This is a genomic window from Microvirga sp. BSC39 (genome assembly GCF_000739015.1).
Taxonomy (GTDB): Bacteria; Pseudomonadota; Alphaproteobacteria; order Rhizobiales; family Beijerinckiaceae; genus Microvirga.
In genome coordinates this window covers 1-46,902 of record NZ_JPUG01000054.1, presented here as the reverse complement: position 1 = coordinate 46,902, position 46,902 = coordinate 1, and the positions used below count along the sequence as shown (strand labels likewise).

42 protein-coding genes, 1 tRNA gene and 1 rRNA gene are annotated in these 46,902 nt (G+C 63.1%); 24 read left to right on the top strand and 20 right to left on the bottom strand.

From position 1 onward, the window contains the following. Positions 1–80: 80 nt before the first annotated feature. The 5 genes from MA07_RS08365 (at position 81) to MA07_RS08345 (ending at position 5,859) form a co-directional block, all read left to right on the top strand. Positions 81–905 carry an IS5 family transposase gene (locus MA07_RS08365; RefSeq protein WP_152568675.1) on the top strand — a complete coding sequence of 275 codons (825 nt, stop codon included), beginning with the start codon at positions 81–83 and terminating at the stop codon, positions 903–905. A gap of 1,526 nt (positions 906–2,431) precedes the next feature. Then, the gene (locus MA07_RS08360) at positions 2,432–2,974 is read left to right on the top strand and encodes a hypothetical protein (RefSeq protein ID WP_036349234.1); all 543 of its coding nucleotides are present in this window, start codon (positions 2,432–2,434) and stop codon (positions 2,972–2,974) included. 12 nt (positions 2,975–2,986) lie between these two features. Then, the gene (locus MA07_RS08355) at positions 2,987–3,424 is read left to right on the top strand and encodes a DUF1801 domain-containing protein (protein WP_036349231.1); all 438 of its coding nucleotides are present in this window, start codon (positions 2,987–2,989) and stop codon (positions 3,422–3,424) included. Beyond that, entirely contained in the window at positions 3,421–3,948 is a 528-nt protein-coding gene (locus MA07_RS08350; RefSeq protein WP_052002954.1) for an NADPH-dependent FMN reductase, read from the top strand. The genes MA07_RS08355 and MA07_RS08350 overlap by 4 nt, the downstream gene beginning before the upstream one ends. 528 nt (positions 3,949–4,476) lie before the next feature. Continuing rightward, the gene (locus MA07_RS08345; RefSeq protein WP_036349228.1) at positions 4,477–5,859 is read left to right on the top strand and encodes an HTH domain-containing protein; all 1,383 of its coding nucleotides are present in this window, start codon (positions 4,477–4,479) and stop codon (positions 5,857–5,859) included. A 68-nt stretch (positions 5,860–5,927) separates the two neighbouring features. On the opposite strand, the gene MA07_RS08340 is transcribed toward MA07_RS08345, so the two are convergent. Further along, a complete protein-coding gene (locus MA07_RS08340; RefSeq protein ID WP_036349226.1) occupies positions 5,928–7,904 on the bottom strand; it encodes a methyl-accepting chemotaxis protein in 1,977 nt (658 codons plus the stop codon). A 472-nt stretch (positions 7,905–8,376) separates the two neighbouring features. On the opposite strand from MA07_RS08340, the gene MA07_RS27625 reads away from it, so the two are divergent. Further along, positions 8,377–9,843, top strand: a complete 1,467-nt coding sequence (locus MA07_RS27625) for a calcium-binding protein (RefSeq protein ID WP_052002953.1) — start codon at positions 8,377–8,379, stop codon at positions 9,841–9,843. A 34-nt stretch (positions 9,844–9,877) separates the two neighbouring features. Here MA07_RS27625 and MA07_RS08330 read toward each other — a convergent pair whose 3' ends face one another. The 3 genes from MA07_RS08330 to MA07_RS08320 all read right to left on the bottom strand — a co-directional run bounded on the left by MA07_RS08330 (position 9,878) and on the right by MA07_RS08320 (position 13,915). After that, entirely contained in the window at positions 9,878–11,257 is a 1,380-nt protein-coding gene (locus tag MA07_RS08330) for a DUF2235 domain-containing protein (RefSeq protein ID WP_036349224.1), read from the bottom strand. Positions 11,258–11,417: 160 nt separating this feature from the next. Further along, positions 11,418–13,028, bottom strand: a complete 1,611-nt coding sequence (locus MA07_RS08325; protein ID WP_036349221.1) for a calcium-binding protein — start codon at positions 13,026–13,028, stop codon at positions 11,418–11,420. A gap of 140 nt (positions 13,029–13,168) precedes the next feature. Then, positions 13,169–13,915, bottom strand: a complete 747-nt coding sequence (locus tag MA07_RS08320) for a hypothetical protein (protein ID WP_036349219.1) — start codon at positions 13,913–13,915, stop codon at positions 13,169–13,171. A 297-nt stretch (positions 13,916–14,212) separates the two neighbouring features. Between MA07_RS08320 and MA07_RS08315 the strand changes: the two genes are divergently transcribed. Then, positions 14,213–15,097, top strand: coding sequence for a LysR substrate-binding domain-containing protein (locus tag MA07_RS08315; RefSeq protein ID WP_036349218.1), 885 nt, complete (start codon positions 14,213–14,215; stop codon positions 15,095–15,097). A 324-nt stretch (positions 15,098–15,421) separates the two neighbouring features. Here the strand turns inward: MA07_RS08315 and MA07_RS08310 are convergent, their stop codons facing one another. Then, entirely contained in the window at positions 15,422–16,333 is a 912-nt protein-coding gene (locus MA07_RS08310) for an MBL fold metallo-hydrolase (RefSeq protein ID WP_036349216.1), read from the bottom strand. A gap of 310 nt (positions 16,334–16,643) precedes the next feature. Between MA07_RS08310 and MA07_RS28720 the strand changes: the two genes are divergently transcribed. Both MA07_RS28720 and MA07_RS27620 read left to right on the top strand, forming a co-directional pair. Next, on the top strand, positions 16,644–17,753 hold the full coding sequence (locus MA07_RS28720; RefSeq protein WP_081928850.1) for a DUF2778 domain-containing protein: 1,110 nt from the start codon (positions 16,644–16,646) through the stop codon (positions 17,751–17,753). Positions 17,754–17,822: 69 nt separating this feature from the next. Then, complete coding sequence (locus tag MA07_RS27620) at positions 17,823–18,947, top strand: alginate lyase family protein (RefSeq protein WP_081928849.1); 1,125 nt, start codon at positions 17,823–17,825, stop codon at positions 18,945–18,947. Positions 18,948–19,005: 58 nt separating this feature from the next. Here the strand turns inward: MA07_RS27620 and MA07_RS08290 are convergent, their stop codons facing one another. Continuing rightward, positions 19,006–19,920 (bottom strand): SDR family oxidoreductase, encoded by a 915-nt coding sequence (locus MA07_RS08290; protein WP_052002956.1) that lies wholly within the window; start codon positions 19,918–19,920, stop codon positions 19,006–19,008. A gap of 110 nt (positions 19,921–20,030) precedes the next feature. Continuing rightward, positions 20,031–20,426, bottom strand: a complete 396-nt coding sequence (locus MA07_RS27615; protein ID WP_152568780.1) for a DUF6455 family protein — start codon at positions 20,424–20,426, stop codon at positions 20,031–20,033. 240 nt (positions 20,427–20,666) lie between these two features. Here MA07_RS27615 and MA07_RS08280 point away from each other — a divergent pair, with 240 nt between their 5' ends. From MA07_RS08280 to MA07_RS08270, 3 genes are all read left to right on the top strand, one after another. Then, complete coding sequence (locus MA07_RS08280) at positions 20,667–22,127, top strand: family 43 glycosylhydrolase (protein WP_036349212.1); 1,461 nt, start codon at positions 20,667–20,669, stop codon at positions 22,125–22,127. A gap of 76 nt (positions 22,128–22,203) precedes the next feature. Further along, the gene (locus tag MA07_RS08275; RefSeq protein WP_052002949.1) at positions 22,204–23,157 is read left to right on the top strand and encodes a carbohydrate kinase family protein; all 954 of its coding nucleotides are present in this window, start codon (positions 22,204–22,206) and stop codon (positions 23,155–23,157) included. Beyond that, entirely contained in the window at positions 23,154–24,086 is a 933-nt protein-coding gene (locus tag MA07_RS08270; RefSeq protein ID WP_036349210.1) for a pseudouridine-5'-phosphate glycosidase, read from the top strand. The genes MA07_RS08275 and MA07_RS08270 overlap by 4 nt, the downstream gene beginning before the upstream one ends. Before the next feature lie 3 nt (positions 24,087–24,089). Here MA07_RS08270 and MA07_RS08265 read toward each other — a convergent pair whose 3' ends face one another. Then, complete coding sequence (locus MA07_RS08265) at positions 24,090–25,004, bottom strand: histone deacetylase (protein ID WP_036349208.1); 915 nt, start codon at positions 25,002–25,004, stop codon at positions 24,090–24,092. A 3-nt stretch (positions 25,005–25,007) separates the two neighbouring features. After that, on the bottom strand, positions 25,008–25,895 hold the full coding sequence (locus tag MA07_RS08260) for an MYG1 family protein (protein WP_036349206.1): 888 nt from the start codon (positions 25,893–25,895) through the stop codon (positions 25,008–25,010). A 207-nt stretch (positions 25,896–26,102) separates the two neighbouring features. Between MA07_RS08260 and MA07_RS28715 the strand changes: the two genes are divergently transcribed. The 6 genes from MA07_RS28715 (at position 26,103) to MA07_RS08230 (ending at position 29,285) form a co-directional block, all read left to right on the top strand. After that, complete coding sequence (locus tag MA07_RS28715) at positions 26,103–26,315, top strand: heavy-metal-associated domain-containing protein (protein ID WP_081928847.1); 213 nt, start codon at positions 26,103–26,105, stop codon at positions 26,313–26,315. A gap of 10 nt (positions 26,316–26,325) precedes the next feature. After that, entirely contained in the window at positions 26,326–26,820 is a 495-nt protein-coding gene (locus MA07_RS08250) for a DUF4396 domain-containing protein (RefSeq protein ID WP_036349204.1), read from the top strand. A 27-nt stretch (positions 26,821–26,847) separates the two neighbouring features. Continuing rightward, a complete protein-coding gene (locus MA07_RS08245; RefSeq protein WP_081928852.1) occupies positions 26,848–27,234 on the top strand; it encodes a DUF305 domain-containing protein in 387 nt (128 codons plus the stop codon). A 125-nt stretch (positions 27,235–27,359) separates the two neighbouring features. Beyond that, positions 27,360–27,659: a hypothetical protein gene (locus MA07_RS08240; protein WP_036349202.1), complete on the top strand. Its 300-nt coding sequence runs from the start codon at positions 27,360–27,362 to the stop codon at positions 27,657–27,659. Positions 27,660–27,748: 89 nt separating this feature from the next. Further along, positions 27,749–28,237 (top strand): DUF411 domain-containing protein, encoded by a 489-nt coding sequence (locus tag MA07_RS08235; protein ID WP_036349199.1) that lies wholly within the window; start codon positions 27,749–27,751, stop codon positions 28,235–28,237. Positions 28,238–28,277: 40 nt separating this feature from the next. Beyond that, positions 28,278–29,285, top strand: coding sequence for an MBL fold metallo-hydrolase (locus MA07_RS08230; RefSeq protein WP_036349197.1), 1,008 nt, complete (start codon positions 28,278–28,280; stop codon positions 29,283–29,285). A 2-nt stretch (positions 29,286–29,287) separates the two neighbouring features. On the opposite strand, the gene MA07_RS27610 is transcribed toward MA07_RS08230, so the two are convergent. Continuing rightward, on the bottom strand, positions 29,288–29,749 hold the full coding sequence (locus MA07_RS27610; protein WP_052002948.1) for a DUF2726 domain-containing protein: 462 nt from the start codon (positions 29,747–29,749) through the stop codon (positions 29,288–29,290). A 144-nt stretch (positions 29,750–29,893) separates the two neighbouring features. Here MA07_RS27610 and MA07_RS08220 point away from each other — a divergent pair, with 144 nt between their 5' ends. Together MA07_RS08220 and MA07_RS08215 are read left to right on the top strand one after the other, a co-directional pair. Then, positions 29,894–30,601 (top strand): L,D-transpeptidase, encoded by a 708-nt coding sequence (locus tag MA07_RS08220; protein ID WP_036349194.1) that lies wholly within the window; start codon positions 29,894–29,896, stop codon positions 30,599–30,601. 243 nt (positions 30,602–30,844) lie between these two features. Then, positions 30,845–31,903: a DUF882 domain-containing protein gene (locus MA07_RS08215; protein WP_052002947.1), complete on the top strand. Its 1,059-nt coding sequence runs from the start codon at positions 30,845–30,847 to the stop codon at positions 31,901–31,903. A 20-nt stretch (positions 31,904–31,923) separates the two neighbouring features. Here the strand turns inward: MA07_RS08215 and MA07_RS08210 are convergent, their stop codons facing one another. Together MA07_RS08210 and MA07_RS08205 are read right to left on the bottom strand one after the other, a co-directional pair. Beyond that, entirely contained in the window at positions 31,924–32,355 is a 432-nt protein-coding gene (locus tag MA07_RS08210; RefSeq protein WP_036349191.1) for an RNA polymerase sigma factor region1.1 domain-containing protein, read from the bottom strand. A 151-nt stretch (positions 32,356–32,506) separates the two neighbouring features. Beyond that, positions 32,507–32,830: a hypothetical protein gene (locus MA07_RS08205; RefSeq protein ID WP_036349189.1), complete on the bottom strand. Its 324-nt coding sequence runs from the start codon at positions 32,828–32,830 to the stop codon at positions 32,507–32,509. A 57-nt stretch (positions 32,831–32,887) separates the two neighbouring features. Between MA07_RS08205 and MA07_RS08200 the strand changes: the two genes are divergently transcribed. Beyond that, entirely contained in the window at positions 32,888–34,855 is a 1,968-nt protein-coding gene (locus MA07_RS08200; RefSeq protein ID WP_036349187.1) for a PhoX family phosphatase, read from the top strand. Positions 34,856–35,007: 152 nt separating this feature from the next. On the opposite strand, the gene MA07_RS08195 is transcribed toward MA07_RS08200, so the two are convergent. The 7 genes from MA07_RS08195 to MA07_RS08165 all read right to left on the bottom strand — a co-directional run bounded on the left by MA07_RS08195 (position 35,008) and on the right by MA07_RS08165 (position 41,798). Continuing rightward, a tRNA-Asp gene (locus tag MA07_RS08195) sits at positions 35,008–35,084 on the bottom strand. A gap of 130 nt (positions 35,085–35,214) precedes the next feature. Beyond that, positions 35,215–35,439 (bottom strand): hypothetical protein, encoded by a 225-nt coding sequence (locus tag MA07_RS08190; protein ID WP_036349186.1) that lies wholly within the window; start codon positions 35,437–35,439, stop codon positions 35,215–35,217. A 35-nt stretch (positions 35,440–35,474) separates the two neighbouring features. Continuing rightward, positions 35,475–35,978: a peptide deformylase gene (locus MA07_RS08185; RefSeq protein ID WP_036349185.1), complete on the bottom strand. Its 504-nt coding sequence runs from the start codon at positions 35,976–35,978 to the stop codon at positions 35,475–35,477. Between the two features lie 42 nt (positions 35,979–36,020). After that, positions 36,021–36,416, bottom strand: a complete 396-nt coding sequence (locus MA07_RS08180; protein WP_036349184.1) for a VOC family protein — start codon at positions 36,414–36,416, stop codon at positions 36,021–36,023. Between the two features lie 477 nt (positions 36,417–36,893). Next, entirely contained in the window at positions 36,894–37,934 is a 1,041-nt protein-coding gene (locus MA07_RS08175; RefSeq protein ID WP_036349183.1) for a hypothetical protein, read from the bottom strand. Further along, positions 37,934–40,822, bottom strand: a complete 2,889-nt coding sequence (locus tag MA07_RS08170) for a PBP1A family penicillin-binding protein (RefSeq protein ID WP_036349180.1) — start codon at positions 40,820–40,822, stop codon at positions 37,934–37,936. The genes MA07_RS08175 and MA07_RS08170 overlap by 1 nt, the downstream gene beginning before the upstream one ends. 217 nt (positions 40,823–41,039) lie before the next feature. Continuing rightward, the gene (locus MA07_RS08165) at positions 41,040–41,798 is read right to left on the bottom strand and encodes an SDR family oxidoreductase (protein ID WP_036349178.1); all 759 of its coding nucleotides are present in this window, start codon (positions 41,796–41,798) and stop codon (positions 41,040–41,042) included. A 176-nt stretch (positions 41,799–41,974) separates the two neighbouring features. Between MA07_RS08165 and MA07_RS08160 the strand changes: the two genes are divergently transcribed. Further along, a complete protein-coding gene (locus tag MA07_RS08160) occupies positions 41,975–42,382 on the top strand; it encodes a DUF1236 domain-containing protein (protein WP_036349238.1) in 408 nt (135 codons plus the stop codon). A 77-nt stretch (positions 42,383–42,459) separates the two neighbouring features. Here MA07_RS08160 and MA07_RS30790 read toward each other — a convergent pair whose 3' ends face one another. Continuing rightward, a complete protein-coding gene (locus MA07_RS30790) occupies positions 42,460–44,820 on the bottom strand; it encodes a DNA translocase FtsK (protein WP_244445195.1) in 2,361 nt (786 codons plus the stop codon). A 531-nt stretch (positions 44,821–45,351) separates the two neighbouring features. Between MA07_RS30790 and MA07_RS29530 the strand changes: the two genes are divergently transcribed. Both MA07_RS29530 and MA07_RS08150 read left to right on the top strand, forming a co-directional pair. After that, entirely contained in the window at positions 45,352–45,723 is a 372-nt protein-coding gene (locus MA07_RS29530; protein ID WP_152568779.1) for a hypothetical protein, read from the top strand. A gap of 332 nt (positions 45,724–46,055) precedes the next feature. Then, positions 46,056–46,902, top strand: a 16S ribosomal RNA gene (locus MA07_RS08150); the annotation flags it as partial.

Below are 46,902 nucleotides of genomic sequence, written 5' to 3'. Positions count from 1 at the left end.
AAGAGGCTGACTGAAAAAGGTTGAGTGGCTTCAAGCCCTTGTGATTCCGTCGGATTTGCGAAGATTCGATGGAGTTCACGATGGTTTGGACTGAGGCCACTCGCCGACACTATCGGCGAGACGGACTGCGTTATGCAAGCAATCTCACCGATGCCGAATGGGCGCTGATCAAGCCCTTCATGCCCGCCGCCCGGCGGATCGGCCGTCCCCGCACCACATGTCTGCGGGCGGTGGTTGAGGCGATCCTGTATCTGGCCGCGACCGGTTGCCAATGGCGCCAGTTGCCCAAGGAGTTTCCGCCATACTCCACTGTGCAGAGCTATTTCTATGCCTGGTCACGGGATGGCACGTTCGAGCGGATCAACCATGCCCTTGTGGCCGCCTCGCGCGAGAGGGTCGGCCGGGAGGCGAGCCCATCCGCGGGCGTGATCGACAGTCAGTCGGTGAAGACAACGGAAAGCGGTGGACCGCGCGGCTTTGATGCCGGCAAGAAGATCAAGGGCCGCAAGCGCCACATCATCACCGACACGCAAGGCCATCTGGTCGGGCTGCGCGCTCATCCCGCCGACATCCAGGACCGCGACGGGGCGATGGAGGTGCTGACATCCATCCGCGTCCTCTATCCCTGGCTGCGCCATGTCTTTGCCGATGGTGGCTATGCGGGAGACAAGCTGCGCGACGCCGTCGCCGCTCTTGGGCACTGGACCATCGAGATCATCAAGCGCTCCGACGCGGGCAAAGGCTTTGCGGTCCTCAAGCGCCGCTGGGTTGTGGAGCGAACCTTCGGTTGGCTTGGACGCTGCCGCCGCCTGGCCAAGGACTTTGAAGCGTCGATTGAAAGTGCGGTGGCTTGGATCTTCATCGCCCATATTCGGATGCTGACCAGAAGACTTGTAAGGCCCTGAAACCAGACCGGTCTTTCTGAGTCAGACTCTTAGGCCATCAGCAGTTACTGACACACCTGCAAGAATTCAGAAGGTTAAATACCTCACTGGAGACACGTCTATAGAATTTCGAAGGCAGGCGTTGGAAATAGCAGCACAGATAGATGCTAATCGCAGCTTTGGTGATTTCGAGTATTGGGTTGAGGCTGGATCCGCAGCCTTCGCTATGATGACGTCTCTTAAACATTCATCATGGGCCTACGAACGTGAAATCAGATTAGCTCACGTTCAACCAATTAGGTCACCTAATGAATCCAAAGCTGGGTTTTCGTTGACGAGCCTCCTTCCCAATGGTGCACCCGTTGAATGGACACAGCCTAAAGAGCGCTCACGCGACTCTGGGAGGATAAAGTATCTTGAGTTTCCGTTCGGACGTTTTCGAAACGGTTCCTTTGATTATAGACGAGCAATAGAGAGAGTTATAATTGGTCCTAACTGCAATCTAACCAAAGATCAGATAGCCGCAGCATTGAAGGAAAATGGCTTTGATAATTACGAAATTGAATTGTCAGAGTGCCAAATCAGATAGTTGACTGTCTCCTGATTCTGATTCTCCCTTGCTCACACGGCGTACGCAATAATGCTTTCAACCGCAAAAAGGGCAATGAAGGCAGTTTCGGCTTTCAGAGTAACAACCTGGGCGCCGATCATAACATCAGTTCTCGCTGGGTACTTAGCCGGGCTTTCGTCAGCTCCCTGGCTAAACTCATCGGTTCTTGATGGAGGCGTCGCAACCCTCGTTGGCTCTGCGCTTGGAGCAGGTATAACTGTAGCAGGCTCTCTCTGGATTGCTCGTTACCAGACAGAGTTGCGCGAGCGTTCGTTTGCTCGATTTGTAGCAGACGCTGCTGCAGCGATCCGAGATGAAGCCTATGTTCTGACGAGCCTGCTATGCATTGATGATTGGGAAGATAATGTTGCTTATGCGGAAAAATAAAGAAACAAGTACAGTACGTAGCAGAAGCAATCGATCTGTTTCAGAAAAATTCGCCGTTTTCAGACATTGGCAATTATGAAGCCCGTCTATGGCTTAGCCGTTTGGACGAAGCAATCCAAAGCAATCAACGTATTCTAGATAAAGAGTTGATTTGGCTTGATCGGCCGACGCGCAAAGTCCTCGAGAATGCTCGAGGCGATTTAGTGGTTGCCGCAGAAGCGATGTTTACTGGATGCGTCCACGTTTGCAGGGAGCTGCGACATAATCGAGAGCTTCTAAGCGATGAGGCCCTAGAAAGAAGGTTGAACTTGTTGAATTGAGCATCCCTCATTCAGTGTCACTAAAAGAAAGTGGCTGCAGCATTGAGGAATAGCGGCTCTGAAAATACAGAGGGTACACCCTCCCCCTCTCAACAGATCGACGCGAAAATCCAGAAGCTGAAGGACTGGCGCGGCTTGTGCCGGAGGTCATACAAGTATTGCAAGCTGGGCTCGCTGCTTTTATCGCACATGGTATGCAGCCCACCTGAAGAGAAACCGGAGCTTCCATCATGCAACGTCTAATTGGCTTGAACGCCTTGGCCATTGCCCTGATTGGCTCCGGGACTACCCTTGGACAAGCTCAGGGTTTGCCCGCTGGAGAATACAGACTCACGCCAGTTCTGACTCACGAGAACGTCAATTACGACCCGGATGAAATCTGGTCTGAAGCCGAGCTGACTCCATTCGGCATCCCTGCCCGTTTACCGAGTATCTATACGGATCAGGATATAACCAATCTTGGGCTTATGACGTTTTCCGTCGTCGACAATACATGCAATAGGACCAACGACTGCGAATTCAGGATCATGATCAGGCTGCCCAGGGGCAGTAAATCTATTCTTGCAACTGGCAAGATCATGCTCGGCGGAACAGCCGTGGTGGCCGATGACCTTACGACGGTTACAACCGAGACTTCCACGGGAATTCAAACCTTCAGGACTGGTCTGACGCGGACGAAGGTAATCTCGTGCAAAGAAGATGGCACCTGCATCGAGTATACCCCGCCCCAGCCCAGCCCTTTGCCTATGCCTCAATGGCGGCGTGATCGCTAAGCTACAACCACCATGCAGAAGGACAAAAGTGCCGTGGAGGACGAAAACGGAGAAACGCCCTCCCAACAGATCGACGCTCATATCCAGCACCTGAACGACTGGCGCGGCGAGGCGCTGGCGTGGGTCCGGGCGCTCATCCGGCAGGCTGTGCCCGATGTGGTCGAGGCGGTGAAGTGGCGTGGGGTTCCGGTGTGGGAGAAGGCCGGGATCATCTGCACGGGCGAGGCCTACAAGGCCGTCGTGAAACTGACCTTTCCCAAGGGCGCCGCGCTTGACGACCCGTCCCGCCTCTTCAACGCCAGCCTCGACGGCAACACCCGCCGCGCCATCGATCTGCGCGAGGGCGATGCGCTCGACGAGCAGGCCTTCCAAACCCTCATTCAGGCCGCCGCTGCGCTCAACACCGCCAAACCCGCCAGGCGCCCCGAACGGGTATCCGCAGGCCCATGAACCTCCTCGCCCTCTCCGGCAGCCTGCGGGACGGCTCGTTCAACATCATGGCGTTGCGTGCGCTGCAGACCCTCGCGCCCGAGGGTGTCGCGCTCGTGCTCTTTGAGGGCACCGGCACCCTGCCCCATTTCAACCTCGATGTGGAAATGCACGCGCTGCCGGACATGGTAGCCGATTTCCGCCGGCAGGTGGCCGAGGCCGCCGGGCTCGTCATCGCCTGTCCGGAATATGCACACAGCATTCCCGGCACCTTCAAGAACGCCCTCGACTGGCTGGTGGGCATGCCGGACTTCCCGGGCAAGCCGGTGATGCTCATCAACACCGCGCCCCGCGCCTCTCACGCCCAGGCGGCCCTCCGCGAAGTTCTCGCCACCATGTCCGCGCGGCTCGTGCCGGAGGCTTGCGTCACCGTGGACCTGCGCGAGCCTGACGCGCCGGAGCGGCTGCAGGCGGGCCTCGCGGCCTTCCTGCGCGCCTGCGCCCCGTCGGCGGCACAAGCGCCAGCGCCCGCCCCGCTCGGGTGATCTCGACCCGGGGGCGCAGGAGCCATGTTCTCATTTTGTTCTTGACAAAAGCAGCAGTCTTCGCTATAACATCACCCATCCTCGCCCGACGAGGGGCGCGCTCGCGAGGCGTCGCAAGAACGGGGCGAGGAGCGGTCCCGCCGCAGGTCTCGCAAGCCTGTGATCGCGGGTGGCCGATCCTGGCTTGATCCAGGTCCGCTGAAACAAACCGCGCGTGATGAGCAGCTTGGCTCTCACTTTCACCAACAGACATCGAGCCGGGCTGCACGACGCGCCACCCTCGATTGCCTTCAAGCCCAGGGCCTGACCGGCCCTGGGACTGAGGACCCATGCCTTCGTTCGTTCCCGTATCCTTTTCAGCGATCCATTGCCCGGGGTTTCATGAGGAGATTGCAGCACATCCCATCCGGCAGGCCCCCGCCATCGATACCCGCCACAAGCGCCCTTGAAGGCCGACGCGCTCTCCACCCACAGCTCAGCCCGACCATGCTGTCACCATCTGTCAGGATGTCATGCTAAGCTTCGGCCATGTCACGCGCCGAACGCCTTTTCGATCTCCTGCAAATCCTCCGCCGGCACCGCCGTCCGGTGAGCGGGGCAGTGCTGGCCAGGGAGGCGGAGATTTCCCTGCGCACGCTCTATCGCGACATCGCCTCGCTCCAGGGCATGGGCGCGCAGATCGAGGGCGAGCCGGGGCTCGGCTATGTGCTGAAGCCCGGTTTCCTGCTCCCTCCCCTGATGTTCTCGCCCCAGGAGATCGAGGCGCTGGCGCTTGGCCTCCAATGGGTTGGGCGGCGCACCGACGAGGGGATGGGACAGGCGGCCCGCAACGTGATGGCCAAAGTCGCCGCCGTGCTTCCCGCCGACCTGCGCGAGCGCATGGAGGACGACGCCCTGGTGGTCGGTCACGGCTGGGATCGGCCGCAGCCCGTGGATCTCGCGCTGCTTCGGCGCGCCCTGAACGAAGGGCGGAAGCTGTCCCTCAGCTACACCGACGAGAAGGGTGCGCGCTCCGAGCGGATCATCTGGCCCGTGTCGATCGGCTTCTTCGAATCGACCCGCGTGCTGGTGGCCTGGTGCGAGCTGCGGGGAAGCTTCCGGCATTTCCGCACCGACCGGATCGAGGCGGCCGAGATCCTGCCCGAGCGCCTGCCCCGGCCGCGCCGGCAGCTCATGAAGGAATGGCAGAAAACGCTGCTGCCAGAATCTGACAGTGGCACGCGCTATTCAGTCTCCCGTTCACACACCACCCGGGAGACACCCATGAGCACGCAAACCAAGAGCGCAGACCTCGTCTTCTATACCAATCCGCAATCGCGCGGCGGCATCGTGCACTGGATGCTGGAGGAGATCGGCCGTCCCTACACCATCAAGGTGCTGGATTACGGGACCACGATGAAGGCGCCGGAATACCTCGCCGTCAATCCCATGGGCAAGGTGCCGGCCATCCAGCACGGCGGGATCGTCGTGACGGAGGCCGCCGCCATCTGCGCCTATCTGGCCGATGCATTCCCCGAGGCGGGCCTTGCGCCCGAGCCCCAGCATCGGGGGGATTATTACCGCTGGCTGTTCTTCACCGTCGGCTGCCTGGAACCTGCCGCCTCCAACCACGCTATCGGCTGGGATCCCTCGTCTGATATGGAAATGCGCTTCGGCTACGGCTCCTATCCGCGTGTGCTCGATACGCTCTCCGCCTGGCTGGAAGGTCGGACCTATGTGGCAGGCGATCGCTTCACCGCCGCCGACGTCCTGCTTGCCAGCCACCTGCAATGGGGCATGGCGACGGGCATGATCGAGAAGCGCCGCGCCTTCGAGGCTTATATCGAGCCGCACGTCCATCGCCCCGCGGCGAAACGGGCCGACGAGCAGATCGAGAAGATGACGGCCCAGCAGGCGTGGAAGGCGGCGTGACAACGCCCTGAACAGCATCGTCGCCGGACAGAACGATTCCGGCGACGATGATAGACGGGCATCAGTAATCAGGCGGCCTTCACGTCCTGCAGGAAGGTCGAGACCTCGCGGGTGAGGTCGTTGGAGTTGTGCGCCAGCTCCTGGGCCGCGCTCAGAACCTGGGATGCGGCCGCACCGGTCTCGCCGGCCCCTTGCTGCACGGTCTGAATGCTCCCGGTGACCTCGTCCGTCCCGCGGGCCGCCTGCTGCACGTTGCGGGCGATCTCCGTGGTGGCGGCACCCTGCTGTTCCATGGCGGCCGCGATTGAGACGGAGATCTGGGACATCTCCGCAATGGTCCGGCCGATCTCCTGGATGGCCGAGACCGTCAGCTGGGTCGCCTGCTGGACGGAGGCGATCTGCTGCGAAATCTCCTCGGTGGCCCTGGCGGTCTGGGTGGCCAGTTCCTTCACCTCGGAGGCCACCACAGCAAACCCCTTGCCGGCTTCTCCGGCGCGGGCGGCCTCGATGGTGGCGTTGAGCGCAAGCAGGTTGGTCTGGCCGGCGATGGTGTTGATCAACTGCACGACGTTGCCGATCCTTTCGGCGCTGGCCGCAAGCTCCTGCACCGTGGTCGTGGTCTTTCGCGTATCCACCACGGCCCGCTCGGCGATCACTGACGACTGGCTCACCTGCGACGCGATCTCACGGATGGAGATCGACAGTTCCTCGGTGGCGGCAGCAACCGTCTGAACATTGGATGAGGCCTGCTGGGCGGCGGAGGACACCGTCAGCGACTGCTGGGTGGTGTCGTTCGCCACCTGGCTCATGGTCTGCGCGGTCGCCTCCATCTCGGTGGCGGCCGCCGACAGGGACCGGGTCAGGGCGGAGACATTCATCTCGAACCGCTTCGTCAACTGGTCGAGCATCTCGGCCCGGCGGGACTTGGCATCGGCCTCGAGAGCGGCCTGCTCGTCGGCAGCCCTTTTCGCGATCATCGCGTCCTTGAAGACCTGCACGGCCCGGGCCATCGTGCCCACCTCATCCCGGCGCCCCTGCCCGGAGACCTCGACCGAAACGTCGTCCCGGGAGAGCTGCGCCATCGTATTGCTTAAGGCGAGGATCGGCTTGGACACGGCGCGTCCGATGATCCAGGAGAGCGCCGCAACGGCCGACAGCGCCAGGCCGATGGCGATCCACATCGTCCGGGTCGTGGAGGCCGTAGCCGCCTGCATCCCGGCCTTGGCGCGCACATATCCGTCAGCCGCGGCCGAAAGAATGGCCGAGACCGCCGGATCGACTTTGGCATAGGCGGTTGAAAGCGCCTTCGTCTCGTTCCCGAGATCGAGCGAGGCAGTCATGTAATCCGCGAAGTCCTTCTGGTAGCCGGTCATGAGGCGCCTGATCTCGCCCTGGGCCGCCGGAGCAACGAGCGACGAGGACAGCGCCGTCGCGAACTCGTCTGCCCGCTTCTTCATGTCCTCGCCGTATTTGGCGTCGAGGCGCAGCATGAAATCCTTCTCATGGCGCCGCATCATCAGAATCAGATTGGTCAGGCGCGGATCGCCGGCCTCGGCGAGCTTTGCTTCGACCGCCCGGACAGAGGCGCGCAGAGTGCCCTGCAATCCGGAATTCTCGTCAAGACCGAGCTTATGCTGAGCAGAGACCAGTTTGCCGAAGCTGCTGCGGTATGCGGCAAAGCCGTCGCGCAGGATCGTGACCTGACCGGACATGCCGGAGAGTTCAGGATAGTTGGCCATGAGGTCGTCGAACTTCGTCAGGTCCTTCTCGAAGGCCTGCGTCAGCTCGCCATGGCGCTTAACGTACTTCTCCTCGCGGCGCAGCAGGAAGTCCTTCTCGGCGCGGCGCATCTCGAGCAGTTCGACATTGGCCGTATTCGCGAGATGCTCGAGCTGTTCGGCAGCACTCAACGAACTTTCATAGCCGGACAGGGTATTCTGGGCAGTGAAATAGATCGCCCCGATGGCCAGCATACCGGTCGAGGCGGCTATCCCGATCAGTCCAATCTGAAATTTGAGGCTGATCCTCGCCAGAAACGATCCCATTGTTTCCCCCAATGCTCCACCTGCATTATATTTCTTTGTTGCAGGCCAACGATGACGTAGCGGCCAGCAAAGCCGCGAGACAATATTTACCACCAAGTATTCGATAGAATAACTAACTTTAGGTAAACTTGCTTCGATACCGAAAGTATTTCCTATCGCTTTCTTCATCATCGGTGCGCAACTCTCAAGTGAGGCGAACGTCCCGGAAGCAGAAGCTCCCTCCCCCTGGCCGCCGCGGACCTGAACAGGTCCAAACCAGTCAAAGGACAGGCACGCGCCGGCGCCTGAACGCAAAACGGATCACCTCGGACGCCCTGACTCGCCTCCGGGTAGTTTTCTCGTTGAACATCCTTTGACAGACGCTGCGGTAAACGGGCGCAGCCCCTTGGCAGACAACCTATTATCTCGTTACAAAACCAAGGAATGGTGTCCTGATCGGGACACAACCATCAAGATTGCCGGGGCTTCCATCATGGCGCTGACTGCCGCAACTAACGGAAACGACATCATCGCGGTCACGGCCGCTCAACTGCCGGGCGCCACGCTCGACGGCCTTGCCGGAACCGACACGCTGGTCCTGAACGGTGGCGGGGACTTCTATCTCACGCGGGTCATGAACGGCTGGGGCAACAACGCGGCTCCGGCCCGCTTCGTGAACTTCGAGACGGTGCTGGGCTCGGCGGCTCTCGACCGGATCCATCTCAGCGCGGCGCAGCTTCAGGCCTTGAGCCTGATCGACGGCGGCACGGGCGATCGCAACTTCCTGTTCCTCACCGGCACCGCGATCGATACACGCAACACCTCCTTCGCGAACATCACCGGGATCCATCTCTACGACAGCAACGTGACCGTCACGGTGGACGACCTCTCCGTCGCCATGCTGCTCGATGCAAAGATCACGACGAACGACCATCTGGTCGTTCAGGGACATACCCTGACGGATGCCGAGATCCGCGCGTTCCACAACCAGGGCTTCGACCGCGTGACGGATGCGAGCGGGCGCACCAGCGTGGACAATGCGCCCACGGTCAGCGGCCTCGGCGCAGGCCCACGCGAAATCCGCAACAGCAAGGCCGTGTCGCTCGACCCCACCGGCTCGATCCAAGTCGCGGACGATTTTGGCTCGATCCGTGAAGTCAGGATCGAAAATGCCGACCCGCTGTCCGGCGCCGGCACGTTCGCCATCGCCAACACGGACCGGGTTATGGTCTTTGGCGACTACGGCAGGATCACTATTGCGGTCGACGGCACACAGGTTGGCTACACGGACAACATGCACGACGGGCTCAGCATCAAGTTCTATGGCTCCGTCACGCAGGATGTGATCAGCGCCGTCCTGAAAGCCATCACGGTCGATCTCCAGGACCATATGCTCCCTCGGGACGGTATCGAGACCGTGAAGTTCACGGCCGTCGATGAAGGTGGGCGGACAGCGAGCGCCTACACGAAGTTCTACAACGTCTATGACGCGAACGGACGTGGCACCACGGGTGGTCCTTTAGCCGACGTTCTCATCGGCGACGGCGGGCGGGACGTGATCTGGGGCCTAGGCGGCAACGATATCCTTTACGGCAAGGGCGGCAAGGACATGCTCGCAGGCTTCGGCGGCAAGGACACCTTCGTGTTCGACACGAAGCCGAGCACGGCGAGCATGGACACGATCTCTGATTTCAGCACGAAGTACGACTCGATCTGGCTCGACAACAAGGTGTTCAAGAAGCTCGGCAAGGCAGGCACCAAGGACAAGCCCGTGGCCCTGAAGAAGGGTTATTTCACCGTGGGAGACAAGGCCAAGGATGCGAACGATTACGTCGTCTACGACAAGAAGAAGGGCGTGCTCCTCTACGACGCCGATGGGTCAGGCGCAGGCGCGGCGGTTGAGATCGCCAGCCTGCGCATCAAGGCGTCGCTGACCTACAAGGACTTCTTCGTCATCTGAGGCCCTATTCCGTAAGACCTCGGCAGACTGCCTCTTACCCGCCCCCTGAGCCATCCTCGTAGTACTGCCTCACCTCCCGGTGGCGGCGCAGGTTCTCCGGGCGATACGGCTTCATCTCGTCGTAGTGCAGCACCGCGGGGTGCGCGAACCGCTCCTTGACGGAAGCGTGCAGCACCGCGTTCTCGGGCACATCCCGACGCCCCTTCTCCCAGAAATGGCCAAAGCGGCCGCTCTTGCACTCGTCGTGCTGGGGTCCAGTTGAGGACGGGTAGAGCTGAAGCACGTCGCCGTCGATCCTGATGCCGTGGGGCACGGCCTGCGCGGCCTCGACCATCCATTTAAGCGCGATGTCGGAGAGGCGGGATTCGTTCTCTGGGTAGCTGCCGCCCACATCCGAGTGGTTGCCCGCAAACCACACCTGCTCGAAGCGCCCTCCCTGATTGTTCATGCCCTCGTTGGTCCAGGGCACACGGGCAAAATCGGCCCTGTTCTCGTCGATGGACAGGGCATGCTTGGCGTAAGGCACATCCGGATTGAGCTGGTTGTCGTAGAACTTCATCTTGAGATGGGTGACGTGAAGGGTCTCCCAGAACGTGTAGCCCTCGAGGCCGACGGCGTATTTCACATAAGTGTTGAAAAAGCCGATCAGGCCGAGAATAGCAGCCGCGACCGCGAGGAGCCCAAACCAGAAGGTAGGGGTGTAGGCCAGCAGCGACAGGAGCCCTGCGGCTAGCGCCATGACCACGACGGCCGCAGCGATCAGCAGCGCCATCAGGCTGTAGCTGCCCAAAGCCGCCACCGTGTCGAACACGCCGATGAAATAGGGAATGGCGTTGGCCCTGCCCTCGGCATCGGAGCCGTGCTGAGCCCGGAAGCGCGCGGCAAGAGCCCTCCTCTGCTCCAGATAGGCCTCGTCCTTCGGGGAGCTCACATGCTGGTAGATCTTCTTTACCGCTTCCTCCGCAATGGCCCGCGTCGTCTTTGGATCGCGGCGCAGGGGCGTGCCGTCCTTCATGGTGGTCGGCACGCCGCAGAGGCCCAGCACGGCTCCGAGGCACCGCACAGTGTAGGCGCCGCGGCTGAAGCCGAACAGATAGATGCGGTCTCCCGGCTCCCACAGGGTCAGGATGGCCGCGTAGCAATCGATGATATTGGCGGTCAGCCCTAGGCCCATGGCCTGGCTCACCTTGTTGTAGACCCATCGCCATAGACGCACCGGCGTCGTGGACCCGAGCGCCTGCGTGCCGAGCCCAGGATCGTAGAAGGCGAGTTGTTCGGCAGGGTCGATGGAGGAATCGGGCCCGATCCGCGTGGCCCTGAACAGCTTGTAGATGTTGCTGCGGCGCTCATCCGGCAGCAGCCCGCAAGCCTGGCCTGTGCCATCGGAGAAAATGAGAATGTTCTTGCCTGCCATTGGCCCACCCTCTACTGCTGGTTGTGCCATTTGAAACAATCAAGACGCGGCCCGGCAAGAGCCGACTTTCGTTTTTCTCCACCGACTCGGCTTCGAGCCGAATTGGTGCCATATCGCGAGCGCACGGCACCAATTCCAAGGGCCGGCTCCGGCCTCGTGGTCAGATCACGAAGAACTCCGCGGCCGACATCTTCAGGTTCTTGGTCAACTGGCCGATCTTGATCTGCGCGGCTTTGCCGGTGCCGTCGGCGTCGTAATAGAGCGCGCCCGTGCCCTTGTCGTAGATGATCCGGTCGGATGCATCGTGCGCCTTCTTTCCGCTCCAGAAAGCCTTCGACGCCAGAACGCCCGAGGCGCCGATCTTGGTGTAGACGCTGTTCTGCAGATGGATCGTGTCGTCGGCGACCGCATAATTCCCGATGGTGTCGACATTCTTCGAGCGCGCGGCATCGAACACGAACACATCCCGGCCCGCGCCGCCGGTCAGAATGTCGTTGCCCGCGCCGCCCGTCAGCGTGTCGTCCCCGTCGCCGCCCGAGAGCCGGTCCTTGCCGCCGTTACCGGCGAGCACATTCGCTCCCCCGTCGCCGGTGAGCCTGTCCGCGCCGGAGCCGCCGCTGACGTTCTCGATCTGATAGAGCACGTCGAGGCCATAGCCGGTATTCTGCGGCGTCAGGACTAGGCCGAGATCGACCGTCGCGGCCGTGCTGCCGCTGAACGCGAGCGTGTCGATGCCGTCGCCGCCCCAGATGGTATCGTTACGAAGACCGCCGTCGAGCGTGTCGTTGCCGCCACCGGCGTGGAAGCCGTTGTCGCCGCTGTTCCCGGTCAGCCTGTCGGCGCCATTGCCGGTATAGGCTTGCTCGATATCGATGAGCGTGTCGCGGCCCTCTCCGGTATCCTGCGGGCCGCTGATTCTCAGATCGACCGCGATATTGCCATTGCCCAGGAACTGAACCGCGTCGGCATCACCGCTTCCGCCATCGATGAGATCGTCGCCGGCCCCGCCGACGATCGTTTCCCAGGCTGCGCCTCCGCGGAACGTGTCGTTGCCGTTCCCCAGCAGGATGAGCCCGTCGGTGTAGCCGTTCCTGCCCTCGTAACGGTCGTTGCCGTCGCCGAGATCGACCGTGCCGATGATATTGCCCGTATTGGTGATCACATCGATCCTGTCGGATCCCTCGATGGCTGTCGCACCCCGGATGGTGCCGGTGTTCGTGATCCAGTTGTTGCTGCCGGATGGCGTGTTCAGCAGCCTGATGCCGACCCCTTGCAGGGATTGGATGGTGCCGCCGTTGGTGATCCAGCCTGCCCCGTTCACCTCGATTCCGACGCCGCCGGATGACAGGATCGTGCCGGTGTTGATGATGGTTTCCTCCCGTCCCCCCATGCCGGCGCGGATGCCATAATAGGCCTCGATGGACCCCGTATTCGTGATCGCATTGGCTGAGCCCTCGGCGAGGATTCCGGTCCCGCGGCTGCCGACCAGGGTGGAAATCTGTCCGGCATTGTGGATGACCGCTCCCCAGCTGACGGAGACGGCGGTGACCTCCCCGTGGACGATGCCGGTCGAGCCGATGCTCAGTTGCGCGAAAGGAACGGCTCGAATCCCGATCTCAGTTCCATAGACCGAACCAAAGATCTTGATGGCATTCGCGCCGCTCATGGTGATGGCCGTTGGCCCTGCCCGCACGAGTCCAGTCCGTTCGATCACGAGATCGTCGTTCAGATCTTGTGCGGCGGTGATCTCACCTGTGATGGCAATGGTCATGATGGCAGCCCTCCCTGGATAGACAGGTTATAACCATCAACTACCAAGAATGGACAGGATTTTTGCGACAACATCGGGAGTGATCACGTCAGCGGCCGGTCCCTGACCCCAGGGTTTCAGCACCACAACGGGTCTCGTTGCTAAAGCCCGGCCTCATCGGCTTCGCCACCTAGCTCGGCGGCAAGAGAATTCCTCCGGGTCGCCCGCTCGGCCGCCTCATCGGCGCATTTCTCCAGATGCGCTGCCTTGTTGATCACCTGAAGATTGGGCACACCCCAATAGGCAAGCAGCTCCGGCCAGGGCTTCGAGCGGTGATCGGACCAGACGGCGAAAAGCGGCACCCGGTGGTCGACCTCGGCGGTCTTGAGCAGGCGCCGGCCTGTCGTGGCGCACTTGCGGTTCTGGCGCAGCTTCAGCGCTCTCAGATGGTCGGGCGGCGCCGTCCAGAGCTGCCAGGCCACCACGCATGCCGCATGCCAGGTGGCGTTCCGGTTCAGCTTGCCGTCGTCCCACAGGTCACGGTGCCAGCCGAGCCGATAGACCGGTTGGCCGCATACACAGCAATGCCCTGGCCCACGAGTAAAGGCTGCCTCTCGGTAGGGTGCTGGCGGCATGCGGAAAGTGAACGGCAGACCGGTCTCCTTCTCGGCCCCAAGGCGCCATTGCCAGCCCGCAGGCTGGCCGCTCTTCGCGGCGAGCGCCCGCGCCAGCCTGTCGGCCAGGAGCGGCCGGTGCCGCCAGTAGGATTCCACCGCCCGGCGCTGGGTCGGTGGGGTCAGCGGCTGCCGTAGCGCATGGGCGAGCACGCAGGGCGGGAAGAGCGCGGAGAGGCGTTTTTCAAGGCGGGCACGGGCCTTCTGATTCTTCTCGTCTCGCCAGGTGGACATTCCGGATCGGCCGCCTCGTGTGAATCGCTCGCACGTCTGTAGCGGCAAGGCTCGTCGAGGTGAACCGGGCCTCTGTCGAAAGGCAGGTCGGCAAGCTCCTCGAGGCTCATCCGCCGCAGGGCCGGATGGGCGAGAGGGTCGTCTTCCCACACCGGGCCAGGACTTCCCTCATTGTTTTCTGTCGAGCGACGTAACATCTGTCTGAGGATGGAGATCAGGTTCAGCATGGCTGCATGCTGCACGCACTTCAGGTCGAAAGAAATGGCGTTTTTCTGCGCCCGATTGTAGAAAAGCTATATGCGCAACCTGAACCGCTTTCACCTGAACGGCCTGCGCGCCCTGGAGGCAGCCGGGCGCTTAGGTAATTTGCGTGCTGCCGCCGAGGAGCTCGGCGTGACCATCGGAGCGGTAAGCCAGCAGATCCTCAAGGCCGAGGAGCAGTTCGGACGCCCTCTGTTCGAGCGACACCCGAAGGGCCTGAGAGCCACCGCCTTCGGACAGGACGTGCTGCACTATCTCAGCGCCGGCTTCGCAGAGATCTCGACCGGGCTGGCGCTCGCCGAGCGCAGGCGCGAGGGAGTACTGACGGTCTCAGTCGCGCCGGTCTTCGCCAGCAAATGGCTGGTCTGGCGCCTGCAGCGCTTTCGCGAGCAGCACCCTGACCTCCGCATCCGCATAGACGCGGATGTCTCGCTTGTCGATCCGGGCTCCTCGGACGTGGATGTGTGCATCCGCGTCGGGCGCGGCGGTTGGCCGAATGTGAAGGCCGAGAAGCTGCTCGACCAGCTCGTCTTTCCTGTGTGCAGTCCCGCCATGGGCGAGAGCCTGCGCCGCCCGGGCGACTTGGCCACCGTTCCGATCATCCGCGAGCCGACGCCCATGTTCGGATGGGACGCGTGGCTTGCCCCGAATGGGCTCAACGAGTCCATCCTTGGGGATGGGCCCGTCTTCTCGGATGCGTCCCTGTGCTTGGATGCGGCGGTGGCGGGCCAGGGCGTGTTCCTCGGCTGGGAGACGCTCGCCTGCGATGCCATCACCATGGGGCGTCTCGTGGCACCCTTCCCTGACCGCTACGACACGGGCATCTCGTACTGGTTCGTAACCGCACGCTCAGCTCCCGCGACAAGGGCCGTGGCGGCGTTCCGCGACTGGCTCAAATCCGAACTCTCTGCGAGAGCCTGAGGCAGCCGCGGCCCGCATCAGACAAGAAAAAGCCCAGGCTCCGGGGCGAACGGGCGGGATGCCTTCGCATCTCTCGCCTCGCCTGCTACGGGCCTGGGCTGATCGGGTCCAGACGGGCACTCGCATCGTCAGGCGAGCGCAGGAACAGGCTATGCCGGATTACATCCGTCCTGGCACGGCCTCATCGAAAGCAGGCGGTGACGCCCGCCGCGTTTCGAAGTCCACAACAATGTCCGCTGGGTCAGCCTGATATGGGGATTGCACTGGCATCCGCAAGGGGTGGAAATGCGGCCCCCCCGCGACCCTCCTGCGACATATTGAGCCTCAATCGCCCCATGGCGCGTTCGGCAAGGCATCGAGCGGGATCTTGAGATAGCGCCTGCCATTGCTTTCCGGCTCCGGCAGACGCCCGCCGCGGATATTCACCTGCAGGGCGTTCAGGATGAGCTTGGGCATGGGCAACTCGCGGTCGCGTCCTTCCCGCAAGGCCACGAACTCCTCCTCGGTGGCAGCCATCAGGAGATGCTTGTTCTCCCGGCGCTGCTGGGCCACCGTACTCTCCCATTGCGGAGCCCGCCCGCCCGGCATGTAATCATGGCCGACGAAGAGGCGCGTCTCGTCAGGAAGCGCCATGATGCGTTGGATGCTCTGCCACAGCGCCTTGGCCGAGCCGCCGGGAAAGTCGGCCCGGGCCGTTCCGCCGTCAGGCATGAACACCGTGTCGTGAATGAACGCGGCATTGCCTACGAGATAAGTAATCGAGCAGAGCGTGTGGCCGGGACAGAACATCACCTCCACGTCCAGGTTGCCGATCTTGAACCGGTCGCCGTCGGCGAAGAGGCGGTCCCATTGCGACCCGTCCGTGGGGAAGCTGTCGGACCAGTTGTAGAACGCCTTCCAGAGCTTCTGGACCTCCACCACCTTCTCGCCGATGGCGGTGGGCGCACCGGTCCTGTCCTTCAGATAACCGGCGGCCGAGAAATGATCGGCGTGCGGATGGGTGTCGAGGATCCATTCCAGTTCGTAGCCCTGCTGCTGGACATAGGCGAGGAGTTCATCCGCCGACGTTGTTGCCGTCGCTCCGGACTTCGGCTCAAAATCAAGCACCGGATCGATGATGGCGCAGCATTTCGTCTCCGGATCGGCGACCACATACTGGATGCTGCAGGTGCGCGGTTCGAAAAACGCTTTGCCCTCTGGTCGCACGTGCGGGGAGGCTGCAGTCTCGGCTATCATGGCAAAACCTCTTCTTCAGCACGTGGCGGGTGACGCGGCCGAGGCCTTAGCCGTCGTGATCAGGAGCGACCGTCCGGAGAGTGGCCTAAGGCGATTGTTCCGGCAAGACGCGCACCGCTACCATTCCGGCGAAGACCGCAACAGGATCAACCATCAATCCGACGAATGCCGCCCGGAGGTTATTCTGATTTTAACCAAGGTGTCGTTCTATCAACTCTCGTTCAGAGTTTCGCTTTCTCACGGCGCCTCCTAGCCTGGTCGCAGGCTCCAGCGTCCCGTGGAAAGCCCGAGTTGTTGCGTAGAGTTTGCCATGGCGCACAAGCCTTATTCGTCCCTTCGTCGCGCCCCGCTTCGGCGGAACCGCAGCCTACTTCCCACAGCTCTTCTTGTGGCAGTCTCGCTCAGCCCCGTGGCCCTCTTCGTCGACTTCGAACAATACCGCGGCCCAACGCCCGACGCGACAGTGGTTGGTAGCACTGTCAGCGCAGCGCCCGAGCCCCTAAAGCCCGCTCTGTCCCTCGACCCGGCTCTGATCAATCCGAGTCCCACGCTGAAGCCGGGTGCCCTCGCCTTCAGACAGGACGCGCCCATCGAGCCGGGATTCCGCTCGCCCGTGCAGCGTGAGGTCCGTATCGCTCCTTTGGAGCCGATCCCTGATCCGGCTCCGCCTGTTGAGGTCGCCCAGGCAGTTGCGCCGACGCTGGTGCCCCTACCGGTCCCACGGCCGGCAGACCTGAGAACCCCGAGGGTACCCACTGCCCCCCAGATGGCGAGCGCGCCTGCTGCCATGACGCCACGTACACCTGTGGCGCCGTCCGTCGCACCGGCCGACAACCGCAATTTCCTCGAAAAGCTCTTCGGCGTCCGTCCAGCCAGCCCACCTGATGCTGCGCTCAGCTATGCGGCTCTGGATCGCGGGACGGGGAGCATCGCGCCGACCGCACGTTTCGGCTCCACCCCCGATGCCGCAAGCGCAGGCACCGCCGTCTACGACATCGTTGCCCAGACGGTCTACATGCCGAACGGCGAGAAGCTGGAAGCCCATTCGGGCCTTGGCGACATGATGGACAACCCGCGCCACGTGAACATCCGCATGAAAGGCTCGACGCCGCCGGGCACCTATATCCTCACGGAACGCGAAGCACTTTTCCACGGGGTGCGCGCCATCCGTCTCAACCCGGTGGGCGGAAGCCCCGCCATCTATGGCCGCGACGGCATTCTGGCTCACAGCTACCTGCTCGGCCCGCGCGGAGACTCGAACGGCTGCGTCTCCTTTAAAGATTACGACAAGTTCCTCCAGGCCTATCTCAGAGGCGAGGTGAAGCGCCTGGTCGTGACCGCCGGCCGCGGACAGGACCTGGTGCCTCCGATAGCAGGCAACCGCGCTACCCAGCCCCGCCGCTTTGCCCAGGCGTTCTGAGGCCCCGCCCCTGGCCTTGCCGGTTTGTACGCCTAGTTCCTGCACGGACGGCGGCACAGGAGGAGCGGCATGGTGCGAGATTCAAAACGGGACATGAGCGGGCTTGCCGCGCGATATGCGCTGCGGTCATCCTTCGTTGCCACGATCCTGCTCGCCGCATCGGCGGGCGCTGCCCACGCTCAGGCTCCTGGCTACCTCGTGCCTGCCCCTGCCAAGGAGAACGTGCAGTCCAAACCCAGATACGAGTGCGGCGCCCCTGATGCGCCCGTGGTCACCCTCGACACGCAGAGCAAGTACAAGCAGGACGACACCCAGCGTGCGACGATCGACGAGAATGCGGAGGAAACCTATTCCGAGGCCGTCGAGCCGCTGCGCGCCTATGGACGCAATCTGGTCAAGATCGCGAACGCCTATGTGAAGTCGAACCCGAAGAATACCGCCGCGGCAGCCTGCACCCTCACCTGGCTCGACGCCTGGGCGTCGGCCAAGGCCATGACCGACATGCGTTCCAAGCAGGCGCACTTCAATCTGGGCCAGGCCCTTGGCGGCTTTGCGCTGGCCTACCTGCAGGTTCGCAACGCGCCGGGTCTCGCAAACGATCAGAAGCAGCGGGTCGAAGCCTGGCTGAAGACCCTGGGCCAGCAGATCGTCGCGTTCATGGACAAGAACGACGCCACATCGGCCCGGAACAATCATCGATATTGGGCAGGCCTGGGCGCCACCGCAGCCGGCCTTGCCTCCGACGACGAGACGCTGACCCGTTGGGGTCTCGCCAGTGCCCGCATCGGCCTTGCGCAGATCACACCAGACGGGACCCTGCCGCTCGAGATGAAACGCGGCAAGCGTGCCCGCGACTACCACATCTTCGCCGCCGAACCCTTGATCACCACCGCCGAGCTGGCACGCAGCCAGGGGATCGATCTCTACGCCGAGCACAATGGGGCCTTGCAGCGGCTGGTGGACAGGGTGCTGGGCTCCCTCGACGATCCGTCGTTCTTCGAGAAGGCCACTGGTGCCAAGCAGGAGGCCTACCCGGGCGACGGCACCGTGCCGCCATCCCGCATCGCCTGGCTCGAAATCCATCAAAGCCGCCGGCCCTCGCCCGAGGCCGAAGCCGTGCTGAGCAGGAAGCGTCCGACAGGCTCGAGCGAGATCGGCGGCAACACGACGCTGCTGTTCCATGATGCGGAGTGAGGGATTCTTGCCGTCGCTCGTGCGGATCAGCGTCAGACAACCTGCTGGATGACCGGGCTCAAGGCTGCCCGCTCCCTCCAGCGGCCCCGTAAATCTGCCCTGTCGCATAACTGGCGTCGGATGCGGCAAGCTGCACATAGATCGAAGCGAGCTCCACCGGCTGACCGGGACGGCCCATGGGTGTGTCACCGCCGAATTGCTGCAGCTTCTCCTGGGTCGCGCCGCCGCTCACCTGCAGGGGCGTCCAGATCGGTCCAGGCGCAACGCCATTGACGCGGATGCCCTTGGGGCCGAGCTGCTTTGCGAGCGACTTGGTGAAGTTCATCATCGCCGCCTTGGTCATGGCATAGTCGACGAGATTGGCAGACGGGTCGTAAGCCTGCTCGGATGTCGTCTGGATGATCGCGGAGCCCGAGGTCAGATGAGGCAGCGCGGCCTTGGTGATCCAGAACATGGCATAGACATTAGCCTTCATGGTCGCGTCGAAATCTTCCGACGTGATGTCCGCAAGAGCCTGACGCTGCTGCTGACGGGCCGCGTTGTTGACGAGAATGTCGAGACCGCCGAGGCGCTGCACCGCTTCGGCCACAATGCGGCTGCAAAGGGCTTCGTCACGAATGTCGCCCGGCAGGGCCACGGCGACACGGCCCTCCTTCTCGATGAGTTCGATCACCTCCCGCGCATCGGGCTCTTCGTCAGGATGGTAGCTGATCGCCACATCGGCCCCTTCGCGGGCATAGGCAATGGCGGCGGCGCGCCCCATACCGGAATCGCCGCCGGTGATCAGTGCCTTGCGTCCGCGCAGCCGTCCAGAACCTTTGTAGCTCGTCTCACCGTGATCCGGGCGCGGATCCATCTGGCTGGCGAGGCCCGGCCAGGGTTGAGATTGGGAGCGGAACGGCGGTTTCGGATACTTCGTGGTGGGGTCGTCCTTGGCGACAGCCGCACCGTCCGCCACGCCCTGTCCGGACATCGAATTGTCGTCACCCCGGTCCATGCCGCAGCCCTCTCCATCGGTTGATCCAGACGGGTTAACCGATGGCGGACGCTCGGGTTCAAAACTGGAAAAAGGCCTTCAGCCGCTCACGGACGCGCGGCCGTCACGATCCGCTCGCACTCCAGTTCCTGCAGGGTCTCGGCGTTCGGGCAGTACTCCGCGAAATGAGCCGGAGCCCGCCCGCGGGCAAGATCGTCCCTGCATCGGACCGCTGTCGTGCATCCCGAGCAGGTGACGCTCATGTCGCGCATGAGAGCGGCATGGATCTCGCGAACCCGCTCGGCATCGAGGGACAAGGCCTCCATGAGGCGCGGCAACTCGGCCGCAGCATCGGGACCCCGCGCCACGAGGGTGGACAGCATCTCCGCCGATATCCCGATGTCACGGGCCAGCGCTTCCCGTTGGTCCTTGTCGAGAGCGTCGAGTTCGTGAGCCTGCGCCCAGCTCGCCTGCCATCGCTTGATCGTCGTACCCAAACCCATGGTCGCTTCCTCCATGTTCCGGAGGAAGACTACGAGAGAGGAAGCATCCCGCGCTTTGATCCAGCGCAAACCGGTAATCTCCGCTGCCGGTCCGGTTCTGCACTGCGGGCGACGGGGAGCCATGCCACCCATGCGGGAACTCCCGATTGCCTCTCGCCTTGACGGGCATATGCCCGGCCTTCCTCCCGAAGCCGGTAACTGTGGGCGACACCGTCGGCCTGATACTGCCAGGAGAAACCTATGAACAGCGCTGGGTCTGATATGATCCTCGAGACCTCACCCGCAGCGCCCTTCTCGTTCACCATTCGCCTCACCCCGGGAGCCGCTGGACAGGCCTATGAAATCACAGGGACCGATGCAACGGGAGCGCAAACTAGCCGCCGCTACGAGCTGTGCGGGCGGGAGCAGAGCGATTACCTCGACCTTTTCGAGAGGATCGCCCGCGACTTCGGCACCCGTCTTCCCCGCACCCGCCAGGAGAGCGTGGCACCGACCTTCGAAGCGCCCTATCGGGTTCTCCTCGACAGGAACATCTCGCCTGAAATCTGGTATGGCTATGGCGATCCGGCCGTCACCTTCGTTCCGGCGCAGCGCACGGGGGACGGGGACTGGTATTATCTGTTTGCCACCTCCAACGACGCGCCGAACTCCTTTCCGATCCTCCGCTCGCGAACCTTGGAATCATGGGAGCCCGTGGGCTTCGTCTTCCCGGAAGGACGGAAGCCGTCCTGGGCGGCGGACGGGCTGAATGTCAGCGACTACTGGGCGCCGGAAATGCATCTCGTCGGCGAAGGCTGTCTCGTCTGCTTCACTGCGCGGCAAAAGGATGGATCGTTGGCTATCGGACTTGCATGGTCCTCCCGGCCGGAGGGGCCGTTCGAGAGTGACGACGCGCCTCTTGTCGGCGGCGGCGTGATCGACCCTCATCTCTTCGTGACACGGGATGGTCGCACGTTCCTGTTCTGGAAGGAGGATTCGAACGATGTGTGGCCGGCGCTGCTGAGCGCCTTCCTGCACGAGCACCCAAACCACGTCGCATCGCTGTTCCCATTGCCCGAAGATCAGCGCACGGCATCGCTGGCGCTCACGCTCTGGCCCTGGGTGGAGGCGCTGGAACCCATGGAGCGGTTTCTCGTGCAGCAGGTACTGATCGAGGCGGTCGTGGAGGATTTCGCGGGCTTCCGGCAGCGGCTTCAGGCTTTGCTCTCGGGTGATGCTTCCGAAGGGATCGCAGAGCCTGTCCGCAACATTCTCGCGGCGCTTCGCACGCCCGTCTTTGCCCAGGAGTTCGATCCCAGCACGCGTCGCCTCATGGGTGAGAGGACGGTCGTGCTCGAGAACGATCAGGCCTGGGAGGCGCATCTGATCGAGGGCATCTGGGTCCTGGAGCATGAAGGATCCTTCCACATGTTCTACTCGGGCAATGATTTCTCGACGCCGGAATACGGCACCGGCGTTGCGGTTGCGGATTCCCCTCTCGGTCCCTACCGGAAGATGGAGCAGCCGCTCCTGCGCTCATCGGCGGAATGGCTTGGCCCGGGCCATCCCTCCGTTGCTCTAGGCCCTGATGGAGCACCCTGGCTTTTCCTTCATGCCTTCTTCCCTGGCGAGACTGGCTACAAGAAGTTCCGCGCCCTGCTCGCCGTGCCGCTTGCCTTCGGAGAAGGACGTGTGAGCCTGGGATCCGCCCCTGCCCCATAACTCTCTGTCGTTGCAGCCCTGACGGTCATTCGGCATATGGTCTGCCGGGCACGAGCAATAGGAACGAGGACGAGGCATGGAGACGGGTATCAGCAGGGTGTTCTGCATCGGTGGCGCGGCCGTCGACCGGAAGTACCGGGCGTTGGATGCGCTTCGGCCCGGAACCTCCAATCCCGTTCACACCGAGCGCTCCTTCGGCGGCGTGGCACGCAACGTTGCGGAGAACATTGCCCGGCTCGGCCTGACGGTCTCGCTGGCCTCTATCCTCGGCGAGGACGAGAACGGACGCGCCCTGCTCGAAGACCTCCAAGGCCTCGGCATTGATACGCGATCCATGTCGTTCTCGGATGAGCATGCCACGGCGGAGTATGTGGCCGTCCTGCAGCCCGATGGCGAGTTGGCCCTCGGCTTGGCCAACATGGCGATCTTCGATGGGCTGACCCCAGCCCTGCTGCACAATATGGAGCCTGATTTTCAGACGGCTTGGCTCTTTGCCGATTGCAACCTGCCGTCCGAGACCCTGCACGCCCTCGTCGACACCGCTCGCCGCCAGTCGCTCACATTGGCCATCGACGCCGTTTCGACCCCAAAGGTCGCACGCCTGCCACGAGACCTGACCGGTGTCGGATTGCTGTTCCTCAACCTCGACGAGGCTCGCGCTTATCTCAGCGAGCCCGAGGCCTCTCCAGAGAAGGCAGCCGCGCGACTTCGTGCCTGTGGAGCCGAGCGTATCGTCCTGACCCTCGGCGAAGCCGGTCTCATCGTGGCGGATCGATCAGGCATCCATCGGATCGGCGCCGTCGGTGCGAAGATCGTCGATGCAACAGGAGCGGGAGACGCCCTGATCGCCGCCACTCTCGTGGCGCTGCTGAAGGGCCGCTCTCTCGCGGAGGCCGCCCGCCTCGGCGCTGCGGCTGCAGCGCTGACGGTGGAAAGCACGGCGAGCGTACGGCCTGACCTGTCCTTCGCCTTGCTGGAAGCCACTTTGTCCCTTAGAGCGAATACGACTTTGGAACGGGAGCCCTCATGAACCACGACAACGCCGGCCGCTTCATCGACATCGCTCCCAAGGTGAAGTCGGCTCTCGCAGCGGGCGAGGCCGTTGTGGCGCTTGAATCCACCATCATCACCCACGGCATGCCCCACCCCCAGAACGTAGCAACGGCGCGCGAAGTGGAAGCGGTGGTGCACGAGAACGGCGCCGTGCCGGCAACCATCGCGATCATCGAGGGACGCATCAAGATCGGGCTGTCGGACACGGAACTCGACTGGCTCGGAACCGCCAAGGACGTGATGAAGCTGAGCCGGGCCGACCTGCCCTATGCGGTGGCTTCCAGGCGGCATGGCGCGACGACCGTTGCCGCCACCATGATCTGCGCCCATCTCGCCGGCATCCGGGTCTTTGCCACGGGAGGCATCGGCGGCGTCCACCAGGGTGTCGAGGCAACCATGGACATCTCGGCCGATCTCGACGAACTCGCCCGCACGCCCGTGGCGGTGATCTGCGCCGGGGCGAAAGCCATCCTCGACCTGCCGCGCACGCTCGAATACCTCGAAACACGCGGGGTGCCTGTGATCGGCTACGGGACGGACCGCTTCCCGGCCTTCTGGAGCCGCACGAGCGAGTTGCCCGTTCCCCTGCGCCTCGACACCCCTGAGGCCATCGCCGACCTGATCCGCACCAAGGAGGCCCTCGGCCTCGGCGGGGGTGTTCTCGTGGCCAACCCCGTTCCAAGCGCCGACGAGATCCCGGCCAGCGAAATGAGCGCCTTCATCGAGGCGGCAATCGCGGAAGCGAAGGCGCGCGGTGTTTCCGGGAAGGCCGTGACGCCCTTCCTGCTGTCCAGGCTGTTCGAGAGGACTGGCGGGCGAAGCCTCGCCACCAACATCGCCTTGGTCAAGAACAATGCCGCGCTCGCCGCACGGCTGGCTGCATCCCTCGCCCGCTCTCAGGCGTGAGGATCACCCGTTTGCCTCGTGCCACGCGGCCATCGCCTCGAACGCGATCGCGTGCCGCTTGGCCAGAGTATCGATGTCCGTGGAATATCCGCCGCCGATGACGGTGACCATGGGAATGCCACGGCTGCGCGCCTGCTCGATCACATAAGCGTCCCGTCGGCGCAGGCCCTCGTCAGTGAGGTTGAGCCGTCCCAGCTTGTCGTCGTGATGCGGGTCGACGCCCGCGTTCAGAAAGACAAGCTCCGGCTCGATTGCGTCGAGAAGGCGCGGCAGATGGGCTTGGAGCACCTCCAGATAGGCATCGTCCTCCATGTGGTCCGGCAGGCCGATGTCCAGGTCGCTCGGGATCTTGCGCACGGGATAGTTCTTCTCCGCATGCATGGAGAAGGTGAAGAGATCCGGCTCGTCGCGCAGGCAATCCGCCGTGCCGTCGCCCTGGTGGACATCGAGATCGACCACGAGGGCGCGCTGGATCGTGCGCTCCGTCCTCAGCGCCTTGGCCGCGATGGCGACATCGTTGAAGACGCAGAAGCCCGCTCCGGTTTCCCTTTGCCCGTGATGGGAGCCTCCGGCCGTGCTGCCGGCGAGCCCATGCTGGAGCGCAAGGCGGGCCGCAAGCAGCGTCCCGGCGGCAGATGCCCTGGCGCGGCGAACGACGCTTTCGCTCACCGGCAGGCCGATGCGCCGCTCGATCTCGCGCGGCACCGAGCAGGCGAAGACCTGATCCACATAAGCCCGCTCATGAGCCAGCGCGATCAGTTCCGCAGAGGCCTCCCCCGGCACGACAAAGCCATTGGGAGCAAGGCCCTTATCCGCCAGCACTTCGGCCAGACGCCCATATTTCAGCATCGGGAACCGATGATCGTCGGGGAGCGATGCCACATATGCCGTGTGGGAGACGATAGGCACCTGCTTCATGACTCAGCCTCCGGCGATGGCTTTCTCCGCGAGACGCACCGCCGATTCCTGGGAGCGCGCCCCACAGATGAACCCGCCAGGGTGGCAGAACACACCGTCGTCGATTCCGGCGGCTCTCGAGAACTCCGTCTCCTGCAGGCCGCGCCAGGATTCGGGCAGGGACAGGCGCTGGCCGAAGGAGCTCGGCTCGGGCGGAACCGTGCGGCAGTACCAGGCGGTCAGATCTTCGTTCGGGTAGATGACGAAGAGGAGATCGCTCAGGCCGCCTTCAAAAACCGCCTTCTCCCATGGCAGCTTGCGGTCGAGAACGATCACACGGGCATCCCGCGCCCTCCGGGCCGCCGCCATCACGAGGGAGAGAGCCTGAGCCTCCGCATGCGCCTGCCGGCAGGCGCGAACCAGGATGCCTCTGGCGAAATCGGCAGCTTCGAGGAAGGCTTCGTCATAGGACTGGCCGCTGTCCCAGGTCGGATTGAAGGCCTCGACCAGCAGCGCGAGATGGCTCTGACTTGCAGTGGCAACTCCATTGTCGGCTTGATCGATGGCCACGATGAGAGTCGCGTCGATGTCCTGCCAGACGGATTCCAGCACGTCCTGGCCGATTCCCGGCACGAGCCGCGGCAGGGCCTTGCGACCGTAATCCCGCCAGATCAGGCCGACCGAGCTGTAGGGTGTACCGTCCTCCCGCCGCGGGAGATCCCGCATGTGGTGGTCGTAGCGGCCCTGGGCAGGGTCATAGATCCCGCCCACATCGAAGATGAGGTCGGCCGAGTCGATCAGCGCCATATCGCGGGTCCGGACGAACTCGAACGCATCCAAGGCATCGCGCAGCACGGAATAGGCGAAGACGTCATCGGCATGGAACGTGCCGCTATGGGTTACAATCCGCATCGCTCTCCTCCGACCGGCGTCGGCTACTCCGTATCAATCGTACACAGACCCGCGATAGCAGAGCTATACGCCCAAGATAAGCCGCTTCGGACCAATCCTTTATGCTCATTCAGGATAATTCTCGAACAAACCCGGCCCACCCGCTTGACCTTACCATCGTGGGAACCCCTACAGATCTTGGGACCTTGAGATGAAAGGATCCCGGCCATGCATACTTTCCACGTTCCCGGTATGAATTGCGGCGGCTGCCTTCGCGCCGTTACACGAGCGGTCCAGGCCCTCGACCCTCAGGCACAGGTTGAGGCCGATCTGGAGGCCCGAACCGTCAAGGTGGCCTCCAAGCGAAGCGAGGCCGCGCTTCTCGAAGCCCTGAGCAATGGCGGCTACCCGGCTCAGCCCGTCGCCCGCCCTGCCGCATGAGGAGGCCAGCATGCCTGCCGATGCTCATGTTCACCATCATCATGGCGCGTCGTCCAAGGACGGGTTGAACCGCACCGCTCTGAGCGCCACGATCCACTGCCTCACAGGCTGTGCCATCGGCGAGGTCCTCGGCCTTGTCATCGGCACAGCCCTCGGGTGGGGAACGGCACCGACGATCGTCCTAGCTGTCGCCCTCGCCTTCCTGTTCGGCTACGGCCTGACCATGCTGCCCCTGCTTCGGAGCGGCCTGCCCTTCGGCACGGCGCTGGGCCTCGCCCTTGCGGCGGACACGGCTTCCATCACCATCATGGAACTCGTCGACAACCTGATCATGCTGGTTATTCCAGGCGCGATGGATGCCGGCCTCACCAGCCCTCTTTTCTGGGGAAGCCTTGCCGTGGCTCTGCTCATCGCCGGCGCATTCGCCTTCCCGATCAACCGCTGGCTGATTGCCCGCGGACGGGGCCATGCCGTCGTGCATTCATTTCACGGACATCGATCCTAGATCATGCACCCATCATTCAGGAGAACCATCATGAAACATCGCGTCATCGCGCTTGCCACCGCTATCGCAGTCCTGCCGACCCTTGCCGCCGCACAGGGCGCCCACGGCGGTCATTCCGGCCACTCCACTCCCGCACAGACGGCGAGGACGCCCGACACGCCTGCGACCCAGGGCTACAGGCAGGCGAACGAGACGATGCACAAGAACATGGACATCGCCTTCAGCGGCAATGCCGACATCGACTTCGTGCGCAGCATGATTCCCCATCACCAGGGCGCGATCGACATGGCGAAGGTGGCACTTCAGCATGCGAAGGACGAACAGATCCGCAAATGGGCCCAGGACGTTATCCGCGAGCAGGAGCGCGAGATCGCCGAGATGCAGGCCTGGCTCAAAAACAAGGGCGTTCAGTAATTACGCCCAGGTCAGAGGTTGCCGGCGATGGCTTTTCTCCCCGGCCCCTGTATCAGGAGGCTGCCACGAACAGGCGGGTGAAGCGTTAGTGGATATCCCCTGCGGGCGAATGGAAAGGAAGAACGATGTTCACGCTTACGATCAGCGACAAGCCTGTTGCCATCACCAATGCGAATGAGGAAGAAGCCCGCGAACTCCTCATGAGCGAGGAATTCAAGGACGATCTCAAGGTCCTCGAGAGCGAAGGCGCTCCCCTCTGGGACGGTTTCGCCAGCCTGAACGTCAGACCGGCCACCGAGGAGGAGAAGGCGGAGTTCGAGGGAGCCGACTTCGACGAGGACGAAGAGGATGATGACGAGGAGGAAGGCCCCTACATCATGTTCCTGGTCGACGTGACCGATCCCGATGAGGAAGACGAAGGCTAACGCTCTCGGCCTCGACAGCCCTGCCGATCCGGCAGGGCCCAAGCATGGTTGGTCCGGTAATCCGGGCCGACGCACAGGAGGAGACTTTCATGAGTTCGAACCTGCCGATCAGCCGACGGGGGTTGCTCACGGGCTTTGCCGCGTCCGGCCTGATCATGACGTCACGGACCTCCTTGGCGGCCGAGACCCTGCCGAAGATGGTGGTGACCAAGGACCCGAACTGCGGCTGCTGCACCGGATGGGTCAAGCATGTCCAGGCGGCAGGCTTCAACGTCGAGATTATCGAGTCCCCTGAGGTCAACCGCCTGAAAACCCGCCTCGGCGTTCCCGAATCCCTGGCGTCCTGCCATACGGCGGAGATCGGCGGTTATGTGATCGAGGGACATGTTCCGCCGGCCGCGATCAAGCGTCTCCTGGCCGAGAAGCCTGACGGCAAGGGTCTCTCCGTACCGGGCATGCCCGTCGGATCGCCCGGCATGGAGGTCGAGGGCATGGAGCCCGACACCTATGAGGTGATCCTGTTCGGGCCGTCCGGGCAGCGGACCTACGCGCGCTATACCGGCAACCGCGAGGCCTGAGGCAGCGGGAACACTCCGGATCGCGGGTCGTTGGCCCGGCATGAGTTGGCTTGTTCAACCCCGCCTCGTGAACGACCCCTTCAGCGATCCAGGTCTCTATCTCGACTTCCGCTATGGCCGCCGGGCCATTCTGTTCGACCTTGGCGATGTCAGCGCCCTCTCGTCCCGCGAATTGCTGCGGGTGAGCCACGTCTTCGTGTCCCATACGCATGTGGACCACGTGGCCGGCTTCGACCGCCTGTTCCGCCTCTGCCTCCACCGCTCGTCCCCGCTGACGCTCATCGGCCCGCCGGGCTTCACGGAGCAGGTCGAGCACCGGATCCGAAGCTTCACGTGGAATCTGCTCGACGAGAACTCGGTGGATTTCTGCCTCCGCGGCATGGATTACGATGGAACTCGCCTGACGACGGCAGCCGAGTTCCATGCCCGCGAAGCCTTCGCTCGTCGCGAGATCGAGCCGCCCGTCTTTCCGGACGGCATCGCCTGGATGGAGGATGAGTTCAGGATCGAGGCCGTTGCGCTCGACCACGGCATCCCATCCCTCGCCTTCGCCCTGCGGGAGGTGCTGCAGGTGAATGTCTGGCGAGGCGTGCTGGGCGAGATGAACCTCGCTCCCGGCCCGTGGCTGAACGAGGCAAAGCGCGCGGTCCGCCTGGGGCTGCCGGACGACCACCTCATCGATTTCCCAGGTGGATCCATCCGTCTCGTGGATCTCAAGCACCAGGCCCTGCGGGTGGCTCCCGGCCAGGCGGTCGCCTATGTGACCGATGCTGCTCCCCATGCGGACAACCGGGCCAAGATCCTGCGTCTTGCCGACAAAGCCGACCAGCTCTTCATCGAAGCCGTGTTTCTGGAATGCGACCGCCCGCTGGCTCTGGCGTCACGGCACCTGACAGCTCGAGAGGCCGGTGCCCTCGCCCGCGAAGCCGGTGTCCGGCATGTCATGCCGTTCCATCATTCGGCACGCTACCTGTCGGAGCCTGACGTTCTGCGGGATGAGCTCTATGAAAGCTTCGGAACGGCAGACCGGAGGGCGGTCTCCGCCTGACATCATTTCGCGAAGATCGCCTCGTGGATCTGCCGTGGATCGGGTCTGCGGCTGGAACTGAACCGCACGACGCGGTAGCCGCACGATTTCAGGATCTTGTCGCGCTGCGCATCCTTCCGGGCATCGTGTGAACGGTCGTCGAGTTCGACGATCGCGAGCACTTCCAGATCCCTGACGATTGCCCAGTCGACCCGGGTGTTCGAGATCCGCTTGAACGCCATCCAGAAGGCGCGGCTGCCCTCCTTGGCATCGGGCCGAACCAGCGCCAGGATGGGGACCTGCGGCCAGATCTGGCAGTCGGGGCAGGCCGCGAGGAGGCGTTCGTAAAACTCCCGCTCATTCTCGGTCATGATCGTGGAGCGGCGGTAGCGTGGCTTCCGGGTCAGGAAGAGAACGAGCACCAGCAGAATGCCGAGCGCGGCGCTGCCGGCCAGCCATGACCACGAGAGGTTTTCAATCGTCATACCGCTTCGCCCCTGCCCTTGCCTCGCCCAAACGTGAACCGCCAAGCCTGGTTCTGCCCGCAAAGCATAGCAGCTAGCATGAAACCGGCATGCGTGGTCCTGCGTCTTCTTATTGTCGAGTTACAGAACATCGGGGAGAGCACAATGGACCTCAGCCGCAGAACCTTCCTGCTTGGAGCGTCAGCCGCTGCCGCGGGTGCCAGCCTGCCGTCCAACGGCGCCATCGCCCAGTCCCTGCGCGATATGTCCGCCTATCAGCGCATGTATGGACCAGTGGACGACGATCTCTACCCCATTCCCGGCATCGAACTCTCGCGGATCAATCCGGCCTATCTCCGGCGCGTGGTGCAGTACGACACTACGGAAGCTCCGGGAACCATCGTGGTCGATCCTCAGAGCCGGTATCTCTATCTCGTCATGCGCGACGGCATGGCCGTGCGTTACGGCGTAGGCGTGGGCCGCTCCGGCTTCGGCTGGTCGGGCGCTGCCACCATCAAGGACAAGCAGGAATGGCCCGACTGGTACCCGCCGAAGGAGATGTTCGCCCGCGAGCCTGAGCTGATGGAACAGATGGGCGAACTGCCCGGGGGCGCCGGAATGCCCGGCGGGCCGGGGAACCCGTTGGGCGCCCGCGCCCTCTATCTCTGGCAGGGCAACAAGGACACGCTCTACCGCATCCACGGCACCTTCGAGCCATGGACCATCGGCACCAATGTTTCGTCCGGCTGCATCCGCATGATCAACCAGGATGTCATGGATCTCTACAACCACACGCCGACGGGCACCAAGGTGGTCGTCCTGAACTCGTCATCCGGTCGCGGCAAGCGCGATCGAACCGCCGCCCGTTCCTGATTAAGCAAATAGGCACGCTTTGTGCCTATTTTTGCCATGGTTAACGATCACACGTCGCTTTAGGGACGCGGGAATTTACGAACCATGGCGGGGATCTTCGCCCGATCCAGGCGATCGGCTGGCGGATGGAAGACGGTCACTGTGCCGAAGTGCGGCCGCTTGTCCGGTCGAGGCAGAGCACTCCGCTCCATTGTCGGTCTCTCGGCTGCAGCCTCCGCTCTCCTGACATTTGCCTTGGGCCCTATGCACGGGGCGGCCGCGCTCGGTGAGACCCGCACTCTCAGCTTCTTCCATACCCATACGCGTGAGAGCCTGACCGTCACATTCCGCCGGAACGGCAGTTTTGACGAGGGCGCCCTGAGCCAGCTCAACTGGTTCCTGCGCGACTGGCGCGTCGACAAGCCGGCGCAGATGGACCCGCGCCTGTTCGATATCCTCTGGGAAGTCTACCGGGAATCCGGCTCCTCGCAGCCCATCAACATCATCTCCGCCTACCGCTCGCCGGAAACCAACGGTGCCCTGCGCCGCCGGTCCAGCGGCGTGGCGGAGCACAGCCAGCACATGCTCGGCAAAGCCATGGACATCCGCCTCCCCGACGTGGAGACCGGACGCCTGCGGGCGATTGCCATGAAGATGCAGTATGGCGGCGTGGGTTATTATCCCTCCTCCGCCTTCGTCCATGTGGATACGGGCAATGTGCGCGCCTGGCCGCGCATGTCTCAGCAGCAACTGGTGCAGCTGTTCCCGGATGGCAAAACCCTGCACCTGCCTTCGAACGGCAAGCCGCTCTCGGGCTACGAGGTGGCGAAGGCCGAAATTCCGGCCCGCAATGCCGTCATGGCCACCCAGGCCTCGGCCGGTTCAGGTCCATCCATCGGGAATGTTCTGGCCAATCTGTTCGGGCGCGGGAACACTCAGCCTGCGCCGCAACAGGCGCCCTTGCAGGAGAGCCCGGTCGTGACAGTGGCCTCCGCCGATCCTGAGAGCATTGCAGCTCCCGTCACTCCTGCACCTCTGCCGCCGCAGCGCCCGAAGGAGATCAGGCTCGCCAGTGCCACCCTGCCCGATCAGGTGACAGATGCGGTCTCGGCGATCCTGCCGGCCCCGCCGAACGTTCCCGGACCGGAGCCCATTCTGGGTTATGACGAGAAGGCAGCGGTCAAAGCTCTGTTCGATCCTCGCACGGCGTTTCTGGATCTGGGCTTCGCCTCCCGCAATCAGCAGGAGCTGAGCGTGACCCAGTTCACCGGACCGGCCGTCAAGCCGCTGCCCGTCATCGGGCAGGCGGAAGCCGAGCTCTAAGGGCAGAACCGCTCAGCCGGTCAGACGCCGAAGAGGACGAGAGCCCCGACCATCAGCACGAGGACGAGAAGACCTCCGATTGCCACGGCCCAATGGGCCGCACGCTTCTCCTGCTGGACGAAGGCGGGTTCCGAGGCCTGGACGGGTGTCGCCTTCTGGAGGGGAGCAGTCCGCTTCTTCAGCCGGGCAGCGGCCGCGCGATCCGGGAACGGGATGATCTCGGCGCTCCTCGCAGAGGCCGCGACCGGTTTGGGATGTGAGGCCAACAGGCTGTCATCCAACTCGACCGGGACACCGGCGTCTTCGAGATGAACCACGATCAACGCGATGTCTTCCGCACTCATGGAATGGATCGGCAGATTGGTCTCGAGGTCCAGGGTGGTCAGTTGTCCGTGCTGGCGTCCCAGGGCGATCAAGCGGTCCAGGGTATTACTGTCGAGCGCCTGCTGCATGAGGCACCACCCCATTGTGGTTGTTGGGCGTGAGAAGCAGCCAGAGCCACTTCGAGGGTTCGTCGAGCTAACGCGGCAATTGCCTCAGACGTTGCAATGGAAAAACGTCTATGATGAATTTTGAAGAAGCTCCCACAGGACCCGCTAGAGCCTAGTTCTTCGTGGCCGTCGAGGCTTCCTGGAGAGCCTCCTTCTCACGCCGGACCTGTTCGGACAGTTGCTCGGCAATCGCCACGAGCTTTCCGGCCATGAAGTGCTTGCCGTGCAGTTCGACCTGGCCCGCCAGACCCACGGTCAGGAGGGTCTCAAAGACCGTTTCGGCGGGGAGCCCCTTGCGGATCAGGTCGATGGCCACCTTCTGCCATTGGTCGGACAGCTGATCGCGGATTTCAGTAGTTTCATTGCTCATGCCGGGACCATACAGGATCCCGCAGCGGTTGTCGCGGTCCGCACCCTCACCCTGCGGAACTGTCATGTAGCTTACATGGAACAGTTCTAAGGCATGACCGTCACATAAGACGGAGAAACCGATATGGACGAGCACAAGGGCCGCCTTCGCGCCAGCGAACTGGAAGATTCAGGCGATGTCGGGGTGAATCCGACGCACAACCTCACCATGGGTGAGATCATCGCGACCCGCTTCAACCGGCGCGACCTCCTGCGGGGCTCGCTGGCCGTGGCGGCCATCTCGGCGACCGTTGGCCATCGGGCTCTGGCGGCCAACGAGCAGCCGGCCAAGAAGGCATCGAACCCGATCTCCTTCGACTTCAAGGAAATCGAGGCGGGCGTCGACCATACGCACCACGTGGCCGAGGGCTACGATGCTCAGGTGCTCCTGCGCTGGGGCGACCCGCTCTTCCCGGACGCTCCCGAGTTCGATCCGATGAAGCAGACGGCGGACGCTCAGGCGCGCCAGTTCGGCTACAACACCGATTTCATCGGGTTCATCCCGCTCAACGGTTCGGCCGATCACGGCCTCCTGGTCGCGAACCACGAATACACCAACGAGGAGCTGATGTTCCCGGGCGTGGGCGTGCAGGATTCCAAGGACGCCAACTTCTCGAAGATGACTAAGGACCTCGTGGCCATCGAGATCGCCGCTCATGGCGGCGCGGTGGTCGAGATCCGGCGCGTCGACGGTAAATGGCAGGTGGTGCGGGATTCCAAGTACAACCGCCGCATCACCGCGGACACGCCCATGGAGATCACCGGGCCGGCCGCCGGGCATGACCGCATGAAGACGTCAGCCGACACGAGCGGCCGCAGCGTGCGTGGCATGCTCAACAACTGCGCCGGCGGCGTGACGCCCTGGGGCACGTGGCTGAGTTGCGAGGAGAACTTCAACGGCTATTTCTGGGGCAAGATCGCCGACGATCATCCCGAGGCCAAGAACTACAAGCGCTACGGCATCGGCACGCCGGCTTATGCGTGGGGCAAGTTCCACGATCGCTTCGACCTCGCCAAGGAGCCGAACGAGCCGAACCGTTTCGGCTGGGTGGTGGAGGTCGATCCCTTCGACCCGAACTTCGTGCCGAAGAAGCGCACGGCCCTGGGCCGCACCAAGCACGAAGGTGCCGCCGGCATCACCAACAGCGACGGCCGCTATGTGGTCTATCTCGGCGACGACGAGCGTTTCGACTACGTCTACAAATTCGTCACCGCCGGCAAGGTGGATCCACAGAACCGCGCTGCGAACTTCGGCCTGCTCGACGAGGGCACTCTCTACGTGGCGAAGTACAACGCCGACGGCACGGGCACCTGGCTGCCGATGGTGCATGGCCAGGGACCGCTTACCGAAGCCAACGGCTTCAAGACCCAGGCCGATGTGCTGATCGAGACCCGCCGCGCAGCAGACCTCCTCGGCGCCACCAAGATGGACCGACCGGAGGATATCGAGGCGAATCCGCAGACCAACCGCGTCTACGTCATGCTCACGAACAACACGCGGCGCAAGGAAGACCAGGTGGATGCGGCCAACCCGCGCGCCAACAACGCGTTCGGCCACATCGTCGAGATGATGCCGGAGGGCGGCAACCACGCGGCGGATGCCTTCACTTGGGAGGTCCTGGTGAGGTGCGGCGACCCTTCCGTCGCGGCGGTCGGCGCGACCTTCTCGTCCGAGACCACCAAGAACGGCTGGTTCGGCATGCCGGACAACTGCGCCATCGACAGCCAGGGCCGCCTCTGGATCTCCACCGACGGCAACAACGCCAAGGCCACGGGCCGGGCGGACGGCCTCTGGGCGCTCGAGACCGAAGGCGAACGGCGCGGCACGTCCAAGCACTTCTTCCGCGTGCCGGTCGGTGGCGAACTGTGCGGCCCGTTCTTCACGCCCAACGACGAATCGCTCTTCCTCGCGGTTCAGCACCCGGGCGAGGTCGATGAAGGCTCATCCACTTTCGAGAATCCGGCCACCCGCTGGCCCGATTTCAAGGATGGCATGCCCACCCGTCCCTCCGTGCTTGTCATCACCAAGCAGGGTGGCGGCAAGATCGCCTGACGGCACTCAGTATCGTCGAAATGCCAATGCAAAGGAGCCCCGGCGGCTCCTTTGCTCGTTCAGGCAGGATGTTGTTTGCCGGACGGGTGGCCGTACAGGTATCTCTCGATTGTCCGAAGATGGCTGCTCACGATTACAGCCTGAGGGAGAAGTGGCGCGGGCGACGGGGCTCGAACCCGCGACCTCCGGCGTGACAGGCCGGCACTCTAACCGACTGAGCTACGCCCGCGCATTTCCCTTCACATCGCGTGCCCAGGCGGGCGTTTCTCGCGATGGAGGCGCGCTCGTACCGGTGATTGGGCACGCTGTCAAATGGTGTTTGGCTTTTCCCCAGGAGCTCTCATGCCGCGCTGAGAACGTCAGTCCCTGGTGCTGATCGAGAAGACCTCGTAGCCGGCCCCGTCGAGCACGCGGACGGACTCCACATCCAGGTCGCGGGATTGGGGGCGTCGCGCCAGGGAGAACACCTTCAAGGCCCGCTCCTTCGCCTTTTCGACGGAGTCGGTGCGAACCAGGATCCGGCGGATGATGCCGCCGCCGGCCTCCTCCGAGGCTACGGATTCGATGCGATAAACTTCAACCACGTTCCCAGAACTCCATTGTCAGCGCAGCTCCACCATCAGGCCTTCGCGCGCTGGAGCTTGTCGAACCGCTTGATCAGACGGTCCCGCTTCAGTTTCGATAGACGGTCGATCCAGAAGATGCCGTCGAGCTGATCGATCTCGTGCTGGAAGCAGACCGCCATCAGGCCCTCGGCCTCCTCCTCATGCTCCATGCCGTCCAGCCCCCTGTATCTCACCCGCACCCTGGCATGACGCTCGACCTCGTCATTGACACCCGGCATGGAGACGCTTCCCTCCATGTGCCGGATCCTCTCCGGGGAGGACCAGACGATCTCTGGATTGATCGAAATGTGAGGCAAGGCCTCACCCCCGAGCTGGATCACCACGAGCTGCCGCAGCACCCCGACATGCGGAGCCGTGATGCCGATGCCGGGTGCGGCATGCATCGTCTCCGTCAGATCCTCTGCCAAGGCCCGGACCTCCTCGTCGATGTCGAGGATAGGTTCCGCCTTCTGGCGCAGGCGAGGATCGGGAAAGCGGATGATGGGACGGACGGCCACGGACTATCTCTAGGAACTCAACAGGTGAACAGCGATGGTGGTCTACTTGTAGCGGCCACCCCGCTGCAGCACCTCTATCTTATAGCCATCCGGGTCCTGCACGAAAAAGAACCGGGCCGGAGGCGTGCCCTCAAGCTTCAGCTCCTTCAGGGGCGTCGGGTCAAGACCAAGCGCCTCGAACCGGGCATGCTCGGCCTCAAGATCCTCCACGGAAAGTGCGATATGCCCATAGCCGTCGCCCAACACATAAGGTTCCGTGCGGCCGTGATTGACCGTCAACTCGAGCTCGAACTCGCTCTCGGGGTTGCTCAGGTAGAGCAGCGTGAAGCCTTCGAACGCCAGGCGCTCCGCCACCGTAAGGCCGAAAGCCTTCTCGTAGAACGCGAGAGACCGTTGCTCGTCGAGCACCCGGATCATGGAGTGAATCGCTTTGGCCACGGGACACCTTTGCGCTTTCGGTCGCTCCGCCGGGAGCGGCAGAGGCAATCCGGATCTGACCTGTAGAGGGGAGATAGCAGCCGGCAGGCCGGAACGAAAGGACGGGGGCACTCTCCCCCACTTCAGCAAAAAGCCTTCCCCAGGCTAAACCGGGGAAGGCAAGTTCGGGAGGAAGAAACGCAGACTGCCGGGCTCAAACATCAACCGAGCAGGGTTGTTACGCCTCTGGGACGTTCCAACACACCTGCCCAGGAGTCCAGCAAAGCCAGTCAGAGCCTCAATCGTGGCGCAATCAAGGAAATTTGATGCCCGTCAAGGTTCGAAACAGGAGATCGGCAAGGAACATCAACCAAGATGAATACTTGGTTTGGTACGGAGGCACCATTCCCCGCAACCCCTTGTCGCCTCCGCAGACTTGCAGCCCCGTTCAGCCTGCTGTGAACGGGGCTTTTTCTATTCCGAGCTCGATAAACTTGCCTACCGCTCGATCAGGTCGGCGATGGAGCGGATACGGTTCCGAACATAATCGGGAAGACCGGCGCTGATGGAGTTGCCGGAATTGAACGAGCTTTTGCCCATCAGCACCTGGGCCGGGATGAGATTGCGCAGCACGGGAACGTTCTCGAACTCCTTCTTGCGCTCCAGCACATCAGTCTCGACGGCGAGCGCCATGAACACCGTCGCCACCGTCCTGTTCGGATCGGTAGGATGCTCCTGAAGGATCGCGAGCAGCTTTCCGAACTGCATCACCTGGTTCACGCTGAAGATCGTCTGCTCGAGCACCCCGACGACGGGCGCCTCAAGTGCCGTGAGCTTGGTGAGACCGGCACGATCGATCTCCTCCCGAGGCAGCACACGGATCTCGGTCTGAAACTCCATGAATTCCGAGATCTTCTTGCCGCCCTCCTCCAGCTTGTTGGCCAAACGAATGCCGACCGGCAGCTTGCCTTCGAGCGGGTATCGGGACTCGATGCACAGGCTTGCGGGAACCTCGCACCAGCGGCGGTTGGGGTGCCGGTTATGGGCGATCGAGGGATCCACCTGCGGCGCCGCCTGCTCGACCGAGATGCGGCGGTGCTTGATCGATGGATCGATCTTTTCCAGCGTCTCAAGACGCGCGAAGCGGGCAAGGTCAACAGAACCCGGCGCCTTGCCGATCAGGAAGCGAGCCTCCACCACGTACATGTGGAGCTTCTCGGTGTAGCTTTTCGGAATTCCGTGCACCGAAACCTTGATCGTCGGCTCGGCATAGCCCGGAAAGAGGCTCAGGAACTGCCTCTGCGCGGGCCGTTCGCGAGCCCAATCCTCGAAGCGGATCAGACCGGTGCCGGTATCGGTCAGCTTGTCGTCCCGTTGATCGCTGAACACGATGGTCCCGGGCTTCAGCCTTGCGGGAGCAACGGTTGTCACGGACGGCACCTCCTCGATCCGGAACTCCTCTGCCGTCGATCCTCCGATGGAGGCGAAAAGAGCCGCGGCAGCGATCAGCGACCGCCTGACGAAAACCTGCAATGTCATCAGTAAACCTGTCCGTTGCGCCAGAAATAGTCCGGATCGACCCGCCTGGGTCTGCGGGGGGCTTCATCCTCCCACCACCAGCGGAAACCGCGTTCCGGTTCCGCCTGGCGGCGCGCGGGAGGAGCAGATTGGCGCGGATTTTCCAGCCAGCCGGGGCCCTGCGCGTACGGCCCGTCCTCATAATAATCAGGACCACCCCTGTCCTCCCCGTCGCTCCAGGGATCCGGGTTGCGGAACGCATAGACTTCCGACTGCGGCACGAGGCGGAACTGCGTCTCGGCGAGCCTCCCGAACCAGTTCAGGCGGAAGTACTCCGTGAACCCTTTCCGGCCATCGGTCAGCCGGTCACCGGTATTCAGATCGATCGGCATGGCGATGAGCTGCTTGGCCGCCTGCGGCGATGGCGGGCTGAGGGCAGACTTCGGCGCATGGTGCTCCCAGGCGGCCTCAAGGATCGACTGGAAGATGGGAGCCGCCACCTTGCCGCCTGTCTGTCCGCGCCCGAGCGTGCGGCGCTTGCCGTCGGCATTGTCGTGCCCGACCCATACGGCAATCGTGACGTCGTTGGTGAAGCCGACGAACCAGGCATCGTTCTCGCCGTCGGATGTTCCGGTCTTGCCCGCGGCATAGGGAGCAAGCGCCTTCAGGGAACGGGCCGTGCCACGTTCGAGAACGCCCTGCAGCATGCTCTTCAGCTGATAGAAGGCGGCAGCATCGGCGGATCCGAGACGTGTCAGCGGACGCGCCTTGCGGCCGTAGACGACCCGTCCCCCCTGCTCCACCGTCTCGATGGCATGGGGAACCGGCATGGCGCCCTCATTGGCAATCGCCGCATAGAAGGCCGCAAGGTCGAGCATCCGTACGGGCTGGGCACCGAGCACGAACGGGTAATGCGGGGTGCACTCCAGATAGAGCTGCGCCTCCATGGCGAGTTCGCAAATCCGCCTGAGGCTTTCCTCGGGTCTGGTCTCGATAGCGCCGTCGAGAAGACGCGCCGTGACCAGGTTCTTCGAGTTCTCGAGCGCCCTTCGCAGGGTCATGATGCCCGAGCGTCCACCATCGAAGTTCTTCGGGCTCCAGGTGTCGCCCCCTTGAGCGCCCACAGGCGGCAGCGTCACGGGCGCATCCCAGATGAGTGTATTGGGCTGCAGCCCCTTCGACAGGGCTGCAAGATAGGTGAGCGGCTTGAAGGCGGAACCCGGCTGACGATGAGCCTGCGTGGCGCGGTTGAGCTGGCTTAAGGGATAGGAGAACCCGCCTGTCATGGCGAGGATGCGGCCGGTCCTGCTCTCCAGCACGACGGCGCCGCCCTGCACCGAGGGCGGTGTTCTCAGATCGGCGCGAGCCGTCCCCTTGCCCTTCTGCTCAATCACGCGGACCCGCACTACGTCATAGAGCTTGAGATCCCGGCGAGCTGTCTCCCAGGCGTTCAGCGGCAGGACGCGCCCATCCGCAAGCCCCACCCGAAGGACAGTCGCGCCCGTTTTGCGGTCCTTGCCCTTCTCGATCACCACGGCTGCCGGCCAGCGGACATCGTAGAGGGGCAGGCGCACTGCTTCCAATGCGCGTCTCCACGCCGGATTCGTAGCGGCAGGATCCTTGCTGCCTTCGAACGTCTTCACGGCCTCGACGAGGTTGGCCTCGGGGCCTTGATAGCGCTGCCGTCCGATGCTCAGCTCATAGCGGGCAAGGCCTTCCTGCAGAGCAGCCTCCGTTTCCTGCTGCAGGGCCGCATTGATGGTGGTGCGTACCGTATAGCCGCCCGCAGTGAGGCTCTCGATGTCGGCAAGCGTGCGCGCGTCGCGGGTGACGTGATCGACGAAGTGGAACCCCATCGTCCGTCGGGTACGCTCGTGAGCCACGCGGCGCGGCAAGGAGGCAACCGCCTGCTGCACCTGTTCGGGCTTCAGGAAGCCATCCTCCTGCATGCGGCTCAGCACATAGGCCATCCGCTCCTGGGCACGCTCAGGTTTCGTGTCGGGATTGTAGTAGTTCGGTCCCTTGGCCAGTCCAGCGAGGAGCGCCCCTTCCGAGACTGAAAGCGCCTTGGCGCTTTTCCCGAAATAACTCTGGGCGGCCATCTCGATGCCCCAGGAGGAGCGGCCGAGATAGATCGAGTTGAGGTAGATCTCGAGGATATCTGCCTTGCTGAGCACTCGCTCGATGCGTGAGGCCACGATCATCTCGCGCATCTTGCGATCATAGGTGACGTCGTCGCCCACGAGCAGGTTCTTCGCGACCTGCTGCGTGATGGTCGAGCCGCCCGCAGGACGTCCGGGATTGGCCATGTTGCCCATGAAGGCGCGGATCACGCCGCGCTCGTCGATGCCCCGATGCTGGTGAAAGCGCTTGTCCTCTGCCGAAACGAAGGCTTGCCGCACGCTCTGCGGGATATCCGCCAAAGGAACCCAGATGCGCCGGTGGTCGGGCTCGAAAACCTCGGCGAAGCGCTTGCCGTTGCCGTCCAGAACCACGCTGACACCCGGCAGCTTCAGCCCCTTGAGCTTTCCGGCATCCGGCAGCCCGGCCACGGCGGCGTTGTAATAGGAGATCACCTCTCCGAGATCGACCGGCGCGGGCTCAACCGTCTCGCCTTTGCAGAACTGACGGTAGCTCGCGTGCAGATCGTTGAAGCTCAACCCCTGCAGGACCTTCAGGTCTCCCGTCACGGCCTGCGGGTCGTCCATGGCAGTCGCGATGAGGTCGTCGAGATTGATGTCCTCGATGTCGAAGGCCCGGCGCATGTGGGTGCAGCCGCTCTTGAGGATCTCAGCCACCGCGCCCTGATCCCGGACGGGATCGAAGCTCGTCTTGACCGCGTCCGGATCGACGAGCACCTGGCTCAAGGTCAGGGCCGTTGCGAAAACCTTGACGAGGATTGCGCTCATTCCGCCGCCATCATCGGATCATTCACCCCAAGAGAAAACCAAGAGAAGATCGTCGGCGCGGGCAGGCAGTCCGCGCCTCGGCTGACGGAGCGAACCCTGCCTGAGCCCAGATGAATGGAAGCCGACCGTCGCGGCGCTTTTACACCGGCCATCAGGAGGAAGTGGGGCGGCTGAGCTTACATCCCAAGTGCAGCCGGCGCAGTCACGGCAATGTGTCTCACCCGCGCCCGACGAACGGCATCTTGGTCGCCATGACGGTCATGGTGAGGACATTGGCGTCCAGCGGCAGGCCAGCCATGTAGACGACCGCATCGGCTACGTGCTTGGGATCGATTCTGGGCTCCGGCGCCACGGTTCCGTTCGGCTGCAGGACGCCCTCGGTCATTCTCGCCGTCATGTCGGTGGCCGCATTGCCGATGTCGATCTGGCCGCAGGCAATGTCGTAGGCGCGCCCGTCGAGAGAGGTGGACTTCGTCAGTCCCAGGACCGCATGCTTCGTCGCCGTGTAAGGCGCCGAGAGCGGACGCGGGGCATAGGCCGAAACCGACCCGTTGTTGATGATCCGCCCGCCCCTTGGGCTCTGGTCCTTCATGATCCGGAAGGCCTCCTGCGTGCAGAGGAACGTGCCGGTGAGGTTCGTGGCCACCACTGTCTGCCACTGCTCGAAGGGGATCTCCTCCAAAGGTATGGCAGGCGAACCGATGCCTGCATTGTTGACGAGAAGATCGAGCCGACCGAAAGCCTGCTTCGTGGCGGCAAAGAGCGCTGCGACGGAGGCGGGGTCCGTTACGTCGGTCGGCACAATGAGGACGGAGCGGTCATCACCGCCGATCTCGCGTGCCGCGTCTTCGAGAGCCTCTCGCCGCCGCCCCGCCATCACCACGGTGTAGCCGGCCTTCACGAGCCCTTCACAGATGGCTCTGCCCACGCCGGTTCCGGCCCCCGTCACAATCGCAATCCCCGAGCGTTCCGCCATGGTGCCCTCCTCAATCTACGGCCATGTCTGACATGAGAGATGCATTCATGAGCGGAAACGGCAAGGAGGCACTCCAACACTGCACAGCTTTCGCCTTCGGAACCGATCCGCCCCCCTGGAGGGAACCAGCCAAGCTGTCCCGCGTTCGCATGGTGCTACTCGGAAAGGAATCCGCCATGCGCAATCATGTCCTAAGCTCCGCTGCAGTTCTGACTCTTCTGGCTCTTCCCCTTGCTGCCTGCCAGAGCGGCACGACCGCGGGCGCCGCAGGCGGCGCGGTCACAGGTGCCATCGTCGGCGGTCCGGTCGGCGCCGTGGTCGGCGGTGTCGCCGGTGCAGCGGCGGGCAGCGTTCTCAGCGCTGATGAATCGACCCGCGTCCGCAGCTATGTGGTCGCCGAGCGCCGCCCCTCGATCCGCGTATCCGACGAGGTGGTGGTCGGCCAGCCCCTGCCGCCACGCGTCAGGCTCTATTCCGTCCCACCGACAGTCGGCCTACGGAGCAACTACAGCTACACGGTCGTGAACGACCAGACCGTGCTGGTCGATCCGCAGACCCGGACGGTGGTCCAGGTCATCGAGTAACTGGACGGGATCCTCACAAACCAGAAAGGCGGCTCGTGAGAGCCGCCTTTTTCTTCTCCGCACAATTTTTCATTGGATCAGTCGTCCATATCCAGGTGGGTCATGAGGATTTCGCGTTTACCGGCGTGGTTTGCTGGTCCGACGATGCCCTCCTGCTCCATGCGCTCCATGAGCGAAGCCGCCCGGTTGTAGCCGATCTGCAGCCGGCGCTGGATGTAGGATGTGGATGCCTTCTTGTCCCGCAGCACCACCGCCACCGCCTGGTCGTACAGGTCTCCTCCGGGTGCCCCGAACTCGCCCTGGTCGAACACCGGCGTGTCGGCTGAAGCAGCCCCGCCCTCGTCCTCCTCGGCCGTGACCGCCTCCAGATACTGCGGCCGCCCCTGGCGCTTGAGGTGCGCCACCACCTTCTCCACCTCCTCGTCCGAGCAGAACGGCCCGTGCACGCGGGTGATGCGCCCGCCGCCCGCCATGTACAGCATGTCGCCCTGGCCCAGGAGCTGCTCGGCGCCCATCTCGCCTAAGATCGTGCGGCTGTCGATCTTGGACGTGACCTGGAACGAGATCCGGGTCGGGAAGTTCGCCTTGATCGTGCCGGTGATCACGTCCACGCTGGGCCGCTGCGTGGCCAGGATCACGTGAATGCCGGCCGCACGGGCCATCTGGGCCAGGCGCTGGATGGCGCCCTCGATCTCCTTGCCGGCCACCATCATCAGGTCGGCCATCTCGTCGACGATCACCACGATGTACGGCAGAGGATCGAGCTCCATCACCTCGTCCTCGTACACCGCCTCGCCGGTCTCCCGGTCGAAGCCGGTCTGCACCGTGCGGGTGATGGTCTCGCCGCGGGCTTTGGCCTCCACCACCCGGGCGTTGAAGCCGTCGATGTTGCGCACGCCGAGCTTCGACATCTTGCGGTAGCGGTCCTCCATCTCGCGCACGGCCCATTTGAGCGCCACGACCGCCTTCTTGGGGTCTGTCACCACAGGCGTGAGCAGGTGCGGGATGCCGTCATAGACGGACAGCTCCAGCATCTTGGGATCGACCATGATCAGCCGGCACTCGGCAGGCGTGAGGCGGTAGACGAGCGACAGGATCATGGTGTTGATCGCCACCGACTTGCCCGAGCCTGTGGTGCCGGCCACCAGGAGGTGGGGCATGCGGGCGAGGTCGGCGATGACGGGCTCTCCCCCGATGGTCTTGCCGAGGCACAGGGCCAGCTTCTGCTTGGAGGTCTCGAAGTCCTGGGAGGCGAGCAGCTCGCGCAGGAACACGGTCTCGCGCTTGTGGTTGGGCAGCTCGATGCCGATGGCGTTGCGGCCCTGCACCACCGCCACACGGGCCGAGACCGCGCTCATGGAGCGGGCAATGTCGTCCGCCAGAGAGATCACGCGCGACGACTTCGTCCCAGGCGCAGGCTCAAGCTCATACAACGTCACAACAGGGCCGGGACGAACGTTGATGATCTCGCCCTTGACATTGAAGTCCCACAGCACGTTCTCGAGGGTCGCCGCATTCTCCTGCAGCACCTCGACAGGCACCTCTGCACTGTTCCAGACCTTCGGCTCAGCCAACAGATCGAGCGCCGGCAGTTCGCAATCGAAGGAGGCTCGGGCCGGCGCCGTGACGCCGACCGAAACCGATGCGTAGTTGTCACGCCGGAAGCTGTCGTTCGCCGGAACCGGAGCCGCCGGCGCATGGCTCACGTGCGGAGGGGTCACAACAGCTGCGCGGCGGGGCGCCTCCTCTATGATGACCTCATCGTCAAAGTCGGTGTCGACTAGGGTCTCTTCGAGAAACTCCTCTTCATCATCCCATGGCACCGTCTCTCGTTGGACGGGGGGCTGAGCCCTTGAGGGAGCGGGCGCGACAGGTTTGACCGGAGTCGCAGCTTTGACAGGAGCCATCACTGCTCTAACCGGTTGAGCGTCCTCCTTCTCCTGCCTTTGGACGGGCATGGCGGGAATAGGCTGGAGCGACGGGTCCAGGAGATACGTTCCTGGCTGCCACATGAAGCTGTAGGATTGCTGAACTGTCTGAAGCTCATAGGGCGCCGGCGCGGCAGGACTGCTCTGCGTAGGCTGCGCGGGCTGTTCAGCCATTCTCCGTGAATGGCCGGGCGCAGCAGGCGGTGCGCTCCGAGGTCCAGTTTCCGTCGCCGGAGCTGGCGTTGTGGCACGCGTGATCGGTCCCCGGTCCGAAGCAGGAGCCCGGTTGAAGATGCGCGGATTGCCGGCGCCCGTTTCCTGGGAGGCCGCCTTGCTGCGGAGGGCCTGCAGTCGCTCTTGGACGGCCGGCGCCGGATCATCCATGCGGGTGGCGGCAATCTGCCTGACCTGTTCCTCAATCCCATCCTCGGACGGTTGGTGAACCCCCTTCATCCGGCGCTCCTTCAGGACGCGCTCGGGCGTACGGGTGAACCGAACCTCGGGCGACATGGAGAAGGACTGCTCCCACACTTCTCCGCGCGGAGCACCATTCGCCCCCCTGCTCTGCCCTCCCTTCGGCGCAGTAGCGTTGGGGGATCGCATGTCGGACGGGCTGCTCGCAGGGCCGGGGTTCGCCTGCGCACGGGCGGGCGGAACTTCGCCCGCTCGATGACCCGCGTGCCCCCTCGGAGCAGAAACGCCGGAAACGTCCGGCTCGTGGTTGTCCAGCTCAGTCTTGTAATCCTCACCTTGTGTGAGAGAGCCATAGCCATGAGCGGCGGAAGATGAGGGCCGTCGTTTGAAGTGCATTGTCTGTTATGATGTTAGGACTGAACGGATCAGCCCGGGGAGAAGAGGTCTCCCTGATTACGCCTGCCAAAGGTAAAAAGAGCCTTAGGAGGGAGGCGCGAGCTGCCGCAACCGACACTTGTCCCCAGGCCGCTCCCCTTCAAAGCAGACTTCACAATCCCCATATCAGATGGACTGAGGCTTCTGGTCTCTCTGACATCTGCCGCGGGCCGTCAACAAAGGCCTTGCAAAATGTCCGGGGGTCTTTATATCAGCGCCTCCTGTTTCTGGGATGCTTCGCTTTCGGCGGCATTCCGGATTTCTCCGACACAGTTGCTTTGGTTTGGTCTGGGGCGTTTCGCTTTGGTCTTTATCTTTGCTGTGTGGGTGGCCTGGAGGTTTTCTTCAGGCGTGGCCAAGAGCTTCGGCGGTTCGACGGTAACGTTGCTGCATTGGGATGCTCCTCTGGCGGTTCTTGTCCGGCATGGGCTGCGGGTTTGGGCCTGGCAGCAAGGTCAACGCGGAAATGATCTCATTTCTGTGAACGGAATTACTGTGTCTATACTTGTGCGGCTGCGGTCTTCCCTCGAGAAGAACTTTCAAATTCTTTTCGAATACTGTTGACACCGGTCCGGGCTTTGACTAAATAGGGTTCATCGACGGCGGCCGCTGAGGTGGCTGGCCTGACGGGGGCTTGAGGATCCTGGCGCTTCGAGCGGGAGGATGGTTCGCGGTTCTGTTCTTCGTCTTTGGTGGCGGGGAATTTTGCTCTTTGACATTGTTGAGAGGGGAAGAGAAGCGTAGGCGGCGGTGTCCTTGCGGGCAGCTTTTACGAGCTGCTGTAAGATACATCGACCAGTTCTATGCTTTGGTGAGTACACCGCTTCAGTGGAAACGCTGGAGTATGGAGGTACTCTGTCAATTTGCGTAGTGACTATAGGCGAGATCAAATTCTTCAACTTGAGAGTTTGATCCTGGCTCAGAACGAACGCTGGCGGCAGGCTTAGCACATGCAAGTCGAACGCATCCTTCGGGGTGAGTGGCAGACGGGTGAGTAACGCGTGGGAACGTGCCCTTCAGTTCGGAATAACCCAGGGAAACTTGGGCTAATACCGGATACGTGCGAGAGCAGAAAGATTTATCGCTGAAGGATCGGCCCGCGTCTGATTAGCTAGTTGGTGAGGTAATGGCTCACCAAGGCGACGATCAGTAGCTGGTCTGAGAGGATGATCAGCCACATTGGGACTGAGACACGGCCCAAACTCCTACGGGAGGCAGCAGTGGGGAATATTGGACAATGGGCGCAAGCCTGATCCAGCCATGCCGCGTGAGTGATGAAGGCCTTAGGGTTGTAAAGCTCTTTCGGCGGGGACGATAATGACGGTACCCGCAGAAGAAGCCCCGGCTAACTTCGTGCCAGCAGCCGCGGTAATACGAAGGGGGCTAGCGTTGTTCGGAATCACTGGGCGTAAAGGGCGCGTAGGCGGCTTTATAAGTCGGGGGTGAAAGCCTGTGGCTCAACCACAGAATTGCCTTCGATACTGTATGGCTTGAGACCGGAAGAGGTTAGTGGAACTGCGAGTGTAGAGGTGAAATTCGTAGATATTCGCAAGAACACCAGTGGCGAAGGCGGCTGACTGGTCCGGTTCTGACGCTGAGGCGCGAAAGCGTGGGGAGCAAACAGGATTAGATACCCTGGTAGTCCACGCCGTAAACGATGAATGCCAGCCGTTGGGCAGCTTGCTGCTCAGTGGCGCAGCTAACGCTTTAAGCATTCCGCCTGGGGAGTACGGTCGCAAGATT

What these genes read in the sequence shown, in the direction of transcription:
- MA07_RS08365 (WP_152568675.1), top strand. Translation starts at nt 81, where the DNA reads ATGGTTTGGACTGAGGCCACTCGCCGACACTATCGGCGAGACGGACTG.
- MA07_RS08360 (WP_036349234.1), top strand. Translation starts at nt 2,432, where the DNA reads ATGCAACGTCTAATTGGCTTGAACGCCTTGGCCATTGCCCTGATTGGC.
- MA07_RS08355 (WP_036349231.1), top strand. Translation starts at nt 2,987, where the DNA reads ATGCAGAAGGACAAAAGTGCCGTGGAGGACGAAAACGGAGAAACGCCC.
- MA07_RS08350 (WP_052002954.1), top strand. Translation starts at nt 3,421, where the DNA reads ATGAACCTCCTCGCCCTCTCCGGCAGCCTGCGGGACGGCTCGTTCAAC.
- MA07_RS08345 (WP_036349228.1), top strand. Translation starts at nt 4,477, where the DNA reads ATGTCACGCGCCGAACGCCTTTTCGATCTCCTGCAAATCCTCCGCCGG.
- MA07_RS08340 (WP_036349226.1), bottom strand. Translation starts at nt 7,904, where the DNA reads ATGGGATCGTTTCTGGCGAGGATCAGCCTCAAATTTCAGATTGGACTG.
- MA07_RS27625 (WP_052002953.1), top strand. Translation starts at nt 8,377, where the DNA reads ATGGCGCTGACTGCCGCAACTAACGGAAACGACATCATCGCGGTCACG.
- MA07_RS08330 (WP_036349224.1), bottom strand. Translation starts at nt 11,257, where the DNA reads ATGGCAGGCAAGAACATTCTCATTTTCTCCGATGGCACAGGCCAGGCT.
- MA07_RS08325 (WP_036349221.1), bottom strand. Translation starts at nt 13,028, where the DNA reads ATGACCATTGCCATCACAGGTGAGATCACCGCCGCACAAGATCTGAAC.
- MA07_RS08320 (WP_036349219.1), bottom strand. Translation starts at nt 13,915, where the DNA reads ATGTCCACCTGGCGAGACGAGAAGAATCAGAAGGCCCGTGCCCGCCTT.
- MA07_RS08315 (WP_036349218.1), top strand. Translation starts at nt 14,213, where the DNA reads ATGCGCAACCTGAACCGCTTTCACCTGAACGGCCTGCGCGCCCTGGAG.
- MA07_RS08310 (WP_036349216.1), bottom strand. Translation starts at nt 16,333, where the DNA reads ATGATAGCCGAGACTGCAGCCTCCCCGCACGTGCGACCAGAGGGCAAA.
- MA07_RS28720 (WP_081928850.1), top strand. Translation starts at nt 16,644, where the DNA reads ATGGCGCACAAGCCTTATTCGTCCCTTCGTCGCGCCCCGCTTCGGCGG.
- MA07_RS27620 (WP_081928849.1), top strand. Translation starts at nt 17,823, where the DNA reads ATGGTGCGAGATTCAAAACGGGACATGAGCGGGCTTGCCGCGCGATAT.
- MA07_RS08290 (WP_052002956.1), bottom strand. Translation starts at nt 19,920, where the DNA reads ATGTCCGGACAGGGCGTGGCGGACGGTGCGGCTGTCGCCAAGGACGAC.
- MA07_RS27615 (WP_152568780.1), bottom strand. Translation starts at nt 20,426, where the DNA reads ATGGGTTTGGGTACGACGATCAAGCGATGGCAGGCGAGCTGGGCGCAG.
- MA07_RS08280 (WP_036349212.1), top strand. Translation starts at nt 20,667, where the DNA reads ATGAACAGCGCTGGGTCTGATATGATCCTCGAGACCTCACCCGCAGCG.
- MA07_RS08275 (WP_052002949.1), top strand. Translation starts at nt 22,204, where the DNA reads ATGGAGACGGGTATCAGCAGGGTGTTCTGCATCGGTGGCGCGGCCGTC.
- MA07_RS08270 (WP_036349210.1), top strand. Translation starts at nt 23,154, where the DNA reads ATGAACCACGACAACGCCGGCCGCTTCATCGACATCGCTCCCAAGGTG.
- MA07_RS08265 (WP_036349208.1), bottom strand. Translation starts at nt 25,004, where the DNA reads ATGAAGCAGGTGCCTATCGTCTCCCACACGGCATATGTGGCATCGCTC.
- MA07_RS08260 (WP_036349206.1), bottom strand. Translation starts at nt 25,895, where the DNA reads ATGCGGATTGTAACCCATAGCGGCACGTTCCATGCCGATGACGTCTTC.
- MA07_RS28715 (WP_081928847.1), top strand. Translation starts at nt 26,103, where the DNA reads ATGCATACTTTCCACGTTCCCGGTATGAATTGCGGCGGCTGCCTTCGC.
- MA07_RS08250 (WP_036349204.1), top strand. Translation starts at nt 26,326, where the DNA reads ATGCCTGCCGATGCTCATGTTCACCATCATCATGGCGCGTCGTCCAAG.
- MA07_RS08240 (WP_036349202.1), top strand. Translation starts at nt 27,360, where the DNA reads ATGTTCACGCTTACGATCAGCGACAAGCCTGTTGCCATCACCAATGCG.
- MA07_RS08235 (WP_036349199.1), top strand. Translation starts at nt 27,749, where the DNA reads ATGAGTTCGAACCTGCCGATCAGCCGACGGGGGTTGCTCACGGGCTTT.
- MA07_RS08230 (WP_036349197.1), top strand. Translation starts at nt 28,278, where the DNA reads ATGAGTTGGCTTGTTCAACCCCGCCTCGTGAACGACCCCTTCAGCGAT.
- MA07_RS27610 (WP_052002948.1), bottom strand. Translation starts at nt 29,749, where the DNA reads ATGACGATTGAAAACCTCTCGTGGTCATGGCTGGCCGGCAGCGCCGCG.
- MA07_RS08220 (WP_036349194.1), top strand. Translation starts at nt 29,894, where the DNA reads ATGGACCTCAGCCGCAGAACCTTCCTGCTTGGAGCGTCAGCCGCTGCC.
- MA07_RS08215 (WP_052002947.1), top strand. Translation starts at nt 30,845, where the DNA reads ATGCACGGGGCGGCCGCGCTCGGTGAGACCCGCACTCTCAGCTTCTTC.
- MA07_RS08210 (WP_036349191.1), bottom strand. Translation starts at nt 32,355, where the DNA reads ATGCAGCAGGCGCTCGACAGTAATACCCTGGACCGCTTGATCGCCCTG.
- MA07_RS08205 (WP_036349189.1), bottom strand. Translation starts at nt 32,830, where the DNA reads ATGACAGTTCCGCAGGGTGAGGGTGCGGACCGCGACAACCGCTGCGGG.
- MA07_RS08200 (WP_036349187.1), top strand. Translation starts at nt 32,888, where the DNA reads ATGGACGAGCACAAGGGCCGCCTTCGCGCCAGCGAACTGGAAGATTCA.
- MA07_RS08175 (WP_036349183.1), bottom strand. Translation starts at nt 37,934, where the DNA reads ATGACATTGCAGGTTTTCGTCAGGCGGTCGCTGATCGCTGCCGCGGCT.
- MA07_RS08170 (WP_036349180.1), bottom strand. Translation starts at nt 40,822, where the DNA reads ATGAGCGCAATCCTCGTCAAGGTTTTCGCAACGGCCCTGACCTTGAGC.
- MA07_RS08165 (WP_036349178.1), bottom strand. Translation starts at nt 41,798, where the DNA reads ATGGCGGAACGCTCGGGGATTGCGATTGTGACGGGGGCCGGAACCGGC.
- MA07_RS08160 (WP_036349238.1), top strand. Translation starts at nt 41,975, where the DNA reads ATGCGCAATCATGTCCTAAGCTCCGCTGCAGTTCTGACTCTTCTGGCT.
- MA07_RS30790 (WP_244445195.1), bottom strand. Translation starts at nt 44,820, where the DNA reads ATGTCGCCCGAGGTTCGGTTCACCCGTACGCCCGAGCGCGTCCTGAAG.
- MA07_RS29530 (WP_152568779.1), top strand. Translation starts at nt 45,352, where the DNA reads ATGTCCGGGGGTCTTTATATCAGCGCCTCCTGTTTCTGGGATGCTTCG.